Origin of the sequence: Mesorhizobium sp. M1078, from assembly GCF_040318615.1 — a bacterium.
In the GTDB taxonomy this organism is placed as follows: Bacteria; Pseudomonadota; Alphaproteobacteria; order Rhizobiales; family Rhizobiaceae; genus Mesorhizobium.
Genome location: NZ_JAMYMP010000018.1, coordinates 57,672 through 103,676, shown reverse-complemented (window position 1 = coordinate 103,676; position 46,005 = coordinate 57,672). Strand labels below are relative to the sequence as shown.

48 protein-coding genes and 2 pseudogenes (1 of these 50 cut by a window edge) are annotated in these 46,005 nt (G+C 59.8%); 30 read left to right on the top strand and 20 right to left on the bottom strand.

The window, feature by feature from the left end; genetic code table 11:
* Positions 1-220 precede the first annotated feature (220 nt).
* The 4 genes from NKH38_RS22225 to NKH38_RS22210 all read left to right on the top strand — a co-directional run bounded on the left by NKH38_RS22225 (position 221) and on the right by NKH38_RS22210 (position 2,408).
* The gene (locus NKH38_RS22225; protein ID WP_352763330.1) at positions 221-454 is read left to right on the top strand and encodes a hypothetical protein; all 234 of its coding nucleotides are present in this window, start codon (positions 221-223) and stop codon (positions 452-454) included.
* Between the two features lie 284 nt (positions 455-738).
* Complete coding sequence (locus NKH38_RS22220) at positions 739-1,272, top strand: J domain-containing protein (RefSeq protein WP_023672646.1); 534 nt, start codon at positions 739-741, stop codon at positions 1,270-1,272.
* Between the two features lie 244 nt (positions 1,273-1,516).
* Positions 1,517-1,765: a hypothetical protein gene (locus NKH38_RS22215; protein WP_352763332.1), complete on the top strand. Its 249-nt coding sequence runs from the start codon at positions 1,517-1,519 to the stop codon at positions 1,763-1,765.
* Positions 1,766-2,138: 373 nt separating this feature from the next.
* Positions 2,139-2,408, top strand: a complete 270-nt coding sequence (locus tag NKH38_RS22210) for a hypothetical protein (RefSeq protein WP_352763333.1) — start codon at positions 2,139-2,141, stop codon at positions 2,406-2,408.
* Positions 2,409-3,140: 732 nt separating this feature from the next.
* On the opposite strand, the gene NKH38_RS22205 is transcribed toward NKH38_RS22210, so the two are convergent.
* On the bottom strand, positions 3,141-3,629 hold the full coding sequence (locus tag NKH38_RS22205; protein WP_352763335.1) for an AIPR family protein: 489 nt from the start codon (positions 3,627-3,629) through the stop codon (positions 3,141-3,143).
* A gap of 779 nt (positions 3,630-4,408) precedes the next feature.
* Here NKH38_RS22205 and NKH38_RS22200 point away from each other — a divergent pair.
* Positions 4,409-4,948, top strand: coding sequence for a hypothetical protein (locus NKH38_RS22200; protein ID WP_352763337.1), 540 nt, complete (start codon positions 4,409-4,411; stop codon positions 4,946-4,948).
* Positions 4,949-4,971: 23 nt separating this feature from the next.
* Here NKH38_RS22200 and NKH38_RS22195 read toward each other — a convergent pair whose 3' ends face one another.
* From NKH38_RS22195 to NKH38_RS22150, 10 genes are all read right to left on the bottom strand, one after another.
* Positions 4,972-5,565 carry a hypothetical protein gene (locus NKH38_RS22195; RefSeq protein ID WP_352763338.1) on the bottom strand — a complete coding sequence of 198 codons (594 nt, stop codon included), beginning with the start codon at positions 5,563-5,565 and terminating at the stop codon, positions 4,972-4,974.
* Positions 5,562-6,161, bottom strand: a complete 600-nt coding sequence (locus tag NKH38_RS22190) for a L,D-transpeptidase (RefSeq protein WP_352763340.1) — start codon at positions 6,159-6,161, stop codon at positions 5,562-5,564. Before NKH38_RS22190 ends, NKH38_RS22195 begins: the two co-directional genes overlap by 4 nt.
* A complete protein-coding gene (locus tag NKH38_RS22185; RefSeq protein ID WP_352763467.1) occupies positions 6,145-7,308 on the bottom strand; it encodes a CpaE/TadZ family protein in 1,164 nt (387 codons plus the stop codon). The genes NKH38_RS22190 and NKH38_RS22185 overlap by 17 nt, the downstream gene beginning before the upstream one ends.
* Positions 7,305-7,934, bottom strand: coding sequence for a TadE/TadG family type IV pilus assembly protein (locus NKH38_RS22180; RefSeq protein WP_352904492.1), 630 nt, complete (start codon positions 7,932-7,934; stop codon positions 7,305-7,307). The genes NKH38_RS22185 and NKH38_RS22180 overlap by 4 nt, the downstream gene beginning before the upstream one ends.
* Positions 7,934-8,425, bottom strand: a complete 492-nt coding sequence (locus tag NKH38_RS22175) for a TadE/TadG family type IV pilus assembly protein (RefSeq protein ID WP_023744418.1) — start codon at positions 8,423-8,425, stop codon at positions 7,934-7,936. Before NKH38_RS22175 ends, NKH38_RS22180 begins: the two co-directional genes overlap by 1 nt.
* A gap of 7 nt (positions 8,426-8,432) precedes the next feature.
* Positions 8,433-9,956 (bottom strand): TadE/TadG family type IV pilus assembly protein, encoded by a 1,524-nt coding sequence (locus NKH38_RS22170; RefSeq protein WP_352763346.1) that lies wholly within the window; start codon positions 9,954-9,956, stop codon positions 8,433-8,435.
* A gap of 69 nt (positions 9,957-10,025) precedes the next feature.
* Positions 10,026-10,304 (bottom strand): hypothetical protein, encoded by a 279-nt coding sequence (locus NKH38_RS22165; RefSeq protein ID WP_352763347.1) that lies wholly within the window; start codon positions 10,302-10,304, stop codon positions 10,026-10,028.
* Between the two features lie 4 nt (positions 10,305-10,308).
* Positions 10,309-11,754, bottom strand: a complete 1,446-nt coding sequence (locus NKH38_RS22160) for a type II and III secretion system protein family protein (protein ID WP_352763349.1) — start codon at positions 11,752-11,754, stop codon at positions 10,309-10,311.
* A gap of 49 nt (positions 11,755-11,803) precedes the next feature.
* Entirely contained in the window at positions 11,804-12,844 is a 1,041-nt protein-coding gene (gene cpaB / locus NKH38_RS22155) for a Flp pilus assembly protein CpaB (RefSeq protein ID WP_352763351.1), read from the bottom strand.
* 100 nt (positions 12,845-12,944) lie between these two features.
* Entirely contained in the window at positions 12,945-13,169 is a 225-nt protein-coding gene (locus NKH38_RS22150; protein WP_352763353.1) for a Flp family type IVb pilin, read from the bottom strand.
* A 531-nt stretch (positions 13,170-13,700) separates the two neighbouring features.
* Between NKH38_RS22150 and NKH38_RS22145 the strand changes: the two genes are divergently transcribed.
* From NKH38_RS22145 to NKH38_RS22125, 5 genes are read left to right on the top strand one after another with little or no spacing between them, the layout of a single operon-like run.
* On the top strand, positions 13,701-15,089 hold the full coding sequence (locus NKH38_RS22145) for a TadA family conjugal transfer-associated ATPase (RefSeq protein WP_352763355.1): 1,389 nt from the start codon (positions 13,701-13,703) through the stop codon (positions 15,087-15,089).
* The gene (locus NKH38_RS22140) at positions 15,089-16,060 is read left to right on the top strand and encodes a type II secretion system F family protein (RefSeq protein ID WP_023744411.1); all 972 of its coding nucleotides are present in this window, start codon (positions 15,089-15,091) and stop codon (positions 16,058-16,060) included. The genes NKH38_RS22145 and NKH38_RS22140 overlap by 1 nt, the downstream gene beginning before the upstream one ends.
* Positions 16,061-16,106: 46 nt before the next feature.
* Positions 16,107-17,027, top strand: coding sequence for a type II secretion system F family protein (locus NKH38_RS22135; RefSeq protein ID WP_352763357.1), 921 nt, complete (start codon positions 16,107-16,109; stop codon positions 17,025-17,027).
* A gap of 53 nt (positions 17,028-17,080) precedes the next feature.
* A complete protein-coding gene (locus NKH38_RS22130) occupies positions 17,081-17,632 on the top strand; it encodes a tetratricopeptide repeat protein (protein ID WP_352499863.1) in 552 nt (183 codons plus the stop codon).
* Position 17,633: 1 nt separating this feature from the next.
* The gene (locus tag NKH38_RS22125) at positions 17,634-18,173 is read left to right on the top strand and encodes a prepilin peptidase (RefSeq protein WP_352763359.1); all 540 of its coding nucleotides are present in this window, start codon (positions 17,634-17,636) and stop codon (positions 18,171-18,173) included.
* Between the two features lie 278 nt (positions 18,174-18,451).
* Here NKH38_RS22125 and NKH38_RS22120 read toward each other — a convergent pair.
* Positions 18,452-18,568 (bottom strand): annotated as a pseudogene (locus NKH38_RS22120) (winged helix-turn-helix domain-containing protein); the annotation flags it as partial.
* Between the two features lie 1,368 nt (positions 18,569-19,936).
* Here NKH38_RS22120 and NKH38_RS22115 point away from each other — a divergent pair.
* Complete coding sequence (locus NKH38_RS22115) at positions 19,937-20,152, top strand: hypothetical protein (RefSeq protein WP_352763361.1); 216 nt, start codon at positions 19,937-19,939, stop codon at positions 20,150-20,152.
* Between the two features lie 50 nt (positions 20,153-20,202).
* On the opposite strand, the gene NKH38_RS22110 is transcribed toward NKH38_RS22115, so the two are convergent.
* The gene (locus NKH38_RS22110) at positions 20,203-20,508 is read right to left on the bottom strand and encodes a hypothetical protein (protein ID WP_352763364.1); all 306 of its coding nucleotides are present in this window, start codon (positions 20,506-20,508) and stop codon (positions 20,203-20,205) included.
* Positions 20,509-20,979: 471 nt separating this feature from the next.
* Between NKH38_RS22110 and NKH38_RS22105 the strand changes: the two genes are divergently transcribed.
* Positions 20,980-21,234: a hypothetical protein gene (locus tag NKH38_RS22105; protein ID WP_352763366.1), complete on the top strand. Its 255-nt coding sequence runs from the start codon at positions 20,980-20,982 to the stop codon at positions 21,232-21,234.
* A gap of 724 nt (positions 21,235-21,958) precedes the next feature.
* Complete coding sequence (locus tag NKH38_RS22100) at positions 21,959-22,228, top strand: hypothetical protein (RefSeq protein ID WP_352763368.1); 270 nt, start codon at positions 21,959-21,961, stop codon at positions 22,226-22,228.
* A gap of 403 nt (positions 22,229-22,631) precedes the next feature.
* Here NKH38_RS22100 and NKH38_RS22095 read toward each other — a convergent pair whose 3' ends face one another.
* Both NKH38_RS22095 and NKH38_RS22090 read right to left on the bottom strand, forming a co-directional pair.
* Positions 22,632-23,237 carry a hypothetical protein gene (locus NKH38_RS22095; RefSeq protein WP_352763370.1) on the bottom strand — a complete coding sequence of 202 codons (606 nt, stop codon included), beginning with the start codon at positions 23,235-23,237 and terminating at the stop codon, positions 22,632-22,634.
* Positions 23,238-23,639: 402 nt separating this feature from the next.
* Positions 23,640-23,972: a hypothetical protein gene (locus tag NKH38_RS22090; RefSeq protein ID WP_352763373.1), complete on the bottom strand. Its 333-nt coding sequence runs from the start codon at positions 23,970-23,972 to the stop codon at positions 23,640-23,642.
* Between the two features lie 725 nt (positions 23,973-24,697).
* Here NKH38_RS22090 and NKH38_RS22085 point away from each other — a divergent pair.
* From NKH38_RS22085 to NKH38_RS22060, 6 genes and pseudogenes are all read left to right on the top strand, one after another.
* Positions 24,698-25,050: pseudogene (locus tag NKH38_RS22085) on the top strand (hypothetical protein).
* A gap of 241 nt (positions 25,051-25,291) precedes the next feature.
* Positions 25,292-25,768, top strand: coding sequence for an Hsp20 family protein (locus tag NKH38_RS22080; RefSeq protein ID WP_023730091.1), 477 nt, complete (start codon positions 25,292-25,294; stop codon positions 25,766-25,768).
* A gap of 74 nt (positions 25,769-25,842) precedes the next feature.
* On the top strand, positions 25,843-26,352 hold the full coding sequence (locus NKH38_RS22075) for an Hsp20/alpha crystallin family protein (RefSeq protein WP_023696160.1): 510 nt from the start codon (positions 25,843-25,845) through the stop codon (positions 26,350-26,352).
* Between the two features lie 181 nt (positions 26,353-26,533).
* A complete protein-coding gene (locus NKH38_RS22070; RefSeq protein ID WP_352763380.1) occupies positions 26,534-27,190 on the top strand; it encodes an NADH dehydrogenase ubiquinone Fe-S protein 4 in 657 nt (218 codons plus the stop codon).
* Between the two features lie 204 nt (positions 27,191-27,394).
* Complete coding sequence (locus tag NKH38_RS22065) at positions 27,395-27,892, top strand: 2,4'-dihydroxyacetophenone dioxygenase family protein (protein ID WP_155923557.1); 498 nt, start codon at positions 27,395-27,397, stop codon at positions 27,890-27,892.
* A 70-nt stretch (positions 27,893-27,962) separates the two neighbouring features.
* Complete coding sequence (locus NKH38_RS22060; protein ID WP_352763387.1) at positions 27,963-28,700, top strand: SDR family oxidoreductase; 738 nt, start codon at positions 27,963-27,965, stop codon at positions 28,698-28,700.
* A gap of 661 nt (positions 28,701-29,361) precedes the next feature.
* On the opposite strand, the gene NKH38_RS22055 is transcribed toward NKH38_RS22060, so the two are convergent.
* Together NKH38_RS22055 and NKH38_RS22050 are read right to left on the bottom strand one after the other, a co-directional pair.
* The gene (locus NKH38_RS22055; protein WP_352512100.1) at positions 29,362-29,772 is read right to left on the bottom strand and encodes a hypothetical protein; all 411 of its coding nucleotides are present in this window, start codon (positions 29,770-29,772) and stop codon (positions 29,362-29,364) included.
* 293 nt (positions 29,773-30,065) lie between these two features.
* Positions 30,066-31,160 carry a mandelate racemase/muconate lactonizing enzyme family protein gene (locus tag NKH38_RS22050; RefSeq protein ID WP_352763395.1) on the bottom strand — a complete coding sequence of 365 codons (1,095 nt, stop codon included), beginning with the start codon at positions 31,158-31,160 and terminating at the stop codon, positions 30,066-30,068.
* A gap of 186 nt (positions 31,161-31,346) precedes the next feature.
* Here NKH38_RS22050 and NKH38_RS22045 point away from each other — a divergent pair, with 186 nt between their 5' ends.
* From NKH38_RS22045 to NKH38_RS22020, 6 genes are all read left to right on the top strand, one after another.
* Positions 31,347-32,096: an FCD domain-containing protein gene (locus NKH38_RS22045; protein ID WP_023682469.1), complete on the top strand. Its 750-nt coding sequence runs from the start codon at positions 31,347-31,349 to the stop codon at positions 32,094-32,096.
* A complete protein-coding gene (locus tag NKH38_RS22040; RefSeq protein ID WP_352763400.1) occupies positions 32,093-33,712 on the top strand; it encodes a GMC family oxidoreductase in 1,620 nt (539 codons plus the stop codon). Before NKH38_RS22045 ends, NKH38_RS22040 begins: the two co-directional genes overlap by 4 nt.
* A gap of 103 nt (positions 33,713-33,815) precedes the next feature.
* Complete coding sequence (locus tag NKH38_RS22035) at positions 33,816-34,796, top strand: ABC transporter substrate-binding protein (RefSeq protein WP_023672664.1); 981 nt, start codon at positions 33,816-33,818, stop codon at positions 34,794-34,796.
* Positions 34,797-34,856: 60 nt separating this feature from the next.
* Complete coding sequence (locus NKH38_RS22030; protein ID WP_352763402.1) at positions 34,857-36,401, top strand: sugar ABC transporter ATP-binding protein; 1,545 nt, start codon at positions 34,857-34,859, stop codon at positions 36,399-36,401.
* Entirely contained in the window at positions 36,398-37,402 is a 1,005-nt protein-coding gene (locus NKH38_RS22025) for an ABC transporter permease (RefSeq protein ID WP_488505303.1), read from the top strand. The genes NKH38_RS22030 and NKH38_RS22025 overlap by 4 nt, the downstream gene beginning before the upstream one ends.
* Before the next feature lie 3 nt (positions 37,403-37,405).
* Positions 37,406-38,371: an ABC transporter permease gene (locus tag NKH38_RS22020; RefSeq protein ID WP_023682464.1), complete on the top strand. Its 966-nt coding sequence runs from the start codon at positions 37,406-37,408 to the stop codon at positions 38,369-38,371.
* A gap of 183 nt (positions 38,372-38,554) precedes the next feature.
* On the opposite strand, the gene NKH38_RS22015 is transcribed toward NKH38_RS22020, so the two are convergent.
* On the bottom strand, positions 38,555-39,955 hold the full coding sequence (locus NKH38_RS22015; protein WP_352763404.1) for a Do family serine endopeptidase: 1,401 nt from the start codon (positions 39,953-39,955) through the stop codon (positions 38,555-38,557).
* Positions 39,956-40,400: 445 nt separating this feature from the next.
* Here NKH38_RS22015 and NKH38_RS22010 point away from each other — a divergent pair, with 445 nt between their 5' ends.
* The 3 genes from NKH38_RS22010 to NKH38_RS22000 all read left to right on the top strand — a co-directional run bounded on the left by NKH38_RS22010 (position 40,401) and on the right by NKH38_RS22000 (position 42,624).
* A complete protein-coding gene (locus tag NKH38_RS22010; protein ID WP_023672669.1) occupies positions 40,401-41,012 on the top strand; it encodes an ATP-dependent Clp protease proteolytic subunit in 612 nt (203 codons plus the stop codon).
* Positions 41,013-41,080: 68 nt separating this feature from the next.
* The gene (locus tag NKH38_RS22005; protein WP_050587750.1) at positions 41,081-41,509 is read left to right on the top strand and encodes a GFA family protein; all 429 of its coding nucleotides are present in this window, start codon (positions 41,081-41,083) and stop codon (positions 41,507-41,509) included.
* A 47-nt stretch (positions 41,510-41,556) separates the two neighbouring features.
* A complete protein-coding gene (locus tag NKH38_RS22000) occupies positions 41,557-42,624 on the top strand; it encodes a M42 family metallopeptidase (RefSeq protein WP_023672671.1) in 1,068 nt (355 codons plus the stop codon).
* A 126-nt stretch (positions 42,625-42,750) separates the two neighbouring features.
* On the opposite strand, the gene NKH38_RS21995 is transcribed toward NKH38_RS22000, so the two are convergent.
* Positions 42,751-43,575, bottom strand: a complete 825-nt coding sequence (locus NKH38_RS21995; protein ID WP_023672672.1) for an SIR2 family NAD-dependent protein deacylase — start codon at positions 43,573-43,575, stop codon at positions 42,751-42,753.
* A 914-nt stretch (positions 43,576-44,489) separates the two neighbouring features.
* Here NKH38_RS21995 and NKH38_RS21990 point away from each other — a divergent pair.
* Positions 44,490-44,660, top strand: a complete 171-nt coding sequence (locus tag NKH38_RS21990) for a hypothetical protein (protein ID WP_023672674.1) — start codon at positions 44,490-44,492, stop codon at positions 44,658-44,660.
* A 39-nt stretch (positions 44,661-44,699) separates the two neighbouring features.
* A complete protein-coding gene (locus tag NKH38_RS21985) occupies positions 44,700-45,197 on the top strand; it encodes a metallophosphoesterase (RefSeq protein ID WP_352763408.1) in 498 nt (165 codons plus the stop codon).
* Positions 45,198-45,420: 223 nt separating this feature from the next.
* Here NKH38_RS21985 and NKH38_RS21980 read toward each other — a convergent pair whose 3' ends face one another.
* Positions 45,421-46,005: the 3' portion of a cyanophycinase gene (locus NKH38_RS21980; RefSeq protein ID WP_352763410.1), read on the bottom strand. The gene runs 240 nt beyond the window's last position; the window shows 585 of its 825 coding nt (coding positions 241-825); the start codon falls outside the window, past its right edge — the gene reads right to left on this strand; it ends in the stop codon at positions 45,421-45,423.

Below are 46,005 nucleotides of genomic sequence, written 5' to 3'. Positions count from 1 at the left end.
ATGATCCGAGAGGCCAACCGGCCCTGCGCATCGGGTGATTGGTCGTCGACGAGTTTAAGCTGCTCGAAAACGCGCCCTAGCAAGGCCAATTCGGCAGGCTTAAGGATCCCGGCATCCACGGCTTTTCGTCTGATGGGCATGACTAGTGTTCTTCCCTCACCGTCTCAAGCCGCGAGCCCGAAATCGGTTCCGGAACATTTTAGCTCAAACGCATGTTTCAATGGTTATGAAAATCGAAGCCGACGAATGCCGGGCAGCGTTGACGCTCATCCGGCGCACAATCGAGGACCACTGCCCGCCCGGCGTGCTGCCTTGCGAGGAAGCGGTTAACGGTCTCTATGGGCCGGGGCTCATGGATGAGGCGGAAGCACTGGCGGCTGCAATCGTCGCAACCATCGACCAGATGCAATTGCGCGTGATGACGAAACCGCCTGACCGCGCTGTCCCATTATAGGACGGCGCGGTCAAACCCCAACCTTGGCTGCGCAGGCGGCTTCGGCATTGAGTTCTACCCCGAACTCCGGCCGGCGCTGATCAGGCAATCTCCCACTGCGGCCCCGGCCATTTTCGTTGCACCCCGCGCGGGAGCCGCCTTGGCTGACGTCCACTAGCTCCCGCTCATCTTGACCCCGGGCGCAATGTATTGTCCGTATATGAACTCGACGAGTGAGGGCACTGCATCGCCATGTAGGCGGTCGGCCCCCGCGGCTGTCGAGCGATGTTTGAGGGAGCAGCGCATTGTTCGTCGATTACTACGAACTCTTGGAGATCAGCCCAAACGCCAACTCGGAGACACTTGAGCGAATATTCCGCTACTTTGCGATGCGCTATCATCCCGACAATCAGCAAACTGGTAACGAAGCCCGCTTCAGCGAAATAGTAGAAGCGCACAACGTCTTGAGGGATCCCGTTAAGCGCGCCCAGTACGATATCTCCTATCGAGAGCATGCCGGTGAGCGGCTTAAATTGGTCGAGGAGGCAAGCGACCCCAAAGGGGTCGAGAAGGATGCTTTGGTCCAGGCCAAACTGCTTTCACTGCTCTATGTGAAGCGCCGCCAGGATGTCGGCAATCCGGGCATTGGCGACGTCGAAATCGAACGGTTGTTAGGCTGTCCACCAGAGCATCTGGAGTTTCATCTCTGGTACATGAAGGCAAAGGGGTGGATTGCAAGAATTGAGAACGGGACAATCGCGATCACGGTTGAAGGCGTCGATCGCGCCGATTCCGAACTGCGTCGCGATACCAGCATTCGGCTCCTGAGTAGAGACTAGAGAGGGTATCTGCCCAAGATTCCGCAAGGCTCCAGAGGAGCCTCGCGCGTCATTTTGCCGAGACCAGATAGGCTGAGGAAATAGGGTCTTCGGTGGCCGCTTGCGGACGGGGGCAATGAGGATCATGCTGACGCTGGTCCTATCGCTTCCCTCGAAGTAGGCCAGCGAGACCTATTGTGAGGCAGTCCGGCATTTAGGATTATAGTCCTCGTTGCGGCGACCCCATCAAAACGGAGATCGCCAAATGGCCAGAACCAAACCTTCCGAACAGCTTTCCCGGGCTGAAGTCGAGCGCTTCCTGGCGGCAGCCGAAGCGCTGCACAAGAGCATCGTCGGGCCGCTCCTGGCGTATCACAGCGAGCACTACCAAGCTCTACGTGAGGTCCATCGACCGCTGTTGAAGTCGATTGAGACCATTACCGGCAAGAGGGCGCCATTCATCCAGCCGAACATGACAGGGCCAGCACAGCCGCGGGAGAAGCCTCCGGGCTAGTTCTCCTCGCGGAAGTCCTGCAGTGAGGCGTGGCGGAGGTCCTCCTCGCCGCGCAGGTGCTTCACAGCTCAAACTCATACGGGCACTCGGGAAGGGAGCGAGTTTAAATCGGGTTATGGTTGCAGCGCGGATTAGACCATCAGGCTTAATTGCTGCGCTGTCATTCTGCGGGTAGAATCGGGGTGTGGTTAATGCCACTCTCCAGCGTGGTCGGCACCGTCACGTCACCCAATGTAACGTTGCCCCCCGACAGCGCCGACCACGCTCAATGTTGGCCGATTAGGCCGGGGCCTCCCCTGTACGAAACCGTACCTTTGAACCTCCTTCGCTAAAAAGAGAGTAAATAAGTCCCTTCGCCGGAAGGGAGGCCGCGATGGATCTAATAAAGCATTTAGAAACCGGACGTGCGGTGATGGAAACCAGCTTTCAGTTGCAGAGCCGGTCGATGACCGGAACAGCTGCGTTCCGCAGCCACATGGACCACACCCGGCAAGCCATCCAAGAGTCGCGCGAACTGCTCAAGCGCCTTCGCCAACGCTACCGCGAAGATATGGCCCAGGTGCTCGAAGCCGAGGACGATCTCGCGCCGATGCGCGTATCGGGTTCGATGCCGACGTTCTCCGCTCCGCATTTCAAAACCTAGTCAGGGATGCAGACGTGCCCGAGTGTCAGTGGCGCGTTGTCGCTGAATGCTTGGTACGCGAATATGTCGGGTGTGAGCAGATCGAAGCCGGCTTGTTGGATTGGATCACGAAGAACTAGTGCCCGTTGAACGTGTTCACCCCACGGCGTGGACGATGGGAACATTGGTGAGGACGGCATGCGGTCACGGCTGCCGGAACATTCGCTGCGGCCATGTTAATGCCTATCTTTCCAACGCGGGGTGGCCTTTTTGTTGCGAGAAACCCGCCGCGCTGGCCTGGCACGACGGGCTCGATTTGCGGCTACATCCTTTCGGCATCGACCGCAGTGTCTCAACTTAGGACACCAGAAATTGTTCCGCCGGCCGTTCAGCAACCTTCCGTAGTCTTTTTTACCTGCCCAGGGGCTGCGGAACTGGCGCTTGTGTCCTGCTGGCCTGGGGCGGCCTGCTTTGCGCTACCTGTCTGTTGTCCTGGCGCGCAGTCCTTGGCCGAGTTCGAATTCGTTCCACTCGTGATGGTCGAATCCGTTCCGGTCGTCGCTCCCTGGTCAGTGCTCGGCATCGTCGTGGTTGTTGAGGATCCGCCAGTAGTTGTCGAGGACCCGCCTGTGGTGGTGCTGGTCGATTGGGCAAAGGCGAACCCAGTTGATAATGCCGCAATGGCTGCAGCGCAGAGAAGCCGTTTCATAGTGAACTCCTTTTCCGCAAACGTCCCTCCAGTGACGAAACATTTCAGGGAAACGACGGTTCCAAAATCGGGGCAAGAAACCACCGGGGATTCACATATTCGCGACTTGGATCCACATTGCTCGGATGGAAGCGATCTTCGATGACATCGCCAGAGCCCTCACAGAGCCCCGCCAGGACGTGTGGCGCCCTGTCCGCGCCTTCGACGATCTGGAAGTCGTCGGCTGCCAGGAGATCTGCCGTGCCATCGCCATGATCCAGAATGCGAAGACCGGTCGCCGTGACAGACAGGCCATTGTCGAACGCGAGGAACATCTGAGGCTCATCGATGGATCGTTTTCCGGATGACTTGATACACCTACCCTTGAGCTGAAGGAAACTGCGGACGTTCCGCTCGAGCAGCCTGGGGCCATGTAGCCGGTACATCTCGACCAGCAGATTGCCCGGCATCATTGTGAGAATGCAGCGGTATCCGCTGTTCGGCTGGCTGGCGATGACACATCTGAGCAAAGCGCCCAGCTCGCGGAAGTCCACATGGATCGCTCTTCGATCGCTTGGCCAATTCGATCCGCATCGCCGCCGGACAGGCATCGGGGAAGAGCGAAAGACGGTGCTGGTCGAGAGCTTTACCAGGTACCCATGAAGGGGGACTTTCACGATTTTCGCACCCTAGAGTAGGATCTCGGGAAACCAATGCAATCCACGGGGATAGTCAGAAGTAGGTTGATCGAGCGCACAATCACGCTGATCAGCAATGGCAAGACCTACGTTGAGCCCACAACCACCGCGTCCGTTTCTGCAGTCTGGGCGAGGAGCAGGGACATGGACGAAGGTTTGCTATCTAAGAATTCGACGCTGCTAAGGCACTGAAGCGCAAAAATCACGATCGTGGTTACCCGGTGGGCATCGACATTGGAACCAGCTCGCGAATTCAGCGTTTCGAGCGAGTGATCAGAAGTTTCGCTTACGCTCTTATCCTCGTCCAGGTATCCATGGCGACCGCGCTAGTTACACAGGTCTTCCTTACGACCGGCGAGGAAGCCCGTAGCTCAAAACGCTGGATTGCCTCAACGTCAAAGGACGACGAAGGATGCGCCAAGGCGATGTGGCCCAATATTCCTGAACGATGTTTGCACCGGGTCGAGCCGAAGGTAGTGACGCTCGTGCTTAGCCAAAACAACTAGTGGCGCATGGCTCTTTCTGACTTAAAGCCGCCATTCGCAGGTGGCCGCGCTGCCGCAGCACCAGCACCGGTCCGTTAAGCCTCGCTCAATCTCTGCAAGCTATCTTGTTGCCAGTTTGTCGAGGGTGACATGAAGCGCAAGTCGATAATGCTCTTTGCCTTCCCAGCTCTGATCCTGCTGATCCTGGCAGGGGAGCGCATAGCGACCTTCTTGCTGGGAGCATATCCGGCCAGTCCCACAATGTGGCGGTTCTGGCTTGAACTAAGGCCGCTGTCGACGATGTTCTGGCAACAGGTCGATCTTTATCTCGGGTCGTCGATGGTCCTTGATGCCTTGATGCTAGCCGCCGCGTCGACCGCTTGCTGGATGGCGTGCCGCACAAGAAGGTCGGCCGCGTTCTTCTTCCTTGCCAACCACGTCGCCCTGCTTTTCGCCGGGTTGATGATCGCTGTCACCGGCCATTCCGAAACAGCCAGCACGATCGCCTCTTTCACGGTACCCGGCGGCCTTCCGTTCCAACTAACGGTCGATTTCACCTTGAAGAACAGCCTTGTGCTGTTTCTGGGCGTGACGGCATGCGCCTACTGCCATGTCATCTTCCTCAGCGAAACCCGACAGCGGGCCGAAGCGCTGACCGCTAGGCTCGTTGCTCTGCAGCGAGATCTCTAGGATAGCCTCGCCTTTTTCCAGCGCTAGTTGATCTTTCGGTAGTAAACCTTGCCGTCGGCATGCTCTATGCGCTGGTAGTTGGAGCTTGGGGCGGGCGCTGCAGCTGCAATCCTCCTTTTGGGCGGACGCGGTGTATCGACGACGCTGGGCTCGGTCGCGTCTTCACTATCGAGAACAGCAGGCGCCTCCGCCATGCTGCTGGTCGTGTCGACGGAAGGTTCCGCTGCGCTCGACATGACTTCGTCACGGACAACAGGCTGGTTCTGTTCCAGCCGGGCTATGCTCCGGTTGATTTCGCCAAAGCTGCTCTGCAGTTGAGTGTCCAGTTTTTCAAATCGGCTCTGAAAACCGTTGTTGACCGTATCCAACTGGCTGCCGATTCGTTGTTCGAACGTCCCGAGGTGTTCCAGGCGCCCTTCCAGAAAGCGCATATCGCTGATGCCGCGGTAGAGATAAACCGCGGCTATCATATTCACCAAAGTGAGCACGGACGTGCCGATGATGACCGCGCCGATAATGCTTTTGTCGCTCGGTTTCCCAACGACAGCCTGGTCCCCGATGCGGGTTGCTGTCCCAATCTCGATTGCCGGCATGTCCGGTTCGCTGATCATCGTCATTGAACCACCACCTTTGCGCCGATCGCGACGCGCCTGAAGAGATCGATCACATCGGTGTTGGTAAGGCGAAAACACCCCGATGTTCCATCAAAGCCAACACCCTTGGGATCGTTGGTTCCGTGTATCCGATAGAGCGTGTCACGCCCGTCCCGAAGCAGATAGAGCGCCCTGGCGCCGAGTGGATTGTAGGGACCGGCCGGCACCATTTGCGGCAGGTCCGGCTGGCGAGCGCGCATTTCGCGGGGTGGGCGCCATTCCGGCCATTCGGTCTTCGCCCCCACCTTGACGACCCCGGTCCAGCCAAATCCGTCGCGTCCGACGCTGATCTGATAGCGAAGCGCCTGGCCCTGTCGGGTCACCAGATAAAGCGCTTTCTCGCCCTTGCGGATAACGATTGTTCCGGGCTGTTCTGTCGTCTCGAAGGCAACAGTCTTGCGCAGGCTGGGCCCCATTGCAGGCAGCGGCGGCCGATCCGAAAGTGCCGATCGTGCGCTGGCAAAATCCTGGACCAACATCATCAGCGCAATGCTCATGACGCAGGCCAATCCCGGGCCAATCCGATACCTACTTGGCCGCCCCCTATTTGGCAGCGTCATCGAGCCGCTCTTTGAACATCCGCTTGAGGTCCTTGTTGAAGCGCGCACGCCCATCCACCTCGGCAGGCAGGATAGCACGGTTCAGCGCATCGGCCAGAAGCGCATTGTCCAGCGCGACCGACTTGATGTGCGGCGCCTTGAAGATCTTCTCGAGTTCGCTGCGCGAAAAGTGGTTGCCGAACCATTTGCGCTTGTGCTTGTTCGCGACCAGCGTGATGCTGACAGCATTGCCACGCAACTCACGGATCTTCTTGTAGAGCCGTTTGCCTTGCCGCAGCGAGGCGACGTTGAGTTCGAAGACGATGAATATCTCATCGCTCGTCGACAGCACGGAATTGTGCCAAGGCGTCTCGATGTTCGGCAGGTCGATGACGATGTCGTCGAACCGGTAAGCCACAAGGTCCAGCAGCCGGAAGACAAAGTCACTGCCGTGCGGCTCGAAAGGCAATCGTGGCCTCTCGAAGGAATAGAGCGTCAGCCCGGACGGGCGCGAGAGCTTGATGACGTCCATCAGCTCGACATCGAGCCTCTCCGGCTGGCCGATGATCCCGCCGAGGTCGAACTGGTTGAACTGGTTGAGATAGGCGCCGCAATTGGCGCTCTGGAAATCGAGGTCGACCAGGCAGGTGGAAGCCCCGCGTTCCTTCGATTTCGACGCCAGGAATTCGGCCGCCGACAAAGCGAGCGTGGTCGCGCCGGCGCCGCCGCTGGCGCTGATGAAGGTGATGATGCGGCTTTTCGTTCCCTGGTTGCCGGTGTCGTGGAAGGTCACGGCGTTCAGCAGTTCCTTTCCGTCGAGCGGCTTGTGCAGCCAGTCCGAAGCGTTCATGCGCACCAGCACCCGCGTCTGCTCCGACGACAGCTCGTCGGAGACCGCAATCAGCGGCACGGTCGCCCAAAGGGCGCGCGCCTCGACGATGCCCGGCCTTCCGAGCAACTCGCCATTGCCGAGGTCGAGGATGACGATGCCGGGGCGCGTGTCCGCGGGCGGCCCTTTAAGGAAGTCGCCGGTCTCGGAAACCCTGACGTCGTAGATCGCCAACGCGTCGAGGCGCGTCGCCACATCGCGCTTGAAATTCGCATCCAACGAGAACAGCGCCACCTGCTTTCGCTTGGTCGGTGTAACCTTGGTGTTGATGGCGTTCATGGTGTCCACGTGCTCTTCATGTCTTCGCCCGTAACCGTGCTCAGCATGGAGGGCATGGTGATGTTTCCGAATCCGAGCAGTCCGGCCAGGAAGAAGAATTGGAAGGGATGATTTTTGATGCTTACGGTGATCGTCGGCACCGGCCCGCTGGGCCGCGTCCAGTAGCCAAGGCCGGAGGCGGCGTATTCGATCCGCACCTCTGACTTTTCCAGCATCGGCAGAAAGTCATGCATTCCGGCACGGTTGGCGGTGCCGTCATAGATCGCGTCGAACGCGGCCTGGCTCGCGTTGACGGGGTTGCACAAGCCGCCTCCGATACTGCAGCAAGCGACACCTGCTGTGCTCGCAGCGCAGACATAGTCATACGTGCCGGCCGGGACCGCGGTGCCGACCTTGGTGATATCGCTCTGCGTCAGCGTCTCAGATGGAAGCCCGATGGCGACAGGAGTAAAAATCTGCGCGAGTCTTGCGCCGGCTTGCACAGCTTTGTTTCCAGCGTTCCATTGGTAAAAGGCGTAGCCGAAATCGACGAACCCGAGCAGAAGCGTCAACAGTAATGGCAGGGCGATGGCCATTTCGACCATCGTAGCGCCAGACTGCTCAGCGCAGAACCTTCGGTCTTTCATCACCATCCGAAGACGCGCTCCTGATGCGATACTTTGATGTCGATGCTTCCAAAGCCCAGATAATCCCAGAACACCATGCCGTTGTATGGCAACGTGGTGCTGACCAGCACAACATCAACGTTGGCGCTATTACTTAGATAAAGTATGTTGCCACTGCCATCGGTCGCAGGAGTGGATGTCTTGGTGATCAAAACTGTCGGTGGAAGCCAGCCAGCCACTCTTGCGCTGCCGCCAACGACCGCGCCATTGGCAGCAAGGTTTTGGGCCTGACCTTTGCAAGTAGTCTCCCAATCGCTACTGCAGCGCGCCATGTAGCGGGCTGCATCCTCAACGCCTGCTGCAAGGAGCAGGCGCGTGTTCAAAACGTTGGAGAACTCGAACACACCGGCCGACAACAGCAAGACGAGTGGTACGGTGATCGCGACTTCCACCAAGGCAGCGCCCCTTTCGTCGCCCTGGAACCGCCGGATGATTTGGCCAAGCTTGGTCATGTCGGCTCTACCGATACAACTGGGCTTCATTGCGGAATGCTTTGTCGACAAGGGTGTTGTTGGCAAAGCCGCCATCGACGTCGACGATCTCCAGGCTGATAGGTTTTTCGGCGCCGGTACTTTCCGGATTGTCCTCGTCGTTGGGATTCACCTTCTGGATCGGGTTGTTTAGGAAGACGCTGGCATAGCCATCCGGCCGGACTGCGGTGTGCCCGTTCAACTTCGCCTGGTTCGCCTTGCAATCGATGATGGCCATGTTCATCAGCCGGCGGCTCGGATCTGCCTTGGTGAGGTCTCCCTTGTAGCAGGAAGGCGTTCCCACTTCGTTTGAAGGCCCTTTCGACTTGTCGGCCACGATCCCGGCAGTGATTTCATACATGTAGACGTCATACCTGGACGCGGGAACGCTACGCTTGAGCGGGTCAGACTTCGCCGGGAGGTTCGGATAGGCAGCGTTCTTGTGGTTGGCGGCCCAGTAGGCAGTCCAGAACGAATTCGCCGCGATCGGCAGTGTCATGCCCTTAGCCGAGTCATAGCCGCTGCCAACCGGCAGAGGCACTGCGGAACCATCTGTCGCGACATCAAACTTGTTGCAATTGCTGTTCTTGCTGGCTCCCTTGCGTACATTGCTCGCCGGGCGATAGCCAAGGTCTTTGTTATTTTTCAAAGATCCCTGATAGAGATCGAAGCGGACGTTAAGGCCAGTGTTGACCTGTCCCAAGGTGACGCCGGTTTTGGAAGTCAGCGAAGTGCGGCTGTAGCAGGTACCTGCGGATCCCCTGGCCATTCCGTCCTGTACCGACGTCAAACCGTTGTCGAGCAGGCCAAAGTTGCCTGGGCCGGGGTTGCTGTCGACTTTGAGAATACGAAATTCGCGGCTGTAAGTATCGCCCGATGCAAACGCCTGTTGGATCGTCTTACTGGTCAACGGGTCGGACGCCTCGAACGGGTTGCACATGAAGATCGGCACGGTTTCGCAGATCGACTGAACGAACCCGGCCACGGCCTGTGGCTGGATATCGATGGTGTCCTTGCTGCCGGTAAAGCTGGCGGGGAAGATCGTTTCGAAGGCACCGGCGCCATCGGCAAGTCCGGAAGCGTTCACCGTCACCAGGGAAAATGATACCGCCTTGGGATCGGTGCTTGCCCAGTTGACGCCATTCGCGTCAACGCCGTCGGCGCCCAATGCTATGCTGTCGCTCGCGGGTATACCGGTCAGGTAGGTAATGGTCACGTCAGACAAAGCGAGTGTGTGATCGCCTGACGTCGAAAACTTGGTCGTCTGGCTGGTCAGAAGGGTCGTTTTCGCCAGATTGGCTCGGGTGATCGAATCCGATTTTCCATCAAGTTCCGCGGCTGTCGCAAGCGCAAGCGCATCGACACCCTTCTGCAGATCGTTATGCAGCCCGTTGGCCCGGCTCATATCGATTGCAAGCAACGCGAAGCCGATAAGCACAGGCAACATAATCGCTACAAGGATCATCGCTATGCCGCGTTGATCGTTCCAGAACGCCCTAATGGTCCCCAACATGACCTTACTCTCTGCTTCCTTGCACCAGGCCCCTCGCTCACCCGGCGCATTGCGACCGCATCCTTCTGTTCAATTCGCTCCGTTGTTCACCGCCCCGCCGACATTGACCGTTATCGCAGGCGGTGGCGGTGGTGGCGGTGGAAATTTGTAGCCTTGGGCAACAGCGGCAGCCCGCCTGCCGTCGCCTTCAATATGTGTGTTCTTCGAGTTTGGGTTGAACGGATCGACCGTCTGCGCCAGCGAATTGTATTTCTGTGTGTCGCCGGCGGCCAGGGTCACCGAATCGTAATGGTTCAGATAGTCGGCGGCGCAGCTTGACAGCGCGCCGGCGCATAGAATGAGGATCAAGGCGCTATTTCTTGACATAGAGCATCTTGTCCTTCGATTTGAAGTCCAGCATGTGGCCATAGGGGCCAGTCACGCCGTCGCCCGTTTCGTATTTTCGGATCATATCCTTGTTCACCTCAAGCTGACCGAGCACGAAGAATTCCGGATCGTTGGCCGGCCGTGTCTTGTCGAACGGTGTCGCCAGTTGTTCGCCGGGCTTGACCGGCCGCACGACGTGCGGCGTGACGATGACGACCAGTTCGGTCTCTTCCTTCTGGTTGCTCGAATTTCGGAACAGCGTCCCGATGACCGGCACCTGACCGAGCCATGGCACCTGCTTCTGCAGCTTGGTGGTCTTGCTGGACAACAGCCCACCCACCGCGAAGCTCTGGCCGTCGCGCAGTTCGACGACGGTATCAAGCTTGCGGTTGGTGAAGATCGGGTCGCCGGCGGTGGTGAAACCGGTGAGGTCACTCACTTCCGGCGCCAGCTTCATATGGATCTTGCCGTCGTCGAGTACGACCGGCGTAAACCGCAGATTGACGCCGAACTGCTTGTACGTGATGGTTATCTGGCCATCGGTGCCGATGACACGGATGGGCACTTCGCCGCCGGCGTTGAAGCTGGCCGGCTCGCCCGAAAGCGTCGTCAGGTTGGGCTCAGCCAGCGTGCGCACCACACCCTTGGCCTCGAGCGCTTCGATAATCAGGTCGACCTTGATGTTGCTGTCGATAACCCGGGTGATCAAAGCCGCAAATGGATTGCTGCCCGACAAGAGGCCGCTGAGCAGATCGCCCGGGCCGAGCACCACGCCATCTTCGTCGGCGGCTGCAACGCCCGTACCTGTACGGGTTGTGCCGCTGCCATTCGTGCTCCTTATTGAAACACCGAGATCGCGGCCGGCATTGCGCTTGGCCTCAAGCACGCGGACCTCAAGATTGACCTGCTGGCTGTCGTCGACGATGACGGAATTGATGATGGCGTCGGGGCCATACTGCTGTGCCACTTCCAGGATCGATGCCAGCGTCGCGCCATCCTTCACGTGACCGCCAAGCCTCACCTTGCCGTTGATCGAACCGATCTCGATGCGCGCCCTGGGCGCCACCTGGCGGATCGCCTGCGCCATGTCGCTGACGTCGACGCCAACTTCGATCTGGATGACGCCGAGCGAACGCTTTTCCGGGGAGAAGAGATTGACCGTGGTGGTGCCGGCGCTCTTGCCGATGACATAAAGCGTTCGGTCGGTCATGGGCTGGGCATCGGCGATCTTCTCGTCGCCGACAACGATATCGCCGAGATTGGCGCTCACCTGGAGCGTCACCGACTGGGACATCGGCAGGAAGATGCGATGGACGCTCGGGTTCGATACGTCGATGAAACGGTCGGCTGCCTCAGTCCCGAGGCTAGACGTCAGCAGCGCAGCCATACAGCACAGCGCGGCCGCCGCTACCCTCATCCAAAACCCCTGCATCCCATCTCCCAAACTGCTGCCGCCGGCAGCCCCGCTTCGCCGCATCCCTTTATGGTTGTCGCGGCACGTCATAGGATTCGAGCTTTACGCCGCGAAAGACGCCCACTGTAACATTCTTCGGCGGTTCCGGCTCCAAATACTTGATCACTTCCTTGACGACTTCTTTTGATGCGGGTGCCGTCACCACGGCCGGCACTGGCTTGACCTTGCTCAACTCGTCGAGCTGGCTTCCCACCCTGTCCACGGCCTTTTCCAATCCGGCGATCTTGTCATCCGCGCGCTGGCGTTCGGCGGCGGCCCCGGCGTCGGCAGCGGCCTGTTTGTCAAGTTCGGCCTGCCTCTTTGCGACATCGTCCGGCGTCTCGCCGTTCAGATCGGAAAGCGTGACGCGTTCGGTCGCCTCGCCCTTGTTGGCGGCTGCCTGGCGCAGTGCAAGAGACAACTGCCCCGCACCGGCGGCCAGCGTCAGTCTCTGCGCGTCCTTTGTGGTGGCTTCGAGTGTCACCGACTTAACCACCGTCGGGTTGTCCTTGCTCACGTCAGCGACCTGGTCGACCGCGAGCACTTTCATGCTCTGCAGCAGAACGTCGACAAAACTCTTGTCCATGCCGTCATCGCCGCGCACCGAGCGCGTCAGCAGCACATCAACCCGGTCACCCGGGAATACGAAGCCGGCGACGCCAAGCACGTCGTTGACGCGGATGGATACGGCCTTCATGCCTTCACCCAGCACCGCCGAAAGTGTGGCGCGCTGGCCTGGACCGGTGATCTTGGTGGCGAGCACCGGCTCGTTGGCGCTGATAGCCTGCAGCGCCTGTCTTGCGCCGTTGCCGGCAATCGCGTCCTTGGTGGTCTTGAACGCGCCTGCTGGTATTGCGCCGGCCGGCCACGGGATCTCGCGCAGCTTGTCCGCATCCAGCGTGTCGCCGAATTTCAGCGGCATTGCCGCAACGACGACCGTACTGGTCTGTGCTCCATTGGATTGCGCCATCGCAGTGCGCTGGCTCGCCAGCCAAATATTTGCAAGCACAACCGCAAGTACGCCGAACACGCCGGCGAGGACAATCATGATAAGAGTATTGGCGCGCATCTCTCCACCCCAAAATCGCCCCCCAGGACGATGCTAGTTTCTTCCTGATGCAGAAAAAACCCGGGTCGAGATCGATCCCGACCCGGGAGTTCACTTCATATCACGGCGTGCAATCGCCGTTGCCGGCAACACCGGCTGCATCGACACCTTTGCCGTCAAGATTTGCGCAAAGACCGGTGAACTGATCGCCGACCCAGCCGCCGATTGCGAGCACCGCCAACAGTGACGCCGCAGCGATAATGCCGACCAAGATAGAATATTCGACCATAGCAGCGCCGTTTTCGTCGTCGCGGAACTGCCGGGTCATCGTCATGAGCTTCTTCATGTCAATTTCTCCCCTTTGGAGTTGAACCCGACGAGACAGAGCCAAGGATGAACTCCATACCCAAGCATCCCCCGTCGCCTCAATCCTAAGGCTCGCGAAAAAGCAGAGTCAAACGGGATTAACAATTCCTTAACCTTCCAATACCTATGCTCGCGAGTTCAAGGGCGACTTGAATTCTTACAAGAGCTTGATTCTGCTGATTTTTCAATCCTCCTTAACCATTCGTTCACAATTTGGCCACAGCCAAGGCAAAACGATAGCAGTATTAGCATGCACGCATATTCCTTTATATCTAAGGGTTTACGGAGGTTTTTCACCCAGCATCTCATTTGTTGCGGCATGAAAGGTTCCGTGAGGTGGAAGTTGGGGTAGAGGGTTACGGGGCGGATCGAAATAAAAACGATATTTTTCTGGCGTCCTCCTTAACTATGTTGAAAGCATTGGCCTCACGTGAGACCCTCCAGCGCTTGTGCCTCGCTTGGTTAACGTTTAGTTTCCGCTAATAAGGGGCTAGCGGGGGTATAAGGGATTATGCTGGGGCGGTTTATCAAGGGACCGAGCGAGCAGCAGGTCGCGCCAAGAGCCGAGCAGCCGGCGGTGCTGGCTGTCGCTCCGGCCCTTTCGCCGGCCGCTGATATTGAATCGCGCGGCGACGATTTCCTGACGCTCAAGGTCGAGCTTCATCGCCACCTGATCGATCGCTTCAATCTGACCGCCCTTGAAAATGCCTCCAAGGATGAAATCCTCAATGAGATCCGGCCGATCGTGCGTGAGTTCGTTCGCGGTCGAAACGTGCCGCTGAATGCCCGCGAACTCGATCAACTGACCATCGACACGGCCGACGAGATGCTGGGGCTCGGTCCGATCGAGCCGCTGCTCAAGGACGATTCCATCACGGATATAATGATCAATACACACAAGCGTGTCTTCATCGAGCGGCGCGGCATGATCGAAGAGACGGCAATCCGATTTCGTGACGAGGCGCATCTGCTGCGCGTCATCAACAAGATCGTCTCCAATATCGGCCGCCGGGTCGATGAATCGTCGCCCATGGTTGACGCGCGCCTGGACGACGGCTCGCGCGTCAACATCGCGGTGCGGCCGATCTCGGTAGACGGTCCGCTGGTTTCAATCCGCAAATTCTCGAAGAATCCGTATTCGCTCGAACGACTGATGACGCTCAATTCAATCAAGCAGCCGATGATCGATCTGCTGCGGATTGCCGTTCAGGCGCGCAAGTCGATTCTGGTTTCGGGTGGCACCGGCAGCGGCAAGACGACCTTGCTTAACGCGCTGTCGAGCTACATTCCTTCCAGGGAACGCCTGATCACCATCGAGGACGCGGCGGAACTGCAATTGCAGCAACCGCATGTCGGGCGACTGGAAACCCGCCCGCCCAGTGTCGAGGGCAAGGGCGAGGTGCGCCAGCGCGAATTGGTCAAGAACGCGCTGCGCATGCGGCCCGATCGCATCATCGTTGGCGAGGTTCGTGGCGAGGAGGCCTTCGACATGCTGCAGGCGATGAACACCGGCCATGAAGGGTCGATGACCACTATTCACGCAAACACCCCGCGCGACGCGATATCGCGTCTGGAGCAGATGGTCGGCATGGCCGGCATGCCGATGACGCACGATTCCATTCGAGCGCAGATTGCTTCGGCCATCGACATTATCGTGCAGACGCAACGGCTCGCCGACGGAGGCAGGCGCGTAACGTCGATTTCCGAGATTACCGGCATGGAAGGCAATGTCGTGCAGCTGCAGGAAATCTATCAATTCGTCCGCCGCGAGGTCGCGGCCGATGGCAAGATCATAGGTGATTTTCGCGCCACTGGCGTCCGGCCCCGCTTTGCAGCGGAAGCAGCGACGCTCGGCCATCATTTCACCAAGGACGCCTTCAATCCGCAGGTCGCCCTCTGATGCTGACCGGTCAGGGGCTGCTTTACTTCATCTATGTGCTTGCGGCGGCGTCGGTCATTCTCGCCGGCGAGGCTCTGTATCTTTCCTTTGCCGGTCGGCGTGCGGCAGCCGGGGCGATCAATCGTCGGTTGAAGAGATTGTCAGATGAAATTCCGGCTGAGCGGACTTTGCAAAACTTGCTGCGCGAGCGGGGACTGACGGAATCGGGGGACTTTCTTTTTGGCCTGGTAGGGCTGAACAGGCTCTATACCCAGTCCGGCATTACCGGAAATCCGCTGACATTCGGCGGGATGTTCGTCTGCGCTTCCTTGGCATTGGCGCTGCTGCTGTCATTCGTCTTGGGAAAGTCGTTCTTGCTCGCACTCGTCGTTTTTCTTGTTGTCGGGTTTGCGCTGCCCCTTCTCGTGCTTCGCCGGGCCCGCAGCAAGCGAATCCAGAAATTTGCGAAGCAACTGCCGAATGCACTCGACATGATCGTACGCTCGCTGCGCGCTGGACATCCGGCCTCAGTGGCAATTGGCCTTGTGGCGCGGGAAATGCCCGACCCCCTGGGAACCGAATTCGGAATCGTGTCCGACGAGATCACCTTTGGGCTCAGCATGGAACAGGCCGTGCGAAAACTGTCTCAGCGGGTAGGATTCGAGGGCCTCCACCTGCTTTCGATAGCGCTGTCAATTCAATCCAAGACCGGCGGCAATCTCACCGAAATACTGGCAAATCTCTCATCGGTACTGCGTGAACGGCAAAAACTACGGATGAAAATCAGAGCGCTTTCGTCCGAGGGGCGAGTCTCGGCCTGGATCATCTCATTGTTTCCAATTGTGATGTTCTTGATCCTTCAGGTTACGGCTCCGTCTTATTATGGCAAAGTATGGCACGACCCGCTGATTGTCCCTGTTTTTGTTGGGTTTGGAGTGTGGGCCCTGTTGGGCGACTTCATCATGTATCGAATGGTCAATTTCGACTTCTGAGGAGCGAGCCATTAACCTGCTTTCCAACACCAGCGACTTGGGCTTCATGGTCTCCATCGCCGTTTTCGTGGCGGCGGTGGCGCTTTTCCTGTTTGGCGCGCTTGTCTTCTTGCCGGCCCTGCAGACGCGAAAGCTGGTCACGCAAAGCCTTGTAGGCGAAGGTGTGGTCGACCCCCGCTCGCTCGCGGGTCAGGAAGAACTGGCCAGGATCGCGGCGCAGCGACCTGTCGACGCATATTTTCGAACAATGGAAAAGGAGCGGCAGGAGCCCAGCGCGCTTGAAGCGAAGCTGTTTCGCGCCGGCTTCTATCAAGCGAGTGCTCCATTGCTTTATACCCTGTCGCGGCTCGGCGCCGTGTGTGTCGGATTTTTGGCTGCCTACGCAATCCTGCCCCGGGTGTTGCCACCGCATTTACCCGGTTTCGTGGCTCTAGCCGGCTCCGCCTTGTTGGGGCTGGGGTGCATAGTGATCCCAGCCATTCTGCTCGATCGTTTCGAGAATGCTCAGAAGGAAACCTATCGTCGCGGGTTTCCAGATTTCATGGACATGATGATCACCTGCGCGGACGCCGGCATGAGCTTGGAAGCAGGGGTCGAGCGGGTCGGCGCGGAACTTGCCGCCACGCACAAATGGCTGGGTATTCAGTTGTCGATCATGAATCTGCAGCTGCGCGCCGGCAAGCCGTTGCGGGATGCGCTGCGCGAGCTCGCGGAACGCATCGGGCTTGAAGAGGCACGGGCTCTAGCCGTGCTGTTTAGGCAATCGGAAGAGCTTGGCACAAGCCTGACGGAGGCGCTGCGCGTCTACAGTGACGAAATGCGAGGCCAGAGAATCCTGACGGCAGAGGAGAAGGCCAACTCCTTGCCCGTCAAAATGATGATTCCGTTAGGGTTGTGCATCTTTCCTGTCGTGCTGATGGTCATCATGCTGCCGGTGATCATTCGCATGAAGGGCATTTTCTTCTAGTTGCGCATATGCTTTGGTCCTAATATGGGTCGGGGGACTCACGGGGAGATTGTATGAAAAGGCCAATTGCAGTCGTGGCCTGCCTGTTCATGGCGGCACTCGTCGGCTGCCAGACGAACGGGGCGGTCACCACCGACGGTGTCGTTCGCACCAACGAGCCTTCAAAAGGCGATGTGACTTCGTTTGGTGATGCGTTCGACGGACTGAAAACTGTTGGTGACGTCGAATATTATGCCTCGGACCAGGCCGTTGCCGAGGCCAAGAACCAGTTCCGGGCGGAAAATTATGGCAATGCCGGAGCGCTGTTCTACAAGGCGACGCAACTGGCACCCAACGATGGTGGCGCATGGATGGGCCTGGCCGCCTGCAGCGACCGCATCCACCGCTTCGACCTCGCCGACCGAGCCTACGCCCGAGCCTTCAAACTGGTTGGCGCGTCGCCCGAATATTACAACAATGTCGGCTATTCCTACCTGCTGCGCGGCAAGCTGCAGGACGCACGTGCGAATTTCCTCAAGGCCTATGAACTGGCGCCCAACGATCCGACCGTGGTCAACAATCTGAAGCTTCTGTCGTCCAGTGTGAAGAACGTCGAGCGGCAGTAGCATGCTGTTTTTTGGATCGGTACTGCTCAAGACGCTCACCGTCCCGCTGCTCGCAAGAGTCGCCTGGCTCGATTTTACTACCCAGAAGATAGCCAATCGCGATGTACTGCTGCTGCTTGGCCTGGGCTTGGGATCGCTTGCGCTTTTCTCGCTCTATTCGAGATCATGGTTTGGAATGGGGCTGAGCGCGGTTGCCGGGCTTCTGCTTTTTGTCATGCTTTTCCCGTTCTGGGGCCTGCGAAAGATCGGCGCCGGCGACGTCAAGCTGATGGCGGTTACGCCGTTCCTGATCGGCGGCGGCAATCTCGCCCTGTTTTCAGTGTTGTTGCTGATCCTCGCCCTCGCCACCGTGGCGATCGTGAGAAACCCGCTTATGCTGCCGGCAGGCGCCTTCCGGCTCTTTGTCCAGCACTTGGACCGCAAGGGCGTCGTGCCGTTTGGCGTGCCGATTTCGGTCGCGGCAATCTGCACGATCGCGTTTGTGATCTACAAAAGTCTGGTGCTGGCGAGCAGCTCCGGAATCCTGGATCAGCTTAATTGAACCTCGGCAGTCCGCTCTGCTGCACGAAGCGCGCGCCGACGTAACCTTTGCTTAGTGCCGAACTGGCAGTCTATCTGCCTATTGAGGGTAGGCTATGATACAGGATTACCGGTCGACAGTAGCCTGGTTGGCGGCTGGATTGATTGTTGGTGCCGTGGCGTTCCCGTTTGCGGCTGTTGTCAACAGACCGGCGACACCAACAATTATCAGCGCCGAACCGCCACCGCTCCCAATCATCAAAAAGACGTTCGTCCGAAAATGGCGCCGTACATAGGCGATCACTGGTGCCTGTCCCCAATACCCCGTACCGTCTGCAGCCAGACCGGATTGGACGGATCGCGCTCGATCTTGTGGCGCAGGCGGTTGATCTGGACGTCGATGGTGCGCTCGCCGACCGGCCGATGCGCCAAAGAAGTGGCAAGAGCGCTTTCCACTGAAGGCGACATTCCCGAGCGCTTTCACGAGCCTGCACAAGTGTTGCCACCTACGGACGATGCATCCGCATCCCGGCAGCTCCCACCCCTTCCCCATCGACGACCTACTCAAGTCTTTGCAATGACCGCCACAAAAAGCCCGCCGCTATCAAAGGCAGCGGGCTTACTGTTCTTGCCGGTCGGCGCGGACCTCGGCTTGGCCGCGTCGTAGTACCCCTTCTTCGCGGCGCGAATATCTGGTTGAGGACACCCGCAATAAAGAGCAGACGGCGCCCTTCGCTTTAGACTGAGCGTCGCCGATAGCAGAAGGGTGCTTCGACGATGGTGGGTTTCACGGTTTAGCGGTCTCCCGCTATCAAATTTGTTCAAATTAAATCAGCCACTTAGATGCAATAATAGGCATCTGGGCGGCTGATTTCATGTCGCATCATGTTGCAACTGGCTACCGTTGATTTCCAAGGGTTTCCTGCGACTATCGGCTAGTCCATGCGACATGGACGCGACATAGGAGGGGCTATGCGCCGCGCAAGCTTCGGCATCGTTTTGGCTGCCTTGGCCGGCTGCTCGAACGGCGAGCAACGATATGGAATTTCAGAGGGTTCGATCGCGGCCTACATGAACCCCGGCCAGTTGCAGCCAACTGCCATCTTGCTCGACCGACAGACCGCTCAGACGTGGTACTTGGTGCGTATAGCCAGACGACGTGATCAGCGACATCGGGATTTCCCGTGATTACATCACGACGCTTGCGTTCCGCAGCCCGGCGTCGAGACGTAGGGGCTGAGCAATAAAAAGCCCGCCACCGTGAGGCAGCGGGTTCTCTTTCGGAAATGATGAGCTGCCTTTTACGGCCGGCCTTCATGGGGCCGGGTTGCGGATGCCTCTGGCCGGACATTCGACGTCATTGAAGCGAGGCACTCCTCCAGACGTTCCAGCCGCGCCTTCTGGCATCGCAGTGTGTGCGCGACGTCATGCAGCCTGGATTTGCCCTGAGAGTTGGCGGCAGCGATCAAGTCTATTTGGAGCCGACTGATCTCGCTCCGCAGATCGCGAGCGTCAGCTTCCATCAGACCCCTGATCCATCCAGCCCCGCGCATCCAGCACACCATCCACCGAGCCCTGCGTCGCACGATAGCAGCGAGTTTGCTAACAACCATGCCATGAACCTTCTCGAACTTTATGCATTGCTAATATATAAAAAGCCCGCCACCGTCAGGCATCCGGGCAGTTTTCGCCCGTTCGGATCGATCTGTGAGGTTTGTCACAGACGCATCGACGTATCGGCGTAGGCTACGTTCAGTTTCCTGCAGGGGTAAAGGGAGTGGTACGATGCTTGTGAACCTTCCTATGCTTGTGAACCTTCCTCTTGTCGCAGTTGGTCCCCTTGCCGATTGGGTCCGTCATCGAGCCGAGCAGAAGGCGCTGTTGAAGGCAACGGACGAGTTGAGCAAGTCACCAGACGACATGCTCAGCGACATCGGGATTTCCCGTGACGACGTCACGACGTTTGCGTTCCGCAGCCCGGCGTCGAGACGTTGGGGCTGAGCAACAAAAAAGCCCGCCACCGTGAGGCAGCGAGCCAAATTATTCGAGAATTAAACTGGATCATTCCAGGTTCTGTAGCGCGGGAAGCGCCGCCGGTCGCCGAACACCCGGCCGAGGATGCGAATGCAAGAAGATGGCCCTCGTCCGCACACCATGGAATCGAGAAGGAACGTCTCCTCCAGACTTCCCTTGGCGGCAAAGCGGCCCCCATAGCCTCGCCCGTGATTGTTGCGCCAGCTCATGGTTTGCAGATGACCGCCTCCAAACATGGCGACCACAACGCACCCGTCCTCCAGTTCCGCGTCTGGATCAAAGATAAGGCTTTCAGCCCGAAGCTCGGGGTAGGTGTCTGTCACCGCAAACACGTTGTTGGCCCACTTGCTGGCGGCACTGCGAGGCAAAACTGCTGCCCCAGGGCCACGGCATTGAGACCACGTTTGTAGGCAAAGCTTCGCCATCCGCCGAAGCGGCGATATTCTTCAACATTGAGATTGCCCCCCTTGGGCTCGCGGCTTGATTGCCGCTGGGGCAGCGTGGGGTATCTGTTTATAGACCGCGACATCGCCGAATGGTTCGCGGTTCGCTCTGCCGAACAGAACAAAGGCGAGGCAGTTGTTGTGACGGCAAAGGTCCGGAAGGCCGGCGTTCTGCTTGCAAAGGCCAGTGAGAAAGAGGTTGTGACCGTGCCGAGACGGTCGCGGGCTATCAGATGCCGTCGACGTTCTCTTGAGCCGCGACCCAAATTTAGTTGAGTTAGCCGCTTCCGATGATCGCCAGTGGCCGGTTAGGTAAGCGAGCCCCTTGTCAGGCAGTCCGGCATGTAGAACATGACCGGCACGTCTGGGAAGCCTTCAGGCTTAGTCCGCCCTTTCGGCGCCACGACGATTCACTTCCATAATCAATTTGAAGACACTTTCAAGCTCGCGTTGATCTCGTCGGCAGGAATGCCGGCCTTCTCGGCAGCTGTCATCAACTGGTCTTTTCAAGTCGCCAACCGAGATGGGGTCTCCCCGCGCCACAATGGGCAGTTGTTTGGCTACCCAGTTATCGAGAAACTTCAGGCCACGGACGCTCATCCTTGACACCGCACCCGCCCCGGGCCAGGTGACACCCGATCGCATAAGCGTGACGATTCCCTCCTATGACTTCCCGCATTCGTTTGTCGATTCGACTTCGAAGGCAGTGATCGGCCAGCATATGGAACTAGTCGGCCCGGTTACGCGCATCGACGGCGACAAGGTAACCGTCAGCCTCCGGCCACAGGTGACTGTCGACGCCGAGCACGTGCGCGTTGTTGAGAGCCATGTGGGGTCGCCACGGCGAAAAAAGCCGATTGTTGACAAAGCCTAACGGCGCTGCTTGAGGAGATCAAAGGCCTCGTCGCAGGGGCAGCCGCCGGAAAGAATGGGATTCGGGCCGCTTTGGATAATTATGCGGTTCCCGAGCCAGCACCGCGACAAGTACCGAGCAGTCGAGTTCCTCGTTGAACGAAAAGTGCGGGTCGGCCTCTGGCAAGATCTGAGCCAAGCGTAGCGATTTCAACCTGGCTGTCTTGGCGGCACGTTCTGTGCATTCAACCTCATTGATCGCTTTCGCGGACCGCACTGCACCTCGGCGTTCTCCCAGCCAACAAATTTCCTGGTAGCCTCATTCTCACCTCCCCCCAACGCAAATTTCTACATTCGGATGAACCATGTCGCCCTTCATTCTGATGAAGCCCAAGCTCAAGCAGCGGACCAGATGGCCGCGATTGTGGGCTCGCACCGACCGGCGAGGTGATGCGAGCCCGGCCGAGTCTCGCGGGACATGGACAGGGACAGCACCGAGTGGCTGGTGTCGGCGCTCCTCGAGTTCCTCATGGAAGGCAAACACCCAGAAACACCAAAGATGACTGTTGAACCGGCCGCTGACGCCGCAAGAGGCCGCGACCAAGTTCTAACCGCCATTTTTGAAGGCATAGCAGCAGCCTATCAAGCCACGCTCTATGAAAACAATGATCCTTTGGACAATTGCGCGACCTTTGCAGAGACGGCACTAGCGTCGCTGGAGTCGAGTGGCTTCAGAGTGGTGCGTTAAGCCACCTTTGGTGCCTGCACGGTTTCCGGCGAACCGTGCAGGTTGCCCAAGGGGCGACAGTGGAACAAACAGAGGATTCACATTCCCGGAGTTCCGATTTAGAATCATTCCATGGAAACGGTGTTCGATGATATCGCCAACGCCCTCAGAGAGCCCCGCTCACACGTGTGGCGCCCAGTCTTCGCCCTCGATCTTGCCGCCAAGCTGTTCCTTGGCCTCGCTGTCCGCCTAGGCGTTGGCTTTGGAATGGCGCTGGCTAGTTAGCTATCTCGCTGCGGCCGGCTGAAGTGCGACAGCAGCAAAATCTGCCGTTGAGTTTCCCGAAAACGTAGCAGTCTCTGATTCAGCGGAGGTCGAACTTGTTGATGCATGGATGCCAAGGAAATCCTTTCCACAAAGGGCACTAAAATCTTCGGTGACATTGCTCATAGACCCGGAGGTGGTGCCGGAAGCGATGAGCGAGATAAAAAGCGATGCGATCGGCTGGAATGGTGATGGTAATCCTGTCGCCGCTTTCTGCAGCTGTCGCGGCAGGTATCTCAGAAGCTCCAACCACTCTGTAAATCTGCGCCGTGACAGAAGGGTTGCCGCCATCAAAAGTGAACCCGATGTCGGTCGACGTTGTGTTTTCCAATATGTCGCCGCTGCCGGCTGATATGAACCAGATCTCGGAATTGGCGCTTGAGGGCACATCATGACTGCGCACCAGGCGCCTTGCCGGAAGGTCGCCGACAGTGACGGTATCCAGCGTCCGCAACTCCCCGAAAAATTTCCATGAGACTTCGAGCCAGATATCCCGACCGGCAGCAACAGCACCAAGGTTTTTCGAGGGCGCCTTAGCCGTGGGGCCAGGGACGAGCCCGCCAGTATTAAAGGACGAGACAGCCGAGACCATGATCGGTGACGCGCGCCGTAAATTCTGAAAGCCAATGATCGCCGCCGTGATCGCCAACGCCGCCAGGACAAGGGCAATCGCTATCCAAACAACTGACCGGCGTCGATTTCGCATCGTTGCCCCAACCCTAGGGGAAATATCAACGTATTAGCAACTGCTTGTATTTCTCGTGAACCAGGATCATTCTTGCCGCATGGAGGCCACCAGTAACGGTGGAAAAGGGGAACGTCATGGAATCCGTTTGCTACGCCCAAAGCTCGATGTGTTTGCTGTCGCTCTTAGTCAACACCACGATGGCGCTTATTGTTTTGACGCCATTCGCAGCGACGCGCCTGCTGGTGTTGAGGATGCGCGCGGACTCGGGCCGAAACCTTCAACTCGCCTAAGGCGCCGTGGGCAAACCACGTTACCGAGGCGCAGATCATGCGAATAGTTCTGTTGATCCTTGCCGCTGTCGCCGTGTTCTAAATCTGAGACAACGTTGGCGAACGCGCCAGCGACGAGATCCGCACTCATCTACAACGCACGCGAGCGGCTAAGGGCTTCGGTGCAGTCGTATTCCTTCCAGACCTTACCCTGAAAGATCTGCTGCGCAAAATGCTTCTTAGAATCCCTTCGACCCTTGCTGGCGGCCGCGGCTCGTTCGCGGCACATCGAGGACATGTTGGGGACCTGCCAACCGCCTGGAGAGAAGCGGGTGCGCGGCGCCGGCAAGGCCGCATCGACGTGTGCAGGAAAGGATGAGCGCAAAACCGACATTGGCAGGAAAACCCGGTAAATGCCGAGGCAAGACCGGATCTGGATGGCATCGAGTCCTTCGAGGATATGGGCCTGCTTTGGCTGATCCAAGAATCCCTTAGCGTATAAAGCATGCGATATGGACCTGTCGGATTGTTTGTATTCAAACGACTATTGCGACGCAATATCGTCGCCAAAAGAACGTCCGAATGGGGCTGCCGGCGGCTCCGTCGTGGGAACGAAAAAAGAAGAGAAGCAGAACTTTCGTGTGCTATTTTTGCACACGAACTCCACTAACTATTTGATTTTATTTAGGTATCTGCCCCATCCATCATCGCGGCCACGGCCACTCTATGCTCTTGATTTTTCAGCATCTGTTTAACATCAGAACCTTAGAACCTGCCGCACACGCTGCGTCAGCGAGACCTCCCTGCAACGCGACGTTGCGCGGCGCCGGAGCACCGACACCAAGTCGATCGCAGTGAGACGCCGACAAAGCCCTGTTAGCGCGCCTGAAGCCTTCGGCGAACTCATCGACCTCCATATCGACGACATGTGCGATGTAGGCAAGTCCCCTCGCCGCTCCAAGGCCGCAGCCCTCGCTATGCTCCGAACATCTGGGGAAGTGCAGCATCGCCACCCTCGATCGCGAACGGCTCGTTCGCTTCGGTCGTGATCGAGCCGCCCAGGGTGCCGGACGATGAGTCTCGGTATCGACATCACCTAGGGAAAGTCGTTGAGCGTCGTTCCTGGATGATCTGCCTGGTCGTGATCGCGACAGCCGCTGGCGAGAGCCGCCAAACTCGCATGAGATTGTCTGAAGCGGAGGACCATCCATGGAAGGACCCATTTCGACCTATTTTGCATCGATTGAACCCGTGGCCCCCGACGTTTTCTGGACCGCTTGCTGCATCCGGCGCGGCATTTCAAACATCCCCACGACGTTTTGGCCGACGTTGCCCTGGCTGTTCAGGAGTAGCGCGCCATTCTTTCGTCATGGGCGTCGGATGCCTGCGCCGTAGAATCCGTGCCAGCGCTTCGCATGCTGCCGGGAGCGGGTGAACCGGTCAGCTTCGACGCGATCATGGATGCGTTGCAACAGTTGGATCAATCGGATGAGCGTGCCGGTCCTGACTGCAGTGACAGCGCGGCAGTGGCCGCGTTCGTACCATTCGTCGATCGGATTTAAGGGCGACGTAGTTGTTCTTGCACCATGGACCCGTCGGCGAGTGACCCCGCCGGCGGGAGGGGTGTGGCATCGGTGCGTTCGCCCAGATTGCCGATGAAAATTTTCCTATTCTTCCTCTTGAAGGTGCACGTCGCGATTCTAAATGATGGTCGCCGGCCGCCCAATGGGGCCGGCAACACCAGGAGGCGGCAAGGCTCTTGGCGCCTTCTGTTGTCCATGTTGCTCAAAGGAGGATGTGGCTATGAAGACAAACCTCGATTTTACCCCTCTATACCGGTCCAGCATCGGCTTCGACCGCATGGTCGACATGCTTGAAAGTGCGAGCCGTGTGGCCTCGTTCGACAACTGGCCGCCCTACGATATCGCCAAGGTTGATGATGATCAGTATCGCATCACGATGGCGGTCGCCGGTTTCCCGCAGGACCAGCTGACCGTCACCCACCAGCCCAACATGCTGGTTGTGAGCGGGTCGCAATCCGGCGATGAGAACGGCCGGTATCTGTACCGCGGCATCAACGGCCGCGCTTTCGAGCGTCGGTTCGAACTGGCCGATCATGTCAAAGTCGAGGGCGCCAGCCTTGAGAACGGGCTGCTGAGCATCGATCTCAAGCGCGAGGTTCCCGAGGAGATGAAACCGCGCAAGATCGAAATCTCCAGCGGGGCTCCCATGCCGAAGATCGAGGCTCCCAAGGTCGAGACCGACAAGCTGGCCGCCTGAGCAATCCACCATGAAGGCTTTCGCTTGAGCCGGGCGTCCCGCCCGGCTCAGAGACCTACGAAAGGAGAAAGACAATGAGCGTACGTGACTTGATCCCATGGGGCCGGGGCAACGGAAACTCGGCGCCCAGTCTCTTCCCTGATGGAGATCGAGACCCCTTCGTCTCCCTCCACCGGGAGGTAAACCGGCTGTTCGATGACGCCTTCCGCAGCTTTGGCGCCAGACTGCCGGCCTTCGGCCCCTCTTTCGCCGCCAGTTGGCCGAGTGTCGAAATCTCCGACACGGACAAGGAAGTCCGCGTCACGGCTGAAATACCTGGCCTGGACGAGAGCGACATAGAAGTCCTGCTGGAAAATGGGGCGCTCAAGCTTAAAGGCGAGAAGCGTTCCGAGACCGAGGACAAGGACCGGCAGTTCTCCGAGCGCTTCTACGGTCGCTTCGAGCGCCTCATTCCGCTCGGCTACGAGGTTGAAGAAGACAAGGTCAACGCCGCCTTCAAGAACGGGGTGCTGACCGTGACGTTGCCCAAGACCGAGCGGGCGCAGGCGAAGGCCAAGCGGATCGCAATCAACGGGAAGAACTGACGGATGCAGTATGGGTGGCGGCCCTTACGGCCGCTGCCCGTGCGACCCTTCATAACGGGAAGGACAGGCAATGGAGACAGTTCAAAGCAGCGACAACAGAAACCTAACCAAGACGTCCGTCCGGCCGGACAATGACAATCGGCCTCGTCTAGACGGGCCGGCTTTGTCAATGGGACGGTCAGTGTTTCCGGACGGCGCAACGGCGCGGATCTACCAGCCATGCCGCCCGGTCATGACCTCGGCAAAGCCCCGCAAGGCCTGGCGATTGGTCTTCGAACGCCGCACAGCCCCGTTCGTCGAGCCGCTGATGGGCTATACCGGTGGCCGGGACACCCTGACCCAGGTTGAACTGAACTTTCCGACGCTGGAAGCGGCGATCCGTTATGCCGAGCGTCAAGGCCTCAATTACGTGGTGCAGGCGGCACCTCCTACTTCCCAGGCCAAGATCAGGAGTCAGCATGTATCGCAGGAGAAACAGGCCTTTTCCGACGTAGTTTTGCAGCGTGTGCGATTGGCTTGGCTCCAGGCAAGCCATGGTTACGGCACGGGTGTACAGGCAGGGCACATACAGACGGCGCTTTCCGAGCCCGAGACATTCTACGCCTCTCCGATGCAGGTGGTGGATGATCCCGTCCTTTCACCCGACGAGAAACGCGCTGTGCTCAAGAACTGGGCCTGGAACGAGTACCTGATCGACCTGGCCACCGCCGAAGGCATGCCGGAAAATGCACGCCCGTCGCGATTGGACGAGGTCGAACTCGCCTTGCTGGCCTTGGAAGTCCGAAACCGGGGCTTCCAGACCAGGACCAGCCCGGTGCACTCCCGGAAAGCCGCATGATAAGGCAAGAAGGAACCCACGGATCGTCTTCGACGCCCAACGGACCATCCTGAACCTCTTCCCGCTTGCGGTCGCGGCAGCGGGCGGGCGAGCGCCGACAACTTTCCCAATGCGTGGGCGCCCGATTGCGCCTCGGCAGAACTCGGCCGAGTTGTTAGGATCGCGCTGATATGGACGCTCCAATGAATGGCGACAGAGGTTCCTATGTATCAATCCTTCAACGGCTCCGCCCATCCCCTGGCACCGAAAGAGATCGCGATCGCTGCCGTCCCCGAAGACGAGCGTGTCTGGGTCCCACAGGCGGAGGGCGTGTGGTTCCGACCACTTATGCTCAACACAATGCAGGGGCAGTGGTGCAATCTGCTCCGCGTACGCCGGGCCGGGATATTAAGCCGTCATCTGCATCCGGCCCCCGTGCATGGATATGTGATCAAGGGGCGTTGGCACTATCTTGAACACGACTGGGTGGCAGAGACCGGATCTTACGTTTTCGAGCCGCCCGGTGAAATCCACACGCTCACGGTTCCAAGCGACGTGCCCGAGATGATCACCTTCTTCAACATTTCCGGCTGCATGGTTTACCTGGACAAGGATAACAAGCAGATTGGTTTCGAGGACGTTTTCACCAAGATCGACATGTGCAGAAATCATTATGCGAGCGTGGGTCTCGGTAAGGATTTCGTCGATCAGTTCGTGCGGTAGACATCCGCCCGTTTGTCTTCCGCGCCGATGAGTTCGCGCTCCGCCACAGAGGCGAAACGAGGAGATCTTGGTGACCGATTCCATATGGGCCATGCCCTTCTTCGCGGGCAAGACCGTCGTCATTACCGGAGGCACGACAGGCATCGGAAACGGCATCGCCATGGCGTTCGCCGGGGCCGGGGCAATCGTCCACGCGACGGGGGCCACGGCCGCCGAGGTGGCGGCCGCTCGTGCATACGGCACCCCCGTCTCCTATTCAGTACTCGACGTCCGGGACATGACTGCGGTCGAAGGATATTCCGGTCAGTTCACATCCGTTGCAGCGCTCGTAAATTGCGCAGGGGTAAACCTGCGCGCCGCCGAATTCACTGTCCAGGGTTTCGAAACGGTGGTCGATATCAATCTCACCGGCTCCATGCGGAGTGCGAGCGCGTTCCGGGGGGCACTCTCGAACGGGGGCGCCATCGTCAACATCGCCTCGATGTTCGCGTTTTTCGGCGCGGCTCATGCGCCGGCTTACGCCGCGTCCAAGGGCGCCATCGTGCAACTTACCAAGTCGCTCGCGATCGCCTATGCCGGGGATGGCATTCGCGTAAACGCATTGGCGCCTAGCTGGATCGAGACCGCCATGACCGCCGCGCCACGGGCCGATCCAGCTCGCAACGCGGAATTGATGAAACGCACTCCGATGGGTCGCTGGGGTACGCCGGGCGACCTGACTGGCCCCGCCTTGTTCTTGTGTTCGCCGCTCGCGGGGTTCATCACTGGGGCAATTTTGCCGGTTGACGGTGGCTATCTCATTGCGTGAGGCGTTGGCTATGCTGCGCGACCGATCTCCAAGCCTGTGTCGTCGAGATCAAGATCGAACGCGACCAATCGACCATGCCTGACCGCAATTGCCGCCACCAACTCCGCAAGCTCGCCATCCGTATGCTCGCAAAAAGCTGCCTGTTTCCTGACAATCGTGACCGCATCCCGGGTCGATACGACAGAGAACGGCCTCCGGGATCTCACGAAGGATTCCGCAACCTCCGCGACGGATGGAGCTCGGTCAAAATTATCTTGCATACTTGCACCTCTGTACGACGCTAGCCCAAGCTCGGCCCACGCAAATTGTTCCCACTGGCCTAATGCAGCCTGGTTGGCATCCGGCCTGGGCTCCTTGTGTGCGAAGGCCGGGAGCAACGCGACATGGCCGTCGCCGTGCCTTGGACAGTAGGCTGGACGCATTCGTCTCCACTCAACCAAAGGTCACGCCATCGGCCAGTCCTCGCTACATGCTTCAAATGCGAATACGAGCGCGACGCTACAGACGAGGAGGATCAGATGTGTCCAAGCCGCTCGCCAAAGTTTCCGATCCTCGGACCACCGCAGTTCCCGCGCAACAAGTCGCCGGGAGATCTGTTTGCTCGCGTTGATTGCGGTCGACTGACTCCTGGCTCATTCGCCGCCTCGCCGGCTGGCTCCGGTCAGCCGGCCTGGTCCGTCTCCGTCATCGCTGGCCGGCGGACGATCCAATCCACCAAACCGGCTTCGGTCTGCTCGCAGGCCACGAATTCGCGCACCAGACTTCGCGCCAGCTCGCGCCATTGACACTCGGGCACGTTCATCTCCGCGATCAGATCTCGGCATGCAGCGCGTATGATGTCGGCATCGAAGGCTGACACGGCGACAGGACCACGGTCTGTATTCTTTGCTCGAGGAGTGTCGTCGCCCTGACGTTCGCGAAAGCGCCTCAGCACCTCGCGCGATGTGGCGATCGCTTGTCGGGTTTGACTCATAGCCTCGTAAAATCCAACTTCGCGGACCGGTGAGCGGTGCCGTGATAGAATGAAGTCCTCCATAACCGGATGCGCAGTGTCCGTACGCGTTGCAACCATCGCCGCCTCCCTGCAGGCGCACCCAATGCTTGCAGCTTCTGCCCGTTTTCGGGCGGCCGCCTGCATTTGTCGTGTCGCTGCTATGATCGCGTGAGTTAAAGCCGGTGAAGCGTCGCTGCAATTACAAATGTAAGTGTGGCATCCGATAAGTGGTATGCCCGCTGGCTGCGGCGGCGGCGAGTTCGTTCTTCAGACGGTCGAAGTCTTCCTCGGCGAAGCGCTCTCCGCGTTGCCGGAACGAGGAAGCAGGATCTGGACAAAATGCATGCGGCCGTGCCGCCGTTCAGGGGGCGCTATTGGCGAAAATCCGCCAATTTCCGCCAGTCGAAGACAACGCCCACTCCAGGCTCGTCGGGTGCTATCGCCAAACCATCCTGAAGCCTCAGCGGCTCAGTCGTATAATGGTCAATATCAAAACTATGCGCCTCCACCCAGCCGGCATTTGTCTGACCTGCAACGAGGCTGACATGAAGTTCCTGCATCCCGTGACTGCAGACCGGAATGCCAGCCTTGCGTGAGAGCGCTGCCACGCGCAGCCAGCCGGTGACCCCGCCGCAGTTGGAGGCGTCGGGTTGGATGTAGGCGAGATTCGACCAAGCGAAGGCATGCTCGAACTCCTCGATGACATGCAGGTTTTCTCCCATTGCCAGGGGCATTCCGGTCGCCTTGGCAATGCTGGCGTAACCCTCATAGTCGTCGGGTATGATGGGCTCCTCGAACCACAGCAGATCGTAGGCGGCGAATGCTCTCGCTGCCTCGATCGCTCGCGGGACGTCGAGCGCGTAGTTGGCGTCAACCATAAAGGTGACATGAGGGCCGATGCGCTCGCGAACTGCCTTCACCCGGGCCACATCCTCGGCAAGGTCGTCCTTGCCGACCTTGATCTTCACCCCGGTGAAGCCGGCATTGAGATAGGAATCGATGCTGGCCAAAAGCTGATCGAGGGTGAAGTTTAGGTCGATGCCGCCGCGATAGGCCTTGGCGCTCTTCCCGGCCCCGCCCGCCATCTGCCAAAGCGGCAGGCCGCTACGCCGGCCCTTGAGGTCCCATAATGCGATGTCGATCGCCGAGATCGCGAAAGAAGCGATGCCGCCGCGCCCGACATAGTGGATGTGCCAGAGCATGCCGTCGTAGATCGTGTCGATTTGCGTTGCGTCGCGTGCCTTGAGGAACGGCGCGAGGTCGTGATCGATCATTGCCTTGATCGCATAGCCGCCCCTGCCGCCGGTATAGGTGTAGCCTGTGCCCTCGGTGCCGTCGGCAAGCCTCAGCGTGACGGTGACCAGCTCGAAATGCGTGTGCGCGCCGTGCTTGGCATCGGTCATCACCTCACGCAGTGGGACCCGGAACAGCCGGGTCTCGACTTCCTTGATTTCGGTGCGGGTCATGCTGCGCTCCATTCAGGTTTTTCATCGGACCATAATTGCACCGGCAGCGCTGACTGGCAACAATGTGGCTGACCTTTCAGCGCTTCTGAAGTCAATCGGCGTTTTTGGTCCTACAAAAGCATCAATCCGCTTGTGCTTTGGTCCGATTTACCTTCTAATAACAGGACCATCTGGGAGGAAAAAGGCTTGCTGGATACGGAAGAGCGTCCTGAGATGCCCGCGGCTATTCTCGCCGCCCGCGCGGCCGACGCGATGGTGGCCGGCATAGAGGCCGACATCACGTCCGGAAGGCTTGGCGACGGCAGCTACCTGCCGGCCGAGCGCGAACTGATGATCGAGTATGGTGTGGGCCGGGGCGTTGTGCGTGAGGCGATTGCGCGCCTGGCCAGCCGCGGCCTGGTGGAAGCGCGTCCGCGGTTCCGGCCCGTGGCGCGCCGGCCTGGCCTGGATGCCGCGCTCGGCGCCCTCGACGGCATTGTAGGACATCTGCTGAGCGACCAGGCGGGCGTGAAGAACCTCTACGACATGCGCGTCTTCCTCGAGGCGTCGCTGGCGCGCAACGCCGCCATCCATGCCCGCAAGGATGACGTCACAGCCCTGAGGGCGGCGCTGGCGATGAACGAGGCGGCCATCCCGGATTCTGAGAAATTCTATGCGACGGACGTGGCGTTCCACGCAGCGCTCTATGACATCGCGCGCAACCCGGTGCTGCCTGTCGTGCACAAGGCATTTACCGCCTGGCTGTCGCCGCATTGGATGCGCATGCCACGGTCGCCCGAGCGCAACCGCGTGAATTTCCTCAGCCATCGTGAAATCTGCACGGCCATCATTGAGCGAGATCCTGACGGCGCCGAGCGGGCGCTGCTCAACCACCTCTCGGCGGCCTGGGAGTATGTCCGCGGTACATTCGAAAGCCGTGAGGCGCCGGAAGCATGACGCAGTCCTACGACCATATCGTGGTGGGCGGCGGAGCAGCCGGCTGCGTCGCGGCGGCAAGGCTTGTCAAAGCGGGACGGCGAACCCTGCTGCTGGAGGCCGGCCATTCCCATCATCATCCCTTGCTCGACATGCCGCCCGGCATCTTCAAGATGATCAACGGCTCGAAATTCATGCGCTATCACCGCACCGAGCCGCAGGCCCATCTCGACGGCCGCGTCCATGAAATCTCGCAAGGCAACGTGCTGGGCGGCGGCACCTCGGTCAACGCCCAGGTCTACATGCGAGGCCGCTCGGCCGATTATGAGGAGTGGGACGAACTGCTGCGCGGCAACAATGCCGGCGTGCGCTGGAACTGGCAGGCGGTGCTGCCGCATTTCACCGGCATGGAGGGAAACAACCGCCTCGGCGGCGAACTGCATGGCAGCGAAGGTCCGCTGCTGGTCTCGGATCCAGGCCACATCGATGATGTTTCCCGTTGGTTCGTCCAGGCCGTCCAAGGCCTTGGATTGCCGTACAACCATGACTTCAACGGACCGTCGCAGCGCGGGGTCGGCTTCTACCAGTTCATGAACCGGCGGGGAAAGCGCAGCAGCGCCGCCTATGCCTTCATCGAGCCGCTGACGAATGATCCCAAGCTGACGCTGAAACTCAATTGCACAGTCAGCCGGCTGCTGATCGAAAAAGGTCGGGTCACCGGCGTCGTCTATTCGGATGCGTCGGGCGCCGAGCATACCGTCCATGCAGATGCCGACGTGATCGTCTCGTCCGGTGCCCTCGTCTCGCCGAAACTGCTCATGCTGTCCGGCATCGGCCCCGCCGAGGCGCTTGCCGGGCACGGCATTTCCTGCGTCGCCGACCTGCCCGGGGTCGGCGAAAACCTGATCGACCATCCGGAGGTGCCGATCATCGCCACCGCAAACGGCCCATACGGCTATTTCAGGCAGGGCCAAGGCTGGAGGATGATCAGGAACGGCCTGCATTTCAAGCTCTTCGGCACCGGCACGATCCTGTCAGCGGGGGTGGAGGCCGGAGCCTTCGTCAATCCGGCCGATCCCGAGGGCGAACCGACGATCCAGGCCTTCTGCGTACCGCACGTCTATCTGGACCGCGATATCCTGACCTTGGTCGAGAACACCTATGGGCTTACCGTGACGACAGTGGTGGTGAAGCCAAAGTCGCGCGGTTTCGTGAGGCTGCGTTCGGCGGATCCGAAGGACATGCCGGTCGTTTCGCCGAACCTCCTTAAACATCCCGACGACATGAGGGAAATGATCTCCGGCCAGCGCTATTTTCTGCAGGCTTTTCAGACCAAGCCGCTCGCCGATCGGGTCAAGGCCATTGCCGTGCCAAGCCAGGATGATCTCAGCGACGAAGCCATGACAAAGCATTGCAAGCGCTTTGTGAAGACCAACTACCATCCGGCCGGGACATGCCGGATGGGCTCGGACAGCGACCGGATGGCGGTGCTGGACGCGGCGCTGCGCGTGCGCGGAATAGACAATCTGCGGGTTGCCGACATGTCGGCCTGCCCCAACATCAATGCCGGCAATACGGCGGCGCCCGCCATGATGCTGGGCGACCGCTGCGCCGATTTTATTTTGGAGGCGGCATAGCGCCGGATCCAGCTTGCCGACGGCGTCATCGCCGAAGCCGTCTGGGCCGATATCGTGAGGAAATTACACAGTCGCTGAAAGCGACAATAAAGGAGGAAAGAGCATGATCATTACCCGTCGAAAACTACTGGTTGGCTCCGCCGCCGGCGCGGTCGCGCTGACACTCGGCTCACGCGCCTTCGCGGCGCTCCCGCCACTCGCCAAGAAGGACAAGTACAAGGTCGGTTTCGCCCAGACGGAAAGCAACAATCCGTGGCGCCTTGCCGAGACCAAGAGCATGCAGGACGAAGCCGCCAAGCTCGGCCATCAGCTGGTCTACACGGATGCCGCCGGTTCGTCGGCCAAGCAGGCCTCCGACGTGAACTCGATGATCGCGCAGGGCGTCGACGCAATCTTCCTGCCGCCCCGCGAAGACAAGCCCCTGGTGCCGGTCATTCTTGCCGCGCGCGATGCCGGCATACCGGTGTTTCTGGTCGACCGCGACGTTGATCACACCATGGCCAAGCCGGGCGAGGATTATGTCTGCTTCATCGGTTCGGATTTCATCGAGGAGGCGACCCGCGTCGGCGAATGGCTGGTCAAGAACGCCAATGGCAAGTCGAAAATCATCGAGCTGGAAGGCACGACCGGAGCCTCGGCCGCTACCGACCGCAAGAAAGGCTTCGACGATTTCATCGCCAAGCACTCGCAGTTCACCATCCTGGCATCGCAGTCCGGCGACTTCGCTCGTGACAAGGGCCGGCAGGTCGCCGAGACGCTGCTTCAGGCGCACCCTGATGCGGATATCATCTACGCGCACAATGATGAGATGGCGCTGGGCGCCATCGCCGCTTTGGAAGCAGCCGGCAAGACCCCGGGCAAGGATGTGCTGATCTTGTCGATCGACGGCGAGAAGGAAGGCGTCCAGGCGATCATTGACGGCAAGATCGGCGCTATCTGCGCTTGCAGCCCGCTGTTCGGGCCGAAGGCCTTCGCTACGATGGCCGACTATGCGGCCGGCAAGAAGATCCCGCCGTTCATCAAGAACGAGGATGCCTTCTTCGACGCCACGAACGCGAAGAAAGACTTCGATATTGCGTTCTGATATCCACTTTCTTTCCAGTTGCCCTACCCGCTTCGGCGGGTAGGGTTTGGGAGTTTGACGATGACCGCTCAGCCGGACCAAGCCGCGCTGCTCCTGGACATGCGTGACATCCAGAAGCGTTTTGCCGGCATCCCTGCCCTGGCCGATGCCTCGCTCCAGGTTCTTCCGGGCGAGATCCACGCACTCATCGGCCAGAACGGTGCGGGCAAATCGACACTTATCAAGGTGCTCACCGGCTATTACCGCCGGGATGCGGGGCGGGTGCTGTTCGAACGGAAGCCGTTCGAAGTTGGGTCTCCGCATCAGGCGCAGGTCAGCGGCATCAGCACCATCTACCAGGAGATCAATCTCGTACCGCTGCGCTCGGTGACCGAGAACATCTGCCTTGGACGCGAGAAGCGCCGCCGCGGCCTGCTCGACTGGAGCGCGATGCATGCGGAAGCCGAGCGCCTGCTCAGCCGCTTCTCGATCGGCATCGACGTGCGCCGCCCGCTCAGCGATTTCAACACCGCCACGCAGCAGATGGTGGCGATCGCCCGCGCCATCGGCTTTTCCGCCCGCCTCGTGATCATGGATGAGCCGACCTCCTCGCTGGACGAGCGTGAAGTCTCGGTCTTGTTCAGCGTTATCCGTCAGCTCAAGGCCGACGGCGTCTCCGTTCTGTTCGTCAGCCACAAGCTCGACGAGTTGTACGAGGTCTGCGACCGGGTCACGATCATGCGTGACGGCCGCACGGTGCGAAGCGCGGCGATGAGCGACATCGGCAAGCTGGAGCTGGTCGCGGCCATGCTCGGCCGCGACGTCGCAGCCGTCGAAGGCCACGCGACCGCGTTCGGCGAACGCGATCGGTCGAGGATCGGTGATGTGCTGTTTACCGCGCAAAGGCTGGCAGCCGGCCAGTTGGTCCGTGACGTGAGCTTCGACCTGCGCCGCGGCGAGATCGCCGGCTTTGCCGGCTTGCTCGGCGCCGGCCGCACCGAGACAGCCCGCCTCGTATTCGGCGCCGACCGCCGGAGCGCAGGCGAGATGACGATGGAGGGCGCGTCCTACCATCCCGCACGTGCCGCCGATGCCATCGCCGCAGGGATGGGCTTCTGCACCGAGGACCGCAAGGCCGAGGGCATCGTGCCGGAAATGACCGTCGCGGAGAACATAACACTGGCACTGCTGCCGAAAATCAGCCGCAATGGCATCCTGAACGAGGCCCGGCAGAAGGAGATCGTCGAGCGCTTCATTCGTGAACTCGACATCAAATGCTCGGGGCCTAACCAGAAGGTCCGCGAGTTGTCGGGCGGCAACCAGCAAAAGGTGCTGCTTGCCCGCTGGCTGGCAATGAACCCGAAGCTGCTCATTCTCGATGAGCCGACGCGCGGCATCGATGTCGGGGCCAAGGCCGAGATCCAGCGCCTCATCCGCAAGCTTGCCGATGACGGGCTCGGCGTGCTGATGATCTCCTCGGAACTCGAGGAAGTGATGGAAGGAGCCGACCGCATATTCGTGCTGCGCGAAGGAGTGAGGGTGGCCGAACTGGAAGGCCAGGCAGCCGACGAGGAGGACGTGCTCGCGGCGATGGCGCATGGCGGCGCGGCGAAGGAGGCAGCGTGAGCGATCTGGCCACACCATCCGCAGCCAACGACGCTGGAAACCGCCACTTTGATGTGTTCGGTTTCCTGGCGCGCTACGGCACGGTGATCGCGCTTGTGCTGCTGGTGGTCTTCAACCTTGCCTATACGCGCAATTTCGCGACGCTGCAGACACTCAACGTCAACCTAACCCAGGTCTGCACAATTGTGATCGTCGCGGTGGGGATGACCCTGGTGATCGCCACCGGCGGCATCGACCTGTCGGTTGGTTCGCTGATGGCGATCTCCGGCGCATTGGCGCCGATGATCTTCATGGGCACGATCTTCCCGGTCGGAAACATCTATCTGGCGGTAGCCGTCGCGATGATTGCCTCGATCCTCGTCGCCGGCCTGTTCGGGCTGTTCAACGGCTGGTTGGTCTCGCGTTTCCGCATCCAACCGATCGTCGCAACGCTCGTGCTGTTCATCGCCGGGCGCGGGATCGCGCAGGTCATGACCAACGGCAATCTGCAGACCTTCCGCGTGCCGCAATTCCAGTGGATCGGACTTGCCCGCCCGCTCGGCATTCCCGCGCAGGTCATCATCATGGCCGTGCTGGTTGCGGCGGCCGCTTGGGCCCTTCACCGCACGGTGTTCGGGCGAAGCATCCTGGCGGTCGGCGGCAATGAAAAGGCCTCTGAACTCGCCGGCATCGCCGTATCGAGGATCAAGCTCGCTGTCTATGCGATCAGCGGCCTGTGCGCGGGGCTGGCCGGTCTCGTCGTCATTGCGATCAACTCCTCCAGCGACGCCAATCTCGTGGGGCTGGGCATGGAACTCGACGCCATCGCGGCGGTCGCGGTGGGCGGCACGCTGTTGAGTGGCGGAAAGGCCACAATCATCGGCACCCTGCTGGGCGCACTGACCATCCAGTTGGTGCGCTACACGCTGCTCGCCAATGGCGTGCCCGACGCCGCTGCGCTCGTCGTCAAGGCCGGCATCATCGCATTCGCCGTCTGGCTGCAGCAGCAACACCGGGTGTAATCCATGAACAGCGCCAGACTGGTTCGCATCATCGGCACCTACGGTGTCGTCATCGCGCTTGCAGCCCTCGTCCTGTTCGGATTCCTGCGCTACGACCGCTTCCTCGGCCTCTTCAACGTGATGAGCGTTCTGCGCTACAACTCGATGTTCGCGCTCGTCGCGCTCGGCATGTGCTTCGTGATCATGACCGGCGGCATAGACCTGTCCGTCGGCTCCGTCGCCGCCTTGGGCAGCGTCGCGTCGGCCCTGGCGAGCCCGCACGGCATCGTGGCAGGCCTTGCAGCGGGCGTTGGCGCCGGCCTGGCAGCCGGGCTGATCAACGCGCTCCTGGTTACGCGCGGCAACCTGATGCCATTCATCGCCACGCTTGCGACCATGCTGGCCGCAAGCGGCTCGGCGCTGCTTCTGGCCGGCAACCAGACCGTTTCGGTGTCTTACGATTCGGGTTTCACCGCCATCGGCCAAGGGAATTTCTGGATTTTCCCGATTCCGGCAGTCATCGCCCTGGTTGCCTATGCCGTCGGCTCAGTGGTCCTGAACTACACCAGCACGGGACGGACGGTGCTGGCCATCGGCGGCGGCGAGGATGCCTCGCGGCTGATGGGGCTGCGCACGGACGGCGTCAAATTTCTCGTCTATGTCGCAAGCGGGTGCCTGGCCGGGCTCGCCGGCGTCGTCCTCGCTTCTCAGTTCGGCGCAGGCCAGCCGATCGAGGGCGTCGGCTGGGAACTGTTTGCCATCGCAGCGGTCGTCGTGGGCGGGACGCTGCTGACCGGCGGCTCTGGCTCGGTGTTGACCACGCTGGCCGGCGTGCTGTTGCTCGGCATCCTTTTCAACGTCCTGAACTTCGAAAACGGCATGGGCTGGATTTCGCTGTCAGCCTACTGGCAGTCGGTGATCCGCGGGCTGTTTTTGCTCGTCGTCGTCCTTCTCCAGGCACGGCTTACGGCAAGGCGCGAAACTGCCTGAGGATGGCGAGCGCCTTCGAGCACGATGGCGCTGCAGAATCAGTGCGCGTTGCGCACCCGGCCGATGAGCGCATCCCGCAGACTTTCTGCGGCGATGCTTCCCCGGTGCACCTGGGGTCCGACACCCTTGGAGCAGGATCCGCAAGCGGATCCTGGTGCAGTCACATGGCCGTCCTGGAGACGGTCATTTCCCGGCGACCGCCACGAACACGGACTGCCCCTGCCTTTCCAGCCGAAACAGGATGGGCTTGCTCTGCCGGCGAGAGTTCGCCCACTCCTCGACGATATCCGAAGGCTCCGTCACGCGGCGATTGTTGGCCGATATGATGACATCGCCGGGCTGCAATCCGCTCCGGGCGGCAAGGCCATCGGGAACCACTTCCACGACGAAGACGCCGGTTGTTCCTGATTTGATGCCTAGCTGCTGACGCGCCTGATCCGGAATCGGGCTGAGGGATAGGCCGAGGCCTTCGGCCGCCGACTTCTTGTCGGGAACAGCGCCGGTCTTCACCTCCGCATCCTTGCGCTCACCGATGACAAGCGCGATCTCCTGGTCCTTTCCGCCGTTACTCCGTGTCAGAGTGGCCTTGCTGCCAGGCTTCTGGCTAGCCGTCGCAAGCGTGAGGTCATGGACACCCTCAATGCCCTTGCCGTTGAACCGGGTGATCACGTCACCCGGCTTCAAGCCGGCTTTCTCCGCCGGGCTGCCGGGCTCGACCGAAGCAACCAGCGCGCCCTTGTCATCTTTCATCCCGAGGACCTCAGCCAGCGACGGCGTGATGTCCTGCAGGCGGACCCCGATGAAGCCACGCTCGATCCGGCCGGTTCTGATCAACTGGTCGGCGATGCTTTGGGCGGTGCGCGATGGCACCGCAAACCCGATCCCGATGCTGCCGCCGGACGGCGAGACGATGGCGGTGTTGACGCCGATCACCTCGCCACGTGCGTTGAACAGCGGACCGCCCGAGTTGCCTCGATTGATCGACGCGTCCGTCTGGAGAAAATCGTCATACGGCCCGGCTTGAATGTCTCGCGAGCGGGCCGAAAGAACGCCGACAGTGACAGTCCCTCCGAGCCCGAAAGGACTGCCGATCGCGATTGTCCATGCGCCCGGCTGCATTGCATCCGAGTCACCCCATTTGGTCGTGGTCATGTTGGGCCGCGGGTCGACCTTCAGCACCGCTATATCGGTGGCGGGGTCACGGCCGACCAATTGCGCCGGCGCCGTTTCCTTGTCGGAAAATACGACATGGATCTCTGTCGCATCGGCAACGACATGGTTGTTGGTGACGATGTAGCCGTCGGCACTGATCACAAATCCGGAGCCAAGCGCCTCCCTCACCTGCGGCTGAACGGGTCCGAGGCCCTGGCCGTCGAACGGACTTGTAAAGTCGCCCGCCGTCGTCTGGTCCTGGACAACCTCCCGGGTCGTGATCGCGACCACGGCCGGCAATTTCTGCTGGATGATCGCTGTGAAGTCGGTCGGGGTATCCTGGGCCAGGACAGGCGCCACGCCACTGGCCGAGAGCATCAGCGCAACCGCGATCAAGCGCGTTGCAAATCGTCTTTGCATATCGTGAGACATTGCTGGACCTCCTGCCGGACAGCCCCGGCCGCTCGGCCGCGCCGCGCGGAGCCGGTGCTCCGGACGCTAGAACTGCCAACAAAGCTGTTTGTTTCAGCCCCCCGGAAAAATGGCACGGCCAGGAAAAATAGCCCGACCGCGGGGGTCCGGAAGGCAGCAGCCGGGAACCATTGAGGCCGTTGAGTTCAACCGTCCACAGGACTGGTCCCGGACGTGGCAGAAATCAGCAAAGCGACTGCGTCAGCTCCGGCAAATGCCCGATATGCCGATGGAGCCAACCTAGCGGCTGAGGTGCCTCTACCGGGCCTGGTGCGAAAAGGATCTGCAATGAAAGAGGGAGCTCCACAGCCGCCGAGAGACGCGGCTGTGATCACCACCGCTCGAACTCCCTCAAGGGAACAAAAGGGTACCAACTAAGTTCGGCCCCCATAATGAGGATGCCTATATGGACCTGTTGCCCCAGTCAGCCGAACACACCGTCTCCCCGCCGCCCGCTCCAGACCTTCACCGGCTTTTGTTCGATCCAAACTTGCGTATACACGGCTTGATTGATGACACTGTCGTCACCAAAGCCTTGGACGATTTGAAAGCCGTGCGTTCCGGGGAAGACGATCTCTACGTTGAAATCGACACGCCCGGAGGCGACGCCGACGGCGCGCGACGTCTAGCTCTAGAGTTCAAACTTTTTCTGAAACACTCGGGCCGCAACGGCTACATCATTGGCAAGAATACGGTTTACTCTGCCGGGGTAACGGTCCTTGCCGCTTTCCCGAAAGCCTGCAGGTTCCTTTGCCCGCAAGCAGTCCTGCTGATTCATGAAAGAAGGCTTGAGAAAGACTTGGTTCTGAATGGACCAATTCGAAGCTGTCTTCAGATCGTTCGCGAACAACTTGCGCTGTTGGAAACGGCAGAGCGACTCGAGAATGAAGGGTTCGCCGATCTCGTCCAAGGTTCTCGAACATCGCTGGAAGAGCTGCGCGACCATGCCCTGAACAGCTGCTACCTGATGGCAGCAAGAGCTTTGGAGCTAGGCCTTGTTGAAGACATTGCCCATTAACTTGATGCCTCGATGCAAACGGCAGAGCGGAGTCCAACACGCTTCCCTCACTCATGTCGGCGGCGACCATGAACGACGAGGTTGACAAGATAGAGCGGACCGGCGGCTGTCTTTGCGGGTCTGTGAGGTATGTTGTTACCGGCGCGCCGTTGCGCGTTGGCTTGTGTCATTGCCAGGATTGCAAGCGAACCAGCGGCAGCACCTACAGTGCCTTTGCCGTGTGGCCGCGGTCGGCTTACCAGTGCAAGGGCGAGCTTGCGGCGTTCAACGGCAGAGGTTTTTGTCCGGCATGCGGGTCGCGCGTGGTGAATCTCCGCGACGACGAAGCCGAGATCATGACCGGCACTCTCGACGATGCGCCAAACGACCTTCTCCCGACATACGAGCTTTGGACCCCCCGGCGCGAAGCCTGGCTCCACAACCTGCCTTGGGCTGACCAATTCGCGGGCGATCGCACCGAAGAAGGCCAAAATTGGCGCGAAGCCCGACGAGTATGACCATGCTCGAATGGCCCTCCACCCCGTGAACCGTGAAAGTCAGCTTGATGCGCGATGAATCACTCAAGTTCTTGAAGGAAATTGTGGCGACCCCGTCGCCGAGCGGGTTTGAGCAACCCGTAGCGGAGCTTTTCCGCGAGTATGTTCGTCCGTATGCCCACAGGTTGACGACGGACGTCATGGGCAATGTCACAGCGATCATCAATCCTGAGGCGTCTATGCGCTTCATGTATGCCGGGCACATGGATGAGGTCGGCTTCATCGTCCATTACATCGATGATGACGGCTTTCTTTTCTTCAGCACCATAGGTGGAACGGATGTTGCCACTGAAATCGGCCAGCGTGTCTGGGTGCATGGCAAGGAGCCGATCCTGGGCGTCGTGGGTCGCAAAGCAATCCAGACCTTCAAAGCCTCTGACACGTCTCAAACTCCCTCGCTGATGGAACTATGGATCGATATCGGCGCGAGTTCGCGAGAGGAAGCGTTGAAGGTCGTAGAGGTCGGCAGCGCGGTCACTATCCATGGCGAGTTTGCGGCGCTACAGGGCAACCTTGCTGTCGGACGAGCGTTCGACAACAAGGTTGGCCTCCTCATCGGCGCCGAGGTCCTGCGCTGCCTCTCTGAGGAGGGAGGCGTTCACCCCGGCGTGGGCCTCTATATCCTGGGTACGGTTCAAGAGGAAATTGGTTCCCGAGGCGCGATGACCTCAGCGTTCAACATCGCACCTCGAACCGGCCTCGCAATCGATATGGGCGTGGCGATGGACTATCCGCGCGCTCGCGCCGAGGATCAGGGCAAACTGGACCTTGGGAAAGGGCCGGCAATCACTCAAGGCGCGAACACCAACCCGGTGGTGTTCAATCTGCTGAAGTCGGTGGCCGAGAAAGAGGGCCTACCTTATCAGCTTCAGGCGGTGGGCAGCTCAAGCCCTACCGACGCGCGTGTCATGCAGCAGAACCGAGGCGGCGTCGCAAGTGGGGTGCTCTCCGTGCCTTTGCGTTACATGCATACCCCGTCGGAAGTTGTTTGCCTGGATGATGTGCAAACGACGATTGACCTGGTTTGTGCATATTGCCGGCAATTGACGCCGGAGATCGACTTCACGCCAAGATGAGGCGGCGGGATTGATTGTGGAAGTCGTGGCTCCAACAGTCGCCGATCTGGCGCCTGTCGGCTACCGCCTGGCGTCGGTCACCGGGCACCTGAGAAAACCCGACTGCAGTCCACTGGGGAGCGCGCCTCAGGTCACCGCCACCGCTTCCACCAAACGCCTGAGGAAGTCCGTCAGACCGGCTTCAGGATCATCACCTGCGCCAACGAGCACCGAAATACCCCAGCGCCCAAGCACGGCCTCCTCCACAGGGTTGCGGCTGGGCATGAAGATGAACGAAGGGGGACGATCTTTCTCATATCCAGACCGGTGCCAGGTCTGCCAAAGCCGGTGCAACAGCAGCCTGATGTTTGGATCGGAGAGGCTATAGCCAATGAACAGGATCGTGCTGCCGAGAGCATCCGAGCGAAAGCGCACGTCAAGGGGAGAATTGAAGGACAGGCGGTCAAGATAGTCGGTTTCGGTGAGGACAAGGGAAGAGTCCTCGTCAAAGTCGCCGTGAAATTTCACGATGTGCGTTACGCCTCGACGGGCCTGCGCAACGTGCCGTGCGTTGGCCACTTTCACGTACTCTCGACCGTGGATTTCAAAAGCGAGTTCCAGGTTCCGGTCATAGTTCGTCGTGTAGATGACGGGAAAATCGAGCGTCACGATGAGACGGTGCAATTCCGATTTCTCAATCCGTTCCTTGGCGACAGACCAGTTTCTGTCCATCCAACTGCGAAGTGGTCCGATGCTGCCATGCTTGATCCTATAGTATTCGGCCAAGGTCTGAAAACGATCGCGTCGCGTGGAAAATTCATCGTCGACGCCGAGCTCCTTTGCCATTCGCTCGATGAGTTTCTCCCAAGACGGAAGTCCGACGCTGATCGATACCCCCGCCCCCACAAACAAAATTGCGCTGCGATGACGAATTGCATTGGCGAGCGAATCTATAGGATCATCATCGTTCATGGATAGGTCCTCCGAAGCCACTCGCGTGGGCCGGACCTAAGGTGCGTGCCCCGGTGCGGGGATCGTGGACGCGGCTCCCCAATTCGAGCCAGCGTGCTCCGCCCTCATCGACGAAATCGGATCGACCACGCACCAGCCAGCCCAGAGGGGGCGGCCGCCCTTGCAGTCCTGCCGAGCCGCTTGCCACCCGAACCGAGGTAGCGGCCGCGAGGACACTGGCTGTGAACTGGAACCGGCGCTGTTGCGGTTTACTGGCCACGTTGATTCAGTTCTGCGCCAGCCATATTGCGCAAAACTCTATCGAGTTTCGCATTCACCAAGAGGTTGGGCCGCTTCGCGCCGATAAAGATGGCGAGAGAGTAAATCATTGTAAGAACAGAGATCATCGTCATTCCGGCCTAAACATCAGCGACCGGAGATGTTCCATGGGCCCGGAAATATTCCAGTGCAGGTGTTTTAAATCGCCGAAGCTACGCGCTCAATGCGCGGTTGGTTTCGTGTCCAGGGCGGACGAATTAGCGCAAGGCGGTATTCATCCTCCCACATCGGCGGCGGACTGAAGCGAAATGCTGGTTGTGTCCCCCAGGATGCAATGAAACGCCGATGCTTTGCATGCGGCCCGGAACAAATGCCCGCTTGCACAGTTCGAGCCATGCAGCGGTCGACCCCCGCGCTGCAAGATCGGTAGCCCGATCGCCCGCGCCGGCCCCTCCCACGGCGCGGGCTTTCGTTTGAATTCACGCTGTCGGGGTTGGAGTCGCTCCACCGTTGTCCCGAGCCGGCTGATATACGCGCTGTCCGGGGCTCGCGGGGTGTCGGCGACATCGGCATTCGCGCAGTCCGGCAGGTCAGCCGATGCACGGGAACAACGCGGCACTGTGATGGTTTGGTGGCTCGGAAGGTGGCAGAGAACGATGGGCAAAAAGCCCAAACAGCACGCAAAATCTACGGCGGATCGCGAAAAGGCGATCGAAGCGCTCTACTTCGCGCGCAAGTGCGGCCTTACGAAGGAAGAGGCACTCAAGATGCTCAGGGAAGCCCCGATCGGGATCGATGATGAAGCCGAAGAGCGCTCCGGCAGTTAGAGTCGGTCGCCAATCGCGCGTCGCAGCCGGCCGCGGCGCATGATCTTCTTCACTTCCGATACGCATTTCAACGATCCGCGCATTCTGCGCCTCGACCGGCGTCCCTTCGCCTCGTTGGTAGAGCATGACCAGGCGCTGGTTGCGTTTTGGAACGAAACCGTTGGCCCGAACGACGAGGTCTGGCACCTCGGCGATTTCGCCAAGGGTCCAGCCGAGACCGTGTCTTCACTGCTGTCGTCTCTTAACGGGTCCAAGCACCTGATAATTGGCAACAATGATGGCGCTGCCACCATTGGCGACCCGGCCTGGGCGAGCGTGCACCACTATATGGAGCTTCTTGTCGAGGGCAGCTTGCTGGTTCTGTGTCACTATCCTTTTCGCACCTGGAACCAGATCGGCAAGAGATCGGTAAACCTGCACGGTCATTCGCACGGCCGTCTGAAGCCGATGACGCGCCAGCATGATGTCGGCGTCGACGCATGGGGGTTTCGTCCAGTCACCTTTGCTGCCATTCAGGCGAGTCGCCGGCGGGATTAGCCCGGCAGAACGCCGGGCGAGCGAAGGTCTTTAGCTTTGCGGGATTCGAGCCGACGAGAGGCCGTCTGTAATCCTGCCGTGTTCGCAACAATGCGACAATCCTAGTGGCGGCTTCAAATGGGAGAACAGCCTCACGGATAGCGGTTTTCGCGCGTGGATCGGCACTGCTCGAGGGCCCGGTACGCGGACCGCGCCACACCATCAACTTGAGTGCGGCGAAGTCTTAAGGAGTCCCCACCGGCCGTCGCAGCGCCAGATCGAACGCATCACCTGAGCTCAGCACGTGAACCCTCAGATCATGGATGGAAAGGGCGGCATCAGGCTCACCTTCCGCGATGTTGGAATGCGTCACGCCGGCTGCATCCACCAGATAGACAGCGCCGCTGCCAATGACCTTGAACATCTCGCCCTTCACCACGATCGCCGTGTCTTCATCGATGCCGATGCCGAGGACGCGCGGGTTCTGCGACACCGCCCCGATGAGCCGCCCAATGCGGCCCCGTTCCGCAAAGTGCTGGTCGATAATGACGTTCGGCAGCAGGCCCAGTCCCGGCGCCATGCGAATGTGGCCGATCCGAAAGGACGCTGCGTTCGGCCCCTTCACCATCATCGTGTCGCTCATGACCGACGCGCCCGCGGAGGTGCCGGCAATGACGCCTCCGGCTTCATAGATTTCGTGCACCCGCTCGTCGATGGGCGTGTCGCCGATCTGGCTGGTGATCCGGAGCTGGTCGCCGCCGGAGAAGAACACCGCGCTCACGTTTGCGAGCGCACTTATTTTCTTTTCATGAGCTGCCTCGAGGCGGTC

Bases quoted from the DNA above. Each gene is read 5' to 3' on its own strand.
- NKH38_RS22000 (WP_023672671.1), top strand. From the start codon at position 41,557: ATGCGCGATGAATCACTCAAGTTCTTGAAGGAAATTGTGGCGACCCCG.
- NKH38_RS22135 (WP_352763357.1), top strand. From the start codon at position 16,107: ATGGTCTCCATCGCCGTTTTCGTGGCGGCGGTGGCGCTTTTCCTGTTT.
- NKH38_RS22055 (WP_352512100.1), bottom strand. From the start codon at position 29,772: ATGGTTGCAACGCGTACGGACACTGCGCATCCGGTTATGGAGGACTTC.
- NKH38_RS22035 (WP_023672664.1), top strand. From the start codon at position 33,816: ATGATCATTACCCGTCGAAAACTACTGGTTGGCTCCGCCGCCGGCGCG.
- NKH38_RS21995 (WP_023672672.1), bottom strand. From the start codon at position 43,575: ATGAACGATGATGATCCTATAGATTCGCTCGCCAATGCAATTCGTCAT.
- NKH38_RS22225 (WP_352763330.1), top strand. From the start codon at position 221: ATGGTTATGAAAATCGAAGCCGACGAATGCCGGGCAGCGTTGACGCTC.
- NKH38_RS22075 (WP_023696160.1), top strand. From the start codon at position 25,843: ATGAGCGTACGTGACTTGATCCCATGGGGCCGGGGCAACGGAAACTCG.
- NKH38_RS22080 (WP_023730091.1), top strand. From the start codon at position 25,292: ATGAAGACAAACCTCGATTTTACCCCTCTATACCGGTCCAGCATCGGC.
- NKH38_RS22030 (WP_352763402.1), top strand. From the start codon at position 34,857: ATGACCGCTCAGCCGGACCAAGCCGCGCTGCTCCTGGACATGCGTGAC.
- NKH38_RS22100 (WP_352763368.1), top strand. From the start codon at position 21,959: ATGGACAGGGACAGCACCGAGTGGCTGGTGTCGGCGCTCCTCGAGTTC.
- NKH38_RS22210 (WP_352763333.1), top strand. From the start codon at position 2,139: ATGGATCTAATAAAGCATTTAGAAACCGGACGTGCGGTGATGGAAACC.
- NKH38_RS22150 (WP_352763353.1), bottom strand. From the start codon at position 13,169: ATGAAGAAGCTCATGACGATGACCCGGCAGTTCCGCGACGACGAAAAC.
- NKH38_RS22200 (WP_352763337.1), top strand. From the start codon at position 4,409: ATGAAGCGCAAGTCGATAATGCTCTTTGCCTTCCCAGCTCTGATCCTG.
- NKH38_RS22095 (WP_352763370.1), bottom strand. From the start codon at position 23,237: ATGCGAAATCGACGCCGGTCAGTTGTTTGGATAGCGATTGCCCTTGTC.
- NKH38_RS22175 (WP_023744418.1), bottom strand. From the start codon at position 8,425: ATGACCAAGCTTGGCCAAATCATCCGGCGGTTCCAGGGCGACGAAAGG.
- NKH38_RS22185 (WP_352763467.1), bottom strand. From the start codon at position 7,308: ATGAACGCCATCAACACCAAGGTTACACCGACCAAGCGAAAGCAGGTG.
- NKH38_RS22105 (WP_352763366.1), top strand. From the start codon at position 20,980: ATGACCGGCACGTCTGGGAAGCCTTCAGGCTTAGTCCGCCCTTTCGGC.
- NKH38_RS22145 (WP_352763355.1), top strand. From the start codon at position 13,701: ATGCTGGGGCGGTTTATCAAGGGACCGAGCGAGCAGCAGGTCGCGCCA.
- NKH38_RS22170 (WP_352763346.1), bottom strand. From the start codon at position 9,956: ATGTTGGGGACCATTAGGGCGTTCTGGAACGATCAACGCGGCATAGCG.
- NKH38_RS22190 (WP_352763340.1), bottom strand. From the start codon at position 6,161: ATGACGCTGCCAAATAGGGGGCGGCCAAGTAGGTATCGGATTGGCCCG.
- NKH38_RS22160 (WP_352763349.1), bottom strand. From the start codon at position 11,754: ATGCAGGGGTTTTGGATGAGGGTAGCGGCGGCCGCGCTGTGCTGTATG.
- NKH38_RS22005 (WP_050587750.1), top strand. From the start codon at position 41,081: ATGAACGACGAGGTTGACAAGATAGAGCGGACCGGCGGCTGTCTTTGC.
- NKH38_RS21990 (WP_023672674.1), top strand. From the start codon at position 44,490: ATGGGCAAAAAGCCCAAACAGCACGCAAAATCTACGGCGGATCGCGAA.
- NKH38_RS22050 (WP_352763395.1), bottom strand. From the start codon at position 31,160: ATGACCCGCACCGAAATCAAGGAAGTCGAGACCCGGCTGTTCCGGGTC.
- NKH38_RS22215 (WP_352763332.1), top strand. From the start codon at position 1,517: ATGGCCAGAACCAAACCTTCCGAACAGCTTTCCCGGGCTGAAGTCGAG.
- NKH38_RS22020 (WP_023682464.1), top strand. From the start codon at position 37,406: ATGAACAGCGCCAGACTGGTTCGCATCATCGGCACCTACGGTGTCGTC.
- cpaB (WP_352763351.1), bottom strand. From the start codon at position 12,844: ATGCGCGCCAATACTCTTATCATGATTGTCCTCGCCGGCGTGTTCGGC.
- NKH38_RS22115 (WP_352763361.1), top strand. From the start codon at position 19,937: ATGCTTGTGAACCTTCCTATGCTTGTGAACCTTCCTCTTGTCGCAGTT.
- NKH38_RS22140 (WP_023744411.1), top strand. From the start codon at position 15,089: ATGCTGACCGGTCAGGGGCTGCTTTACTTCATCTATGTGCTTGCGGCG.
- NKH38_RS22125 (WP_352763359.1), top strand. From the start codon at position 17,634: ATGCTGTTTTTTGGATCGGTACTGCTCAAGACGCTCACCGTCCCGCTG.
- NKH38_RS22065 (WP_155923557.1), top strand. From the start codon at position 27,395: ATGTATCAATCCTTCAACGGCTCCGCCCATCCCCTGGCACCGAAAGAG.
- NKH38_RS22195 (WP_352763338.1), bottom strand. From the start codon at position 5,565: ATGACGATGATCAGCGAACCGGACATGCCGGCAATCGAGATTGGGACA.
- NKH38_RS22180 (WP_352904492.1), bottom strand. From the start codon at position 7,934: ATGAAAGACCGAAGGTTCTGCGCTGAGCAGTCTGGCGCTACGATGGTC.
- NKH38_RS22040 (WP_352763400.1), top strand. From the start codon at position 32,093: ATGACGCAGTCCTACGACCATATCGTGGTGGGCGGCGGAGCAGCCGGC.
- NKH38_RS21985 (WP_352763408.1), top strand. From the start codon at position 44,700: ATGATCTTCTTCACTTCCGATACGCATTTCAACGATCCGCGCATTCTG.
- NKH38_RS22130 (WP_352499863.1), top strand. From the start codon at position 17,081: ATGAAAAGGCCAATTGCAGTCGTGGCCTGCCTGTTCATGGCGGCACTC.
- NKH38_RS22015 (WP_352763404.1), bottom strand. From the start codon at position 39,955: ATGTCTCACGATATGCAAAGACGATTTGCAACGCGCTTGATCGCGGTT.
- NKH38_RS22010 (WP_023672669.1), top strand. From the start codon at position 40,401: ATGGACCTGTTGCCCCAGTCAGCCGAACACACCGTCTCCCCGCCGCCC.